Below are 57,671 nucleotides of genomic sequence, written 5' to 3'. Positions count from 1 at the left end.
AAATCCGTTTTTTGCAAAGGCAAAGGAAATGGGACTTTCGGAAATAGGGATAACGGAGCATACCCATGGATTTAAGGAATTTAAGGATTTGTATTATGATGAGCTTATTTTGAATGACAGCGAAACTGGGAATTTCCAGAAAAAATGGCTTGAGCAGAAAACAAAATTTGTGCATACATTGGATGAATACAGAGATTTTATAGATAAATTGAAATCAAAGGGGTATCCAGTAAAATTTGGAATTGAAGTGTGTAATTTTAAGAATCAGGAGAAAGTTAAGGAAATATTGTCTAAATATGATTTTGACTATCTAATTGTTTCGATTCATTTTATTAAGGGCTGGGGATTTGATTTCAGTGCTTTGAAGCATAAATTTACTGATGGAGATTTGGTGCAGATTTGGAAAGATTATGCAAAAGAGATTGAGGATGTTGCAAATACTGGAATGTATGACATTCTGGGGCATCCGTTTAACTTGAGATTATTTAAAAATATTCCAGAAAAAGAAGATGTTGACAGCTTGCTTGAAAGTACGGCTAGATGTTTGAAAAAAAATAACATGGTTGTGGATATAAACACAGGGACGTTTTATCGTTATCCAATCAAAGAAATTACTCCGTACAGAGATTTTATGGAGTATGTGAAAAAATATGATATTCCTGTGATTTTGTCAAGTGACTCACATTATTCTGAACATGTTGGAATGAAGATAAAGGAAGCTGGCGAATATGCAAAGGAATTTGGAATTACTGAAATGGTAACTTTTGATAAGAGAAAGAGAAAAATGGTTGAGATAGGTTAAAAATAAAAAATAGGGATTACCTCAGAATGCGAGATAATCCCTTTAATTTTATTATTGACTAATTTTTTCTTTTTTTAATGTCTTCCCAGTCTAATGTAGTAGAAAATTCTTTCATAAAAGCAATCAAAATTCCTAAAAATAGTCCTAAAAACAGAGAACCAGCTATAACAAGCTTTTTATTCAATGCAGGTTTTGTTATGGAATTTACATATTTAACAACTGGATTTGAGTCATTTCTTAATAGACGGTAATATGCCAATCTTGAAACTAACGTATCTGTTAATGAGTCTTTTGTAGTTCGTATGTCAATATTTTGTGTTAAAAAGCTGTATTGCTGCTCCAATAATTTTATTTGTGTATCCAAAAAGTTATTTTTTCTTTCAAGCAGATAGCCTTGTGCAAGTGCTGGGTACTCTTTTGCAAAATTTTCCCCTTCAGTTTTGTTATTTGTAGTGAATTTTACTTTTACTGTCGGATCATTATTTTCAGACTGTGCTGTCAATCTTGTTGTCATTTCCTTAAAGAACTTATCCTCTGGCAAATTTACATTTCTCAAAGTTTTTGAATTTTTTTTCAAGTAAGAGTAAAAGTCAAAAGAATTTAATGAAGACTGTGAATTTTCTCCAATTTCAGTAAGGACTTTATCATTTCCATAAAGGGTAATGTCTGATTTAAAGGATTTGTTTACAAAGACAAAAACTGTGGAAAGTATCACGACTATTATTGTAGTTAAAGCGATTAACAGTTTATTTTTATAAATAATCTTGATTATCAAGTTGGCGTCAATTATTTGTTGATTTTTATTATCCATTTTATTTCCTTTCAAATTAAAGTTTTATATATCAATTTTATCAAAAAAAGTGTAAAATGACAATGGGGAATTTAAAAAAATTTAATTGAAAATGATTTTTTTTATATATTATAATAAAATAAAAAATCATATTAAGAATTGGGGGACTAAAAATGATTTATACAATAGAAATACCAGCAGAAATGCAAAAAGAGTTTAGCAAGATTGCTTCTGAAAATGGGAAAAGTGAAAATGAATTTATTCTTGAACTGATAAGGGAGTAAATTGAAGACTATGAAGATGCGATTGCATTGGATAAAGTTATTGAGGAAAGTACAGGGGATTTTGTGGATTTTGATGATTTTGTAAAAGAGTTAGGGCTTGAAAATGAAATATAAAGTAAAATTGAGCAAAGTGTACAGATAAAAAATTAAAGGTTATCTTGCAAAATAGGGTAGCCTTTTTTATTGGAAATAGCAGAGTAAAAAATGGAAACATAAATGAAAATATGTTATAATTTAAAAAATCATAAAAATAATTTTTTTATTTGGAAAGGGAATATTGATGAAAAAGGCATTAATAATTTTATCTATAGTTTTAAGTTTTAATTCATTCTCAGATGTTGTAGTAATTACTGAAGATAAAGAAGTGGGAAATTATTTTAAACAGAAGGTTAATGATGTTAAAGTGATAAATATTCAAAGTGAAAAAGATGCAAAAAATGAAATAAATCAAGATGCAATAAAAGAAGTGATTGAGTTATCTAAAAAAGAATTTAATGAAATAAGTAAAATAAAAATAAATGAAAAATCAAAAAATATTTTTTTGGAAAGTATAAAATATTTTTATAGAGATAAAGAAAAAATGAGAGATTTGCTCTTGAAGTCTGTAAAAGAAGATAAAAATAATTATTTGGCATATTTTTATTTAGGTTATTATGAACAGTATTTAAACAATAATCCAAAACAAGCTGTAAAATATTACGAACAAGTAATAAAAATTAATCCTGAATATCCGATGGCATATAATAATTTGTCAGATTCCTATGAAGAAATCGGAAATAGAAATGAAGTTGAGAAAATTAGAAAAAAGCTAACTTCATTATTTCCAGATTTTCCTGAAACATATTATCAGGCAGGAATGAAATATCGAAAAGAAAAAAATTTTTTAAAGTCAACAGAAAGTTTTGAAATTGCTATAGAAAAATATAAAAATTTATCAAATACTAAATTTTATACATATCTAGGTTCAGATTTAAGAGAAGAGTATATAATGGATGCAGAATTATACATTATAACTAATTATTTGAATACTAAAAATTTTTTAAAAGCGTTAGATTATTTTTCAACTGTTTATCCAAGTATGAAACAAAAGAAATATGCAAAACTTTCATATATAATAGAGGCTTTAGAAAGTTATAATGAAAGAGTGATAAAATCTAAAAATATTAATGAGTATAAGCAAAATTTGAAAAAAATACAAAAATTTAATTTACAGTAAATTTATTATATTACAAAGAAAGAAATATTAAAAATTTAATAATAAAAATTAAGAAAAGGAAGGTATTAAAATGTATATAAATCCAATTATTGAAGGAATTGAGATTTCTGATATTAGGAAAATTCATGAAAGACTGGTAAACTATAAAAATGTGATAAATATGACGATTGGGGAGCCTGATATTGATGTTCCGCAGGAAGTGAAGGAAGCTGTGGCTTATCATGCTTTAAATAGCAGAATAAAATATTCTCCTGTGGGAGGGATGCCTGAATTAAGAGAAAAGATTGCCAAATATTATAACGAAAATTTTTTTGGAAACTATAACGCTCAAAATGTTTTGGTGACAGTTGGTTCTACAGAAGGGCTTGCTTCGGTTTTGAAAACTATTTTAGCAAAAGATGACGAAGTGATTATTCCAACACCTGCATATGTGGGATATGAGCCATTAATTACGATTTCTGAGGCGAAAACTAAATTTGTTGACTTGGAAGAAAATGGTTTTGTGTTGACGAAAGAGATTTTGGAAAGGAATATTACTGCTAAGACTAAATTGATAATTTTGACATATCCGAATAATCCATCTGGAATTACGCTTGCAGAAGAAGAAATGGTTAAAATTGTGAAATTTTTGAAAGAAAAAAATATTTATTTGATAAGTGATGAAATTTATGCAGCGATTACTTTTGAAAAATTTACTTCCTTTGCGAAATTTTCTAATGAATTGAAGGAGCAGCTTATTATAATTAATGGATTTTCAAAATCACATTCAATGACAGGCTACAGACTTGGGTATATTATTGCCGATGAAAAATTACAGAATCAAGTGAAGAAAGTTAGCCAGTACAATGTAACAAGTGCATCAACATTGTCACAATATGGAGCGATTGTAGCCCTTGATAAATGTTCTGATACAACAAAAATTTCTGAAATTTATAAAAAAAGAGTGGAATATTTTGTAAATGGATTGGAAAAATTAGGTTTTGAATGTCTGAAACCTAAAGGGGCGTTTTATGTTTTTGCAACTTATAAGAATATTGAGAAGTTTAAAAATGTGAAATCGTTTGATTTTGTTCTTGATTTACTGGAAAAAACGGAACTTGCGATTGTTCCTGGAATTACATTTCAAGTGGAGGGGTATGTAAGATTTTCGATTGTGCATGATATTCAAGTATTGGAAGAAGCGATTGCGAGATTGGGAAAATATATAAAAGAGAAGTAGAAATGATAATTTAGAAAATTGGAGAAATTAATGGAAAAAACAGAAAAGAAAAGTTTGAAAAAAGGGGATTTGATACAGCTAAAAATTGTGAATCTTGATACAAAAGGTAGAGCTTACGGATTTTTTGATGAAAATAAAATTTATGTGAATATTAATGCGGCAGAAAATCAAGTTGTTGAGGGAATTTTTGTAAAAAGACGGAGAAAGTATGAACTGATACATTGCAAAATTATTGACTTTGCTGGGAGACAAAATGCGATTTATGATGACATTGAAAGGCAAAATGGAGGCTGTAACTACCAGTATTACACGTATGATGAGCAACTTGAAATGAAAGCAGGACATATAAAAAAAGAATTAGACAGAATTATTAAGTATGATTATATTTTTGAAGAGCCTGTTAGAAGTGTAAAGCCTGATAAATATAGAAACAAGATGGAATTTAGCTTTGGAAATGCTACAAAAGGAGGGCCTATAATTTTAGGGCTTCATAAGCAGAACAGCTTTCACGACATTGTAGAAGTTGATGGGCTGAAATTAATGGATGATAATTTTAATAAAATTTATGTTTTTTGTAATGAATTTTGTAAAAAGACAGGTTTTGATTTTTATCACAGGCTAGATCGTATAGGTTTTTTTAGAAATCTTGTGATTAGAAAAGCGGAATTTACAAAGCAGATTTTGGTAAATATTGTAACAACGACGCAAATTAGCGAGATAGAAAAGGAAAAATTTCAAAAGAAATTTAAGGAAGGATTGTTAGCCTTAAATTTGGATGATGGTTTTAAAATTACGGGAATTTTACACACATTTAATGATAATTTCTCGGATATGGTTATTTCCGAAAGTGAAACGATTTTGTATGGAGAACGTGATTTGACAGAGGAAATTTTTGGATTAAAATTTAAAATCAGTCCATACAGCTTTTTCCAGACAAATTCCCAGACAGTCGAAAAATTATACGGAAAAGTCTTAACATATCTTGAAGAAATTGAAAATATTAAAATTGATGAAGCAATAGTTTTTGATTTATTTAGTGGTACTGGTACAATTGGGCAAATTGTTTCAAAAAAGGCAAAGCAGGTTTATGGAATCGAGTTAGTGCCAGAGGCGGTAGAAAAAGCCAATGAAAATGCAAAATTAAACAACATTCGGAACGCATATTTTATCGCAGGAGATGTCTTTGCAAAATTAGATGAATTTGACAATGACGGAATCAAGCCAGATATTTTAATTTTGGATCCTCCACGAGCTGGAGTAGGCGAAAAAACTATCACAAAACTGGTAAAATATAATACTAAAAATATAATTTATGTGTCTTGTAATCCAAAAACTTTGATGACAGATTTGATGAAGTTTGGGGAATTTGGGTATAGGCTGGCTAGGTGTTCGGTGGTGGATATGTTCCCGATAACCCAGCATTTGGAGGTTGTTTGTTTGCTCAAGAAATTTGGAATTTAATTTTGATTTAAAAAGGAGATTTTTATTTAGATTTATGGTGGAATGTTTATTAGATTTATGATTCAAAAAAATATCGACTTATTAACAAATATTAACTTAATAAATCGATATTTTTTATTTTATGCTATTTCCCATTTAAATAGCGAATGTTTAATAACAGTTTTTACTATTTTTATTATGTTTTTTTTTTTTTTTTTGCAGGATTGCTCATTGCCGCAAATCCTTATTTTGCAATAAAAGGTTACCCTGATAATTAAAATTACGGCGCAAGATTGTTACGCAATACCTATGGCTAAACTACGACTTTTATTTGCCCAACTCCGAAACTCCTCCTTCCAGTCGTTAGACAGTCGTAGTTGAAAATAAAAGCTCCGTCGACCTATTAAAACTAAAAAATAATATTTTAATTATTTGGAAATACTAGGTTTTTATCCTTTGTTGAAAAAGTTTATAATAAATCCGTTATTTAAACGAGGTTTAGTATTAATTAAGATTTTCAATATAATTTATGATTTTCTCAATGAATTTATCATATTTTGTATCATTATATGTTGTAACATCATGTTCAAATAATTTACCAATTACAAATTTATCATATCCTCTTTCAGAACAACGTTTGGAAAATTCTTCATAAGTTAGAAGTAGCCCATTTTCTTCTGTGCGTTGTTCCTGTTTTTGCCCTTTATGATATGATGTTGTTAAATGTCCCAAATGTCTATTTAATGACATATCACGTTTTCTTTGTCTTTCAAATAAAATATTTATATCTGCTAGCAATCTAACTGTTAAAACATTGTAATTGTATTTTTCTGATAATTTTTTTATTTTAGAATACTGCTTTATACTAAATGGATAATCTGAAATAATATTTTTCTTATTTTTCATATTCATTTCCATTAATTCAAAATATTGTTCCCACATTTGTAAAATTAATTTTTCTTTTTCATCATTATTGTTAAATCCATATTTGTCATATATTTCTTCTTTTAAGTCATCGGGTGAAATATAATTTAAATTTTTTATTTTATTTATTAGAATATTTGATAAATAGGTTTTACCAGTTCCAGGAAATCCTGAAACGAGTATAAGAATTTTTTTACTCATGATAACCACCTATATTCTAATTGGTTGATTCTTATTCATAAATATTTCAATTTTATGTTTGACAATATTTTTTACAGTTTCATTACAGGGCATAATATTATTTCTTAAGGAATTGTCTAAAGCAGTTTCTCCAAATTTTTCTTTTGCAGTTTTTGTCCATCCCACCAGTAATTCTGTTCCAACATTAAATTTTCTGATACCGTTATTGATTAATTCAGGAATATCTTCTTCTTTTACTCCTGTTCCACCATGAATAACTAATGGGACATCAACAACGTTATTTATTTCTTTTAATAAATCTAATCTTACATTTGTTTTAGATTTATATTGTCCATGATTAGTTCCAATGGCAACTGCAAGAGCATCTACGCCTGTTTGTTTTATAAATTCTACTGCATCTTCAGGTTTTGTGTACATATATTTTTCAGAATCTATTGAATGCCCATCTTCAGTACCTCCTATTATTCCAAGTTCTCCTTCGACAGATACTCCTCGTGCATGAGCATATTCAACTACAGTAGCTGTTTTCATAATATTTTCTTTAAAAGGTAAAGATGAACCATCAAACATCACAGAAGAATAACCGTTATCAATAGCTTCTTTTATATCGTCAAAATTTTTAGCATGATCCAAATGAAGTGTTACATCCACCAGTTCTGTTTCTGCCAAAAGTTTACATACTTCAACTAATACTTTATAACCTATGTATTTAGCTGTACTTACACTTGTTTGAATGATAATGGGAGCACCTTTTTCTTTTGCAGCTCTTATCATTTCAGGTAACATTTCTAAATTATGAGTGTTAAAGGCTCCTACTGTGTAATTAAGTTCTTTAGCTTTTTGTGTTACTTCTTTTAAATTTATATACATTTTTTCCTCCATTCATTAATATTTTCCTCTAGTAATATCTTTGGACAGTTGCATCATTTCATCAATTTTTTTAACCAATGTTGAAGCATTTCATCATTACCATTTTTAGCTGCTTCCGCCCTTTTCATATTATAAAGGTTTAATAAAGTTTTATATCCTTCTCCAAGATTTTTATGATAATTTAAACTTTTTTCTAAATTTTCTATAGAATCATCTATTTTATTTATTTTTTTTAATAAAAATGCTTTTTCTTGATATATTTTAGATAAATCCTCATCATCAAGATTACCTTGATTCAATTGAATTTCTAAATTTTCTAACCCTTTTTTTATTGTATTATCATTAATTATAATATTTTCTTTTTCCGTTTTTGTATTCTTAAAATCTTTTTTTAAATTTTTTTTCTTAAAAAAATTGAACATAACAACTCACCTTTTTATTAAAATACTTTCAATATAGGGCCTATTATCCATGCGTATAACAGAGCGGCTGTTACAGTATCGACATCCGTTGCGGTTGCATTTATAAATCCCATTTTATTGAATACTGTTACTAGCAGTGCAGGAAGTAAAGTTATGAAAAATCCATGAGCTATTCCACCTATTATTGCACCCCTTCTTCCACCTGTTGTATTTCCAAAGATTCCTGCTGTTCCTCCTGCAAAGAAATTAGTCAACATTCCTGGTAATATCATTGCTAGTCCAAATGTTGGTAAAACAAACATTGCTATAATTGAACCTATTGTTGTTGTTATAAATCCTAAAATAACTGCATTTGGGCTATATGGGAATAAAACTGGACAATCTAATGCTGGAACTGCATCTGGAACTAATTTCATAGCAATTCCTCTAAATGCTGGAACAATTTCTCCAAGTAATAATCTTACTCCTGATAATAAAACATAAACACCTACAACAAATTGAATCGATTGTAAAAAGGCAAACATAACATAATTTGTCCCGCCAGATAATTCAGAAGCGAATTTTTCTCCTGCAAATAATACTGTTATTATATAAAGAGGAACCATTACAACCATTACTGATAAATAGGTATCTTGTAAAAATTCAAAATGTGTCGGCAGTTTAATATCTTCTATAGATTTTTTATTTTCTCCTTTTTCACCAAATATATAAGCAACACCTGCTTCAAATAAATATCCTATTGTACAGAAATGTCCTAATGCAATATCTTTCATGCCAGTAATTTTAACTACAATTGGTTGTGCTATTGCAGGCATAGCTACGGCAAAAATTCCTCCTACTAATCCGCCTAAAATTATTAAGAATAATCCTTTAAGTCCAGCTGCATAACCGAAAACAGTTGTCATTGTAGCCATCCATAAAATAGCCTGTCCTGTTAGAAATATATATTTCCATTTTGTAAATCGTGCAATCAGTATATTAAAAATAAATATTGCTAAAAATGTTAATGCTATATCTCTACCTAATCCCAGCTCATTCATAGCTTGTCCATTAATTGCTTCAATAGAAGGTATTATTCCTTGCATATGAAAACCTTCTGTAAAAATTTTTCCAAAATAATTTAAACTTCCTACTATTATCCCTGAACCTGCTGCTAACACTTGAAATCCTAATAATGTTTTTAGTGTTCCTGAAATTATTTGTCCTACACTTTTTTTCTGCAATATCAAACCTAACATAGCTATTAGAGAAATTGTTATCGCTGCTTGTGTCAAAATATTACTTATTATAAAATTAATAAATCCCATAAGACTCATCTCCTATTTGTTAAATAATTTGTTTTTCTTTTAATACGGGTGTTAATTTATTTTCAATTTCTTCTTTTGATATTATATTTTTTAAATATATTATTTTTGTTTTTTCAGAATCTATTGAAAATTTTTTGAACTGTGTTTCAAAATTACTAGCAGTAATTATAATATCTGCATTACTTGAACTTGCAGAAGATATATCACTATGATCTAAATTTGCAGTAACCCCTAATTTGTTTAATACATCTTCAGCTGCCATTTGACATGCAAAACTACTACCTAATCCTGCACCACATACGAATAAAATTTTTAATTTAGCCATAATACATTCCTCCTCAATTTTATATATTTTATTTTTAATATTTTTTTATAATTTCTCTTATTTCTTTATAATCTTGTGAAATTATAAGTTTTTCAATACTTTCGTCATCCTGAAACAATTCAACTAACTTCATAAGTATTTCCATATGACTATCAGCATCCTTAGTTGCCAGCACAAATACCAGCTGTACTTTAGAATCGCCATAATATACTGGATTATTGAGTTTTAAAAGGCTCACTCCAGTTCCCAATGTACCATCTTCGGGCCTTGCATGCGGCATTGCCAGGTTTTCCCTTAAAATGACGTAAAAACCTAGTTTTTCAATGCTTTCTATCATAGCTGTTATATAATTTTCCGTTATTATATTTTTTTGTAGCAGAGGTTTTCCTGCGATTTTGATACTTTCTTTCCAGTCAATTACGGAATCTATTATTTGAATGTTGCCATCAAGTATTTTTTCTAACATATGAGTTCCTTTCTGAAGTATTCTTCTAATTCTTCATATTTAGTTATTTTTGAGATTTTTTCAATAAAGTTATATTTTGTAATTAATTCAAATAAGTCGTTTAAAATGCCTAGATGCTTTGTCTTGTTGGCAGTTGCAAAACTTAAAAATATATTTGCGCCTTTTCCATTTGGAAATAGAACTTTTTCTTTTACAACTAATAATGAAATCCCCGTTTTTAATACATTTTCTGAAATTGGTGCGTGCGGAATTGCAATCCCTTCTTCAATAATGATATAAGCGCCGTGCTTTTCAATCATTTTTATCATTTCATTTATATAGTCATGTCGTATAATTTCATTTTCTTCAAGTATATTTCCTGCCTTAGTTATCGCTTCTCTCCAATCTTTAACTTTATTTATAAACTGAAAATTGTTTTTGTTAAGCATTTTTTTTAAAATAATTCCAACTTCTAATAAATCATCATTAATTTTGTTTTCAAATTTGTTTTTTAGTTCATTCACAAGTTTACTTTTATCTATTATAGTTGTATTATTTTTTATTATTTCCATCAGCTGTTTTAGTGAAATTTTTGTTATATTTTTTCGTATTCCGTATTTTGATAAAAGAATAAAATCTTCCTCTTTAAGCAATGGATTTATTTTTACAACAGGAATATCGTAGTTTTCTTCCAAGTCAATAGTAGACAAGATTAAATCAATATTTTTATAATTAGGCATTGAAGTTTTAATCAGATAGTATGGCAAAACATCCACAATATCCAAGTCATAATTTTCCTTGAGGCTCTGCTCAAGCACCTTTGAACTGCCATAACCCAGTCCACAAATTAAAATTACTTTTTTAGTTTTTTCAGAAGTGTTTCTTTCGATAGAAGCCTTTATATGAAAGCCCATAAGAGCAATTTCATCTTCTGGAAACTTTACTTCAAAAAGTCCTTCAATTTCCTTTATAGCTTTATTTACTACATCCAAAATAGGATCTTTTTCTAAAATTAATTCCTGAAAAATCGAATTTTTAATTTGAATATTATTTTTTATTCTATACATAGCAGGCTTTATATGGTATAAAAGTCCGTTATATAGTATTTCATCACGTGTCAAGTCAGTTTTTACAATTTTGCTCACTTTGGAAATCATTTTTTTTATAATCAGTTCCTCGTTTATCCAGTCTTCAAACGAATTATTTTTTAAACTGTTTATATTTATCCCCATTATTAAATCTGTTATTTCAATCAATATCTCAGTCTTTATTTCATTTTTATTCAAAATGTTTTTTAAAATTTTTTCAATTTTTTTGTATTCTTCCGTATTAATTAAAAATTTCTTTGCAGTCAAATCATTGCTGTTTTCATAAATTTTCTCGAAATTTAATAAAATTAACACATAAGAAAATATTTTATTATAGCTTTCCTCATTTATATTTAAAAACATCACTTTTTCAATTTCTACAATAAATTTTTTTGTATTTTCAATATTTTTTTGTTTGATATATTTGAAGAAATAACGATAAACCTGTGCCTTTACTACTTTTGAAGAATTTTTATCATTAAGGGAGTCAAATATTTTCTCCAAAAGTTCAATTTTTTTTATGAGAATGTCCCGAAAGTTACCATTAAGGCGATAACCATTAGCATTTTTATAAACTAGCTCAATTTTCTGCATTTTAAATTTTTTTGACATTAATTTCAAATCTTTTTTTATTGTCGTTCTGGAAATTTCAAGCTCCTCACATATTTTCGTAATATTAAGCCCTTTTTCATCAAAAAATAATATTAGTTTTAAAATACTTATCCTATCTTCCATAGATAATTTATGAATTTTTTCCAAAATCTCAAATAAATTTTTAAAATCCTGATTAGTGTCAAGAGAAATGCTATTTTTAGCCTTTTTAGTAATTTTGTAGTCAAGTAACCGCAAAATGCTGTCGATGTTATTAATATAATATCTGGCCGCCCTGTCTGAAACTCCATATTTCTCAGATATTAATTTAAAATTATATTTTTCCCCTTTAATAAGGTTATTTAATATTTCAGTTTCCCTATAGTTTAACATAATATTCACCTTTCTATAATAAGGATACCTCTATAAATTAAAATAATCAATTTACATTACACTTCAAATATATTTGAAAAAATGTTACCCTCTGTTTTTTTATTTAGAATTTTATTTTTTGTGGTATAATTTAAATATATTTAACAACTAATCTTAATATTTTGAGGAGAGATTGAATGAATAAAATTATTGAGCAGAAACTGAAAGAAATTGAAGAAAAGGAAAATATAAAAATTATTCTTGCTGTGGAATCTGGAAGTCGTGCTTGGGGATTTGCTTCGCCAGATAGCGATTATGATGTGAGATTTATTTATGTAAGGGAAACTAAGGAATATTTGAAACTTAATGAAATTCGGGATGTAATAGAATGGCAGCTTGATGAAACACTGGACATTAGCGGCTGGGATATAAGAAAAACATTAAAATTATTGTATAAAACAAATCCAACTTTATTTGAATGGTGTAATTCTCCAATTGTGTATAAAAAAACAGAAGAATTTGAAGAATTAAAAAATTTATTACCGCAATATTTTTCTCCTAAAAAAAGTTTGTACCATTACTTGAATATGGCAAAAACAACCTATCGTGAACATTTAATAGGAGATAAAGTAAGAACAAAAAAATATTTTTATGCCTTACGTTCTTTATTTGCTGCAAAATGGATAATTGACAAAAATATTTGTCCGCCAATGGAATTTTCAAAACTTTTAGACGAGGAATTAAAAAATGAGGAAAATATAAAAGTAGAAGTAGAAATAGAAAAATTATTAGGAAAGAAGATAAAAATGCCAGAAATGGATTATTCAGAAAAAGTGGAAATTCTTAATGAATATATTGAAAAGAACTTTGAAATAGTAGAAGAAGCGATTAGTAAAATAAATGATAAAAAACATACTTGGGAGGAATTAAATGAGTATTTCTATAAAATTTTGAAATAATAGAAAAATATAGATTAATACTAAACCCTATTTAAATAACGAATTTATTACAAACTTTTCTAATAAAGGATATAAACCTAATGTTTTCAAATAATTTAAGATATAATTCTTATTTTTAAACGGGATTTAGTATAAATTGTAAGAAATATTTATAAAAATAGAAAAATTTTAAGGATAGATGAAAATATCAAGGAAATTCACTTGACAAGTAAAAGGAAATAATATATAATTAACTAATATGAGCCTTTCCCACAAAGGACCGTTATTCTATAAAATAGAGAATAAAAACAGGAGGAAACAAAGTGAGTAAATACACTGTAATGCAAAAAAAAGAAGAAGTTGTAAGAAACTGGTATGAGATAGACGCAGAAGGAAAAGTGCTTGGAAAACTAGCTACTGAAATCGCAGTTAGATTAATGGGTAAACATAAGCCAAGCTACACACCGCACGTTGACGGAGGAGATTTTGTTATCGTATTAAACGCTGATAAAATTGCTGTAACGGGGAATAAATTATTAGACAAGAAATATTACAGACATAGTGGATATCCAGGTGGATTGAAAGTAAGAAATTTAGAAGAAATGTTACAAAAACAACCTACTGAAGTAATCAGAAAAGCTGTAGAAAGAATGTTGCCTAAGAACAAATTAGGAAGCCAAATGATTAACAGATTGAGATTATTCACAGGAACAGAACATACGCATACAGCGCAAAAACCAGAAAGAATAGAGTTATAGGAGGTAAATTTTCGTGGCAGAAAAAATTCAATATTTAGGAACTGGAAGAAGAAAAACTTCAGTAGCAAGAGTAAGATTAGTACCAGGTGAAACTGGAGTAACAATAAATGGAAAAGATATGAGAGAATATTTTGGTGGAAGAGAAATCTTGGCTAAAATAGTAGAACAACCATTAGAATTGACAGATACTTTAAACAAATACGGAGTAAAAGTTAATGTAATCGGTGGAGGAAACACAGGGCAAGCAGGAGCAATCAGACACGGTGTTTCAAGAGCTTTATTAGTAGCTGACGCTGAATTAAGAGGAGCTTTAAAAGAAGCAGGATTCTTAACAAGAGATTCAAGAATGGTTGAAAGAAAAAAATACGGGAAAAAGAAAGCAAGAAGAAGCCCACAATTTTCAAAAAGATAGGAAAAAATATAATAAAAGATATTTTATATGCCCTTGGAAACACTGGTTTTCAGGGGTTTTTATTTTGGAAAAAGTATGGAAAAGTATAGAAATGTATGCCTACAATATACACACAATATACAGGCAATATACAAAATATATAATAAAACTAAATTTAAAAGTTTACTCAAACCCCATTAGTATTTAATTTAACAGTTTAATATTAAAGGAGTTTGAGTTTACTTGACAATAATCATTTTTTCTATTATTTTTATTTTAACAAACTATTGTGGTAATTTCAGTTGACTTTTGTGTATAAAACCGTATCCAACTTTATCTGATCCTCCTTCAAAATATACGATATATTTCCAATCTCCAAAATCCTGTGTTATTGCTGCATAATAATCATTTGGAACTTTTTCTATTACATCATATTGTTTAGAAGGACCTTTTCTTATATTCGTATAACCTTCTTTTGAATATATTATATATGGATTATAATCATCAAAATCTATTCTGCTGCTATTTTCATATTCACTTGTTATTCCTGGTATTTTAACTGTTGTAGATGAAACTTTTTCATGTTTTACTATTTCTGCATAGTAAAAAGATATACCACAGCAGTTTCCATATAATTTTACAGGTTTCAAAGTGAGTTTTACAGGTTGAGCAACATATCCCCAGTCATTCTTTTTCATTTTACTTTCAATATCAGGAGATATTTCCTTTCCTATATTAAGTATTCTGTTATACATTCCTTTTCCATTAACTTCTCCATATATATCTCCAGGCCATACAATAAGAACATGATTCATAAATTTTCCTTTATCTTCAGGAGTAAATTCCAAAAATATATTAAAACCTCCCGTTCCGCTGTCACCTTCTTCAGGAATAGGAAAAACTGTATATTTGTCGAACTTTCCATGTCTATTCCATACAAAACGCAGCATTCCCCTAGCTTCTGTAGTAATATTATCTCCATAATTATTTTTTCCAAATGAAACACATGTAATCATAAGCATTATTATAAGCAATATTTTTTTCATATTAAACTACCTCCTTTCTTCATTTATTTCTATAAATTTTCAACTTTTAATTTAATTTTTATTATAAATTATACCTTATATTTTATAAAAATCTAGATTTTTCTTGACTAAAAAATCAATTTTTAGAAAATAATAATTAAAAATTTTTGATTTTGAAATACAATATTTTTATATTATTTATGCGGGAAATTAAGAAAAAGAAATATGTTTTGAAAAAACAGGTAATTTAATTACCTGTTCTTTGTAAACTAAAAGTATTGATTTGTCGATATCATAATTTTATTCCTTATCTTCCTTTACAAGTTAATCATATCATATAGATATTAAAGAAAAATGAGAACTTTTAAATTTATCTTTCAAATATTAAAATTAATTATTTTTATAAAAATTAAGAAAATAATTATTTACCATTGTTGAAATAAAGTTTTGAAAATTTTAAAAAATAAGGTATAATTGATTAAATAAATCAAATTGGAGGAAATAATGAAAAAGATGAAATTTTTGGTGGTTGTCATGATTTCTGCAGTAATTTTTACAGCATGCGGAAATAAATACAGCGTTGATAATCTTAAAAAAAATGACAAGCTGTTGAAGGAAACAATTTTGAAATGTAAGGAAAAACATGATGAAAAGATTTGTAAAAATGTTGAGCAGGCACAGAATGAGTTGGCATTAGAGGCTTGGAATAAGGTAAAACCTGAAATTAAGGCAAGACTTGATAAGGTTTCAAAAGCGATGGAAGCTGGAGATTTTATGGCAGGAATGAGTGAAGTTCCAGAAAAATATTTGAAGTACCAAGCTGACAAATCTTCAATGACAGTGGAGCAATTAAAGGAAATGACAAAGAAAGTATTTGACAATTTAACAAAAGGAATGAAAGTTACAAAAAATAACTATGATATTGAAAATGCAAAAGCCGGAAGAACTGAAACAGGAAGAAATTATGCTATTATTCCTACAACGATTGTAATGGAAGTTAATGGAAAATCAGTGGAAACAAAAGGTAAATCAATGGCATTTGAAGATGAAAATAAATGGTACATTATTAATTTTGATAAAGATTTTATATTTTTCATCAAAGGTGTGTATCCTGATTTAGCAGAAGTAAAAGCAGATTAGGCAAAATTTTAGACAATTTAATAGAAAAAATACTGGGGAGCGATTTTGCTGAGAATTAAACCCATATAACCTGATACAGGTAATACTGTCGGAGGGAGTATTTTATATAAAATAAAAAATAATTTGAAATAATGGTAAAATAATTTTAAAGTTATTTTTGTTTATTTTTTTAAATTATAAAAAAATTTATAGAAATATAGAATCTCCTTGTGATAAGGGGATTTTTTATTTGAAAAAATTTTTGAAATTTAGAATACTTGAAAATTTATAAAAAAATTTAATTAGAAAATATCCTAAAAGTAAAATTTTTTAAAGTTATGAAATTTAAAATGTTGAAAAAATTTATTATAAAAAAATAAAATTAAAGAAAGGAATGATAAATTATGGGAAAAAAAGAAATTAATGCGAGTATTGCAATTCAGTTATTGCCAAATGTTGTGGGAAATGAGGAAATTGTAAGAGTTGTTGATGAAGTTATTGAATTTATTAAAAGCAAAGGGTTAAAAATGAATGTTGCTCCATTTGAAACGACGATAGAAGGGGATTTTGACGAGCTTATGGAAATTGTTAAGGAATGTCAAGTTGTGGCTGTGAAGGCGGGGGCTGAGGGTGTAATGTCGTATGTAAAAATAAATTATAAACCGAAAGGAGATATTTTAAAGATTGATGAAAAAATTTCAAAATATAACAGATAAAATTGCACCAAGTATTATTATTGCTATATTGCTGATGATTTGGCAAATTTTGTCAATGGTAAATATTATTCCAAAATTTATGCTGCCGTCGCCATTTGAAGTTGTAAAAGCGTTTATTTATGATTTTCCACTGCTTATGGAGCATACAAAAATTACTCTGCTTGAAGCATTTTTGGGGCTTGGGCTGGGAATAATTCTTGGATTTTCCGTGGCAGTTGTTATGGATAGGTTTGAATATGCGTATAAAATGATTTATCCTGTTTTGGTGATTACGCAGACAATTCCGACGGTTGCTATTGCGCCTCTTTTGGTACTTTGGCTGGGATATGGAATATTGCCCAAGATTACGCTTATTGTGATGACTTCGTTTTTTCCGATAACTATTGGGCTTCTGGATGGATTTCGTTCAGCTGATAAGGATATGTTAAATTTGTTAAAAACGATGGGAGCAACGCCATTTCAGAACTTTATTCATGTTAAATTGCCAGGCTCATTAGGATATTTTTTTGCAGGGCTTAGAATTTCAGTTTCATATTCTATTATTGGAGCGGTTGTGGCTGAATGGCTTGGTGGATTTAGCGGACTTGGAGTTTATATGACAAGAGTGAGAAAATCGTATTCATTTGATAAGATGTTTGCGGTAATTTTTCTTATTTCTGCAATAAGCCTGCTGCTTATGTATCTTGTAAAAAAAATACAGAAATGGTGCATGGTTTGGGAAAAGTAAATTTTTAAATAAAAAAATTCAAAATAAAAGTGAAGAGAGGTATAAAAAATGAAAAAAATTTCAAAAATTTTAATTTTATGTTTAATCTTGGTTTTGGCTGTTTCGTGTGGAAAATCTAAAAATAATCAGAAAATAAAAATCGTACTGGACTGGGTACCAAACACTAATCATACAGGACTTTATGTGGCAAAAGACCTAGGGTATTTCAAGGAGGAAGGACTGGATGTGGAAATTGTGCAGCCGCCTGAAGGGAGTACAACGGCACTTATTGGAGCCGGAGGAGCAGAATTTGGAATAAGTTTTCAGGATACATTGGCAAAATCATTTGCAAAGAAGAATCCTGTACCAGTGACGGCTGTTGCAGCAATTCTTCAGCATAACACATCTGGAATTATTTCGTTAAAGGAAAAAGGCATTGATTCGCCAAAAAAACTGGAAGGTAAAAAATATGCCACTTGGGAAGACAATATTGAGCAGGCTATTTTGAAAAAATTAGTAACAGATGATAAAGGTGATTTTTCTAAAGTAAAATTAATTCCTTATACTATAACAGATGTTGTAACTGGCTTAAAGACTGATGTTGATGCTGTCTGGGTTTATTATGCGTGGGATGGAATTGCTACAGAAAGGGCAGGGCTTCAGACAAATTTTCTAAAAATTCGTGACTATGGAGAAGAACTTGACTATTACAGCCCTGTAATTATCGCAAATAATGACTTTCTGAAAAAAAATCCTGAAATTGCAAAAAAAGTTTTGAAGGCAATAAAAAAAGGGTATGAATACGCAATGAAAAATCCAGAGGAATCAGCAAAAATTTTGGTAAAAAATTCTCCAGAACTTGATATAAATCTTGTAACAGCTAGCCAAAATTGGATTTCTAAAGAATATCAGTCTGATGCAAAGGAATGGGGAATAATTGATGCAAGACGTTGGAACAGATTTTATGAATGGCTTTACAAAAATAAAGCTGTAGAGCGTGAAATACCAAAGAATTTTGGATATAGTAACGAGTATCTGAAATAGAAAATTTATTAAAAGGAGAAATATTAAGTGAAGAAAAACAAAAAGCTTGAAATAAAAGATATTTCCATTTCTTTTGAAAATAAAAAAGTTTTGGAAAATGTTTCGATTGATTTGTATGAAAATGAGCTGGTTTGTATTCTAGGAGTGAGTGGTGCTGGGAAAACAACGTTGTTTAACATTATTGCAGGACTTTTAAAACCTGATTGTGGAAATGTGAAAATGAATGGAGAAGATATAACTGGAAAATCTGGAAAAATAAGCTACATGTTGCAAAAGGACTTGCTTTTACCTCATAAAAAAATTATTGACAATGTAGCACTTCCGCTTGTAATAAGAGGTGAAAATAAAAATAAGGCACGGGAAATTGCAAAGCCGTATTTTAAAGATTTTGGATTGGAAGGTACAGAAAATTTGTATCCAAGTAAACTATCAGGTGGAATGAAACAAAGGGCGGCATTGCTTAGAACATATTTATTTTCCAGTGAAGTTGCTCTTCTTGACGAGCCTTTCAGTGCATTGGACGCAATTACAAAGCATAAAATTCATAGCTGGTATCTGAACATAATGAACAAAATTAAGATGTCAACTTTGTTTATCACCCATGATATTGATGAGGCGATACTGCTTTCTGACAGAATTTATATTTTGGCAGGCAGTCCAGGTAAAATTGTCGCTGAAATAAAAATTGACTTGAAAAAGATTGACAATAAAGAATACAATAATGAAGAGATTACGATGTCAGAAGAATTTATTGAATATAAGAGGGAAATCTTGAAATATTTGTAAGTAAGATGGAAAAGAGATTTAAAAAGTTGGAAATAAAAAAGCCTTGAAATAAGATTTTTACAAAATTATGTAGAGTAAAAGTTTATTTAAGGCATTTTTTAGTTATATTTCTTTTGAAAAATCGTGTTTAATAAGTTCAATGAATGTAAATTTACCATCTTCATACTCATATTTGAAAATAGCACAGTTTGGAACGCTTTTAAGTGGCGGATTGTTGCTCCATTTTTCAAAAAATACACGGCATACCATTCCGTGACTTACAGCCAGAACAGAATCACAATTATCTTTTTCCATAATTTGAGTTAAAGTTTCATTCACTCTTTTTGCCACATCTTCCCAGTTTTCTCCTCCAAATTTTCGGAAAAAATTCTTATATTCATTTGGAAACAAATCTTCACTTTCACTTTCAAACAATCCAAAATTCCATTCTTTTAGCCCTTTCAGTTTTTCAGATTTTACTTCGTTTCCAGTTACAATTTCAAGCGTGTCGCTAGCTCTTTCCTGAGTAGAGGAGTAAGCCGCATCAAAAGTAATTCCGTTATCTTTAAAATATTTTCCAGCTACTTTAGCTTGTTTAATTCCCTCATCAGTTAATGGAGAATCACAGCTTCCTTGAATTTTTTTCCGCAAATTAAATAAAGTCTGTCCATGTCGCATTAAATATAAAGTTTTTTTCATAATTAACTCATTCCTTTCTATTTTTTGTAAATATTTTATTTTAGCTACTGTTTATTTTTAGTATTATTATACCACATTTTTTTGTAAGTATTAGAGTTTCTAAAAATTTAATAATGTTGATTTTAGGATATAAGTTTGGTATAATATGCTCAAATCCATTTAAAACTAAGTTAGATATGTCTAAAGTTAAAGTAAAATAGTTGTAACTTTTGAGTTTAATTCTAAAGGGAAATTGGTACTAAAATATGTATAAAAAGGAGGAAATTTAGAAAATGAATAAAAATAAAATCGCAAAAATATTACTATTATTTGTTATCATCCTATTTGGATTAGGAAAACTGTATTTAAGCAGAAATAATAATATAAATGCAAAGGAAAATTCTTCAAAGGAATTTGTTACGCAAAATAAGAGAAATAGCAAAAAGAATGCTATTAAACAGAAAAATATAGAAAATAAAAATGGAAAACGTACTCGAAATACTTCAAATCAAGGAAATAGAAAATATCAAATTGATTATGATCATGTAATTGGTGGAGATGAAAATTCACAAGGGAAAGTTACCGGTGGACATTCACTTTTGCGTGGAGATGTAAGAATTGTGAAAAAAATTGGAAATTCAGCTAAAAATGGAGTGTATAGAGCAAGTATTGAAGTGAAGAAAAAAGATGGAACTTGGCAGGCAAAAACTTCTAATGGTGGAGTAAATACGATGTTTCCAGAAAACTGGGATGAAGCCAGAATTATTGACGAGATAAACTCAGCTTGGGAAAATAGGAAAGACGTGAAAGGCAGAGATAACAATATGTGGCAAGGAATCAGCAAAAGCGGAGTTTTAATCCGTGGTTACAAAAGCCCAAGAATAACAGCCTATCCAGTTTATGAAAATCGTTAGAAACTGAAATTTTTAGAAAGGAGATCAACTATGATTATAAAATTTAGCTATTACGAAGATGAAGATTTTGGATTGACTGCATTTCCAGAAATCAGATTTTCTGAAAAAGAAATAACAAAAAATAAAAAAAGTGAACATTTAGAAAAAAAGAAAGAAGAGTATACAAAATATTTAATAACTGGAATAATGGAAGATTTTCCAGATCTGGAAATAATTAATATTTTTTTACCACAGCTAGAAAAAGTTGAAACTGGGAAAGTGCAGGAAACTGTTTGGGATGGACAGGCTTTTCAGCATAAAATTAATAAGGAAAAAGTGGAATTTGAGCATACAATTTTTGGGATTTGTGAGGAATATCCGTTATGGAGCTGTAAATTTGAGGAATATAAAAAGGTGCTTGAAGGATGGGAAAAGTTTTTGGAAATGGAAGTTGATTTGAGAAGTGAAGTTGTGATGGAGGTTTGAAGAGAAATTTTCCTAGCCTTTTTGTTATAAAAATAAAAAAGACTATCTGAAAGAATACTTTTGATTCTAAATTAAGATAGTCTAATTTTTTATTAATTATTTTTGTAAATTTTTAAAATTAAGGTTTTAATTTAGCCAATTCATCTAAGTCAACGTCAGCATCATAATCCACATTGTCAAAATCAAATCCATTTAATTGCATGAATTCTTCTCTTGCTCCAGCATAATCGCTTATTTCCTTAAAGTTTTCAGGAGTAACTTTGTCCCAAAGAGCTTCTACTTCGGCTTGAACATCTTCACGCATTTCCCAGTTGTCTGGACGTAGTCTTCTTTCCTCGTCAATTACAGGCTCGTTTCCATAAACCATTTTAGTTAATAATCTATGTTTTTGTTGAATTGTACCTTCGTGAATGCCTTTTTCCTTCATTACTTTATAAAGCAATGCTGCGTATAATGGGAAAATAGGGATAACTGCACTTGCTTTTGTCATTAATGCCTTGCTTAGCGAAACATACGCTTCTCCGTTATATCTTTGTTTTAAAAAGTCATTTAGGACATCAGAAGTATGTTCCAAATCTCTTTTTGCAGCTCCAATTGTACCTTCCTTATAAATTCCATAAGTCACTTTTGGTCCTAAATATGAGTAAGCTACTGTTTTAAAGCCTTCAGAAAGAACGCCACCTTTATCAAGCGCTTCAATCCATAATTTCCAGTCTTCGCCTCCCATAACTTTTATAGTGCTTTTAATTTCTTCTGGAGTTGCGACTCCCATTGTAGTTTCTTCCATGATTTCTTTTTCAAAGTTAATAGTAGGACCTGTAATGTCCTTTGTTGTAGATTTTAATGCTGAACGGTAAGTTACGCCGTCAATGGGATCGGTTCTAACTGCACTTGCCAGGCTATAAATTAACAAATCGATTTTTCCGCCAAATTCTTCTTTGATGAATTTTATTACCTCATCTTTCATTTCCATTGAGAAAGCATCCCCAATGAAGTTTTTAGCAAATATTCCTTCCTTTTTAGCGGCTTCTTTAAAGGCAATTGAATTCCACCAACCGGCAGAACCTGTTCTTTTTCCTTCGATGCCTTTTTCAAAGGCAACTCCAATAGTTTCAGCTCCAGCTCCGAATGCTAATGAAATTCTTGTTGCAAGTCCATATCCAGATGAAGAACCGATAATTAACACCTTTTTTGGCCCTTCATATTTGTCTTGCGATTTCACATAGTCAATTTGCCTTTTTACAAATTCTTTTGCTCCGATTGGATGGTTTGTAAGTGCTAAACCACCTTTTAATCTAGGTTTTATAACCATTTTTTCTTTTCCTCCTAAAAAATTATTTATTATAATTATTTTTTCTTTTTTTAAAAAACTGTACATTTAAAATGATAACATATTTTACGGCATATTTTCAAGAAATATTTTAAATTAAATAGAAATAAATAACTTTGATATTCAAAATATTTTTGAAAATATTGATTAAAAAAAATTATGTGGTAAAATAATAGAGAAAGAAAGATTAACATAGAATCTTTGATGAAGTGAAGATTGTTATAAAAATATTGCTTGTGAATTTTTAGATGGAAAAATGGCTGACAAGATTAATGAAGGTGGCGATGAAAAAAGGATAAACAAGTATTGGATAATAATAAAAAAAGATGGAGGTAGATAAAAATGGGAATGACTATTGATTTCACAGGAAAAACAGTTTTGGTAACAGGGGCTGCAAAAGGTTTGGGAAAAGATATGGCGCTACTTTTTGCATCTTGTGGAGCGAATGTGCACATTGGGGATTTTAATTCAGAGGAAGCTGAAAAGACAGTCAGTGAGCTTAAGAATTTTGGAGTAAAGGCAGATTTTACAAAATGTGATGTTTCAAATGAAGAGGAAGTTCAAAAAATGGTAGAAAACGCAAAAACACTGGGAAATGGGAAATTAGATGTGGTAGTAAACGCAGCAGGAGTTATTTCCATTGAAGATTTGTTTTACACAGATGCAAAAGAAATGCAACGAGTGTTGAATATTAATGTCGTGGGTTCAGCGTTAGTTTTAAAACATTCTTTGGAAACTATGATAAAACAGAAATCTGGAAACATAATACTGGTATCGTCGATTGCTGGTAGAGAAGGTATGGATATGCTGCAAATTTACAGCGCTTCAAAAGCAGGAGTCACTTCACTGGTTCAAAGCGGAGCAAAACTGGGAGCACCGTATAATGTTCGTGTAAATGGTATTTTACCAGGAATTATCCGTACATCAATGTGGGAAGAGATATTGGACGGAATGGCACATAACTGGAATCCCAACAATAAAGACGAAGTGTCGCCCAAAGTTCGTGAGGAATTGTGGAAAAAATCTGTAGAAGCGATGATACCTTTGGGGCGGGCTCAAAAAGGGGAAGATATAGCATATGCAACTGCCTTTTTAGCTTCTGATTTTGCAAAGGAAATCACAAATGAATGTTTGTCAATTGATGGCGGAACTACCGTTGGAAGATAGGAAACTTTATAAAATAGCACAAGGAACCTCGTAATTAAAAATCTGGGATGAATTGTGCTATTTTTAAATTGAAAAAATATTATGAAAATTAAAAATATAAAAAGGAAAAGTAAAAATTGGATGATAAAAAATTAATAATATTAGAAGAAAAATTAAAAAATGAGTTGTCAGAAGATAAAATAAATTATATAAACAAATATAAATTAAAAATAAACGATAAAAGACAATGGATGACGACTAAAAATAATGTTCCTGAGAGAGTCTATTTTTCACATAATTTTATTTTGAAAAATACAATATTAGAAGTTATTTTTAGAAAGTATCAATTGTGTTATGCGAAATTAAAATATTTCAGAGAAAACCTTGATAAATTTTCATATTTTAAATATGATTCAAAATTAGGATTTATTAAAACAGAATTTTGGGATATTGAATTTTTTTGTCACAAAAAATCAGGGAAATACATTGATTTGAGATATTTGCAACAAATAACAGAGATAGAGGTATTTTTAGAATTTATTAATTGGCTTGAGAATTTATAGGGGAAGAGAGTTATTTAGAAATTAAGAAAAATATTTTGAAAAATTGAAATAGATCCCATTTTTTGATATAATTTATTCATTAAAGTAAAAATTTTAAGAATGATCAAGGAGGGTTGCTGTGATAAAAAGAATAAACACGAAAAGTGGGAAAACAATTTCGTATGTATATAATTTGAAAGATGAAGATTATAGAATTGTGTCTGAAAGATTGGAGATGGATGAGGAAAAGATAAAAAATGTCATTGATGAGGAAATTTTTACTCCAAGAATTTCAAAATCAGATTGGGAAATTTATAAATTGTATTATCCGACTGTGAAGAAACCCATGAGAGATAAAGAGGTTACATCTTACGAGATTAATCCAATTGTAATTTGTATGAAAGAAGACAAGGTTGTCATTTTGGATGATGATTATTATGAAAATTTTTACGATTTTGTTGAAGAATATGCTGAATTGAGAGATGACATTCTTGAGGAAAATCGTTTTTTTCTGAATATGCTTCATAAAATTTCTCAAAGTTTGTATAAATATGTGCGAATTTTGATTGGGGAACACGACAAGATTGAAACAGTTTTGAGAGAGCAGCAAAGTAATGAAAAATTAATTTCGCTTTCAGAAGTGGAACAAGGTTTTTATGTTTACAATATTGCTATGAGAAACTTGGATTATGTCGTTGAAAATTTGAAGGAAGATGAGCAATTTGAGCAATATGAAGAATATATGACGAGAATTTTACAAGAAATAAACTTTACACTTGATTTATCGTCTTCATACTGTGAAATTTGTAAGACGACACGAGAAACATATTCTTCGTACATTGGCAATAATATGAATATTACAATGAAGCTTTTAGCAGCAGCAACAATATTGATTACAGTTCCGAATATGATTTTTGGATTTTATGGAATGAATGTGAAATTACCCCTTCAAGACACAGGATTTTTTGCTTTGGGAATAATTTTTGTAATAATGGTAGTGCTGATGGTACTTTTATGGAAATATTTGAAAGATAAATTTTTATAGAATTAGGTTTTTTCGTGCTGTTAAAGTTAATAAAACTTGAAATTTACTTTGTTTTACTTAAGATACCAAAAAACTGGACACTGAAAATTGAAAGGTTTGGAGGTATTTTTTTTGTTTAAAATAAAGTTGCTAAAAGGGAAAAAAGTCGGTATACTTATAGTAGAATAAAAATAATAAATTAAGGAAAGGAATGGTAATGATGAAAATAAACAAATTTATTGACCATACAATTTTGAAAGCAATGGCTACGAAGGAAGATGTAAAGAAACTATGCGATGAAGCAAAAGAATACGGTTTTTATTCAGTTTGTGTAAATGGGGCGAATGTTGGATATGCGTTTAGTCAAGTTAAGGACAGCGATGTGAAAGTTGCAGCAGTAGTTGGATTTCCTTTAGGAGCGATGGCGACTGATGTGAAGGTGTTTGAAGCGAAAAAGGCGATTGAAGACGGTGCTTCTGAAATTGATATGGTTATTAATGTTGGGGCATTGAAGGACAAGGATTATGATTTAGTGGAAAACGAAATTAGAAAAATAAAAGAGGCGATTGGAAACAATGTTTTAAAGGTAATAATTGAAACTTGCTATTTGACTGATGAGGAAAAAGTAAAAGCATGTGAACTCTCAGTTAATGCAAATGCTGATTTTGTAAAAACTTCGACAGGTTTTGGAACTGGAGGAGCTACATTCGAAGATGTAGAACTTATGAAAAAAACTGTCGGTGATAAGGCACAAGTAAAAGCAAGTGGTGGAGTAAAGGATCTTGAAACTGCGAAAAAATATATTGAATTAGGAGCAACAAGGCTAGGGACAAGTTCAGGAATCGCTATTGTAAAAGGGTTGGAAAGCGAAAAAACTGGCTATTAAATTTTAGTCAATTAAAGAAGAACATAATAATAGACTTTTTCAAAAACTATATGTTTTTAGAATTTAATAAAAGAAGTATCATGAAGCAAGGGGTTAATACCCCTTGTTAAAGTAAAAAATTGAATAACAAATATTTATGCAACAAAAAATTAAGAATTTTTATCAGAAAGAAAAGAAGTTTAAAATTGAAAATAGTATATTAATGGGTATGTAAACTTTCACAAACAGTTGTCAGTAAAATGTAAAGGAGAAGTGAGTGTATTATGAAACTTAAAAATTTTAAATTTATAAATGTTTTCTTTTGTTGCTTTCTTCTGTTAATCTCTATGTTCTCTTTTGGGCAAAGTAAAAAATCTGATGAGATTATTTTGACTGATGATGGAGTAATTTTGAATTTGAAGGGAACATTTAAAATTAATTGGGATAAAAGTGATCCAGATGTACCATGTTCTGCAATAGAATATGGGGAAATGCTGTTTTATCCTGATAACAAGGACATTATGAATGGGAAAGCGATAGTTTTGAAGCCTAGGGATTTTGATTATCATAACTGGGATGAAAGTAGAAATGCCGAAAAGGAATTTTCTGACATGGAGAAGGCTAAAGTTGAAATATTAAAAAAAACTTTTCTAGAAGAATTTGAAAAAATGAAAAAAATTCAAAAAGGAGAACTGCAATCTCCAGTAAGAGTTAAAATAAAAAAAGTAACACCATACACAGAATGTGATTTTACGACAGCTTATGCTAGACTTATTGAAATAAAAAAAATTGATGGTACAAAATCAAAAATTACAAAACTTAAAGTGAAAAAAAAATTGGATGACTCAGATGATTTTGATGAACCGCATTTAGATGAAGTGGATGACTTGAAAAAATATGAAATAAGTTCAAAGGACGGATACGCAAATATACGTGAAAAGCCGACTACAGATTCAAAAATTGTTTTGAAATTAAACAATGAAGCAGTTATAAAATATATCACAAAATATGGCGATTGGTATTATGTTTACTTTGCTGATTATCCTTCTGATACCGAGAAAGAGTGGAAAGTTAAAGAATATAGGGGATTTATTCATAAGAGCCAGTTGAAAAAATATGTTGATTAAAGTGTTTTTGTAAAAAAATTTTAGAAGGTGCAGATTATAATACATTTGAAGTGTTTCCAAATGGAGATGGAAAAGATAAAAATCGAAGTTATGAATATTTGACTAAAGATGAATTGAAATGGTTTTAATCAACAGGAAACTAGTTGCTTATACAGATAAAATAAAAAGGATAGGAAATAAAAAATGGAATTTAGAATAATGACTTACAATATTTATGGAGCAAGGCTTACTAATGGAAAGGAACTTGCTCGGAGCGTGAAAAAATACAAGCCTGACTTTATTGGACTTCAGGAAGTTGACAGGAATACAAGAAGAAGCAAATTTAGGGATGTAGCTCAAGAAATGGCACAAGAATTAGGATATAATTATTATTATTTTCAAAAGGCGATGGATTTTGATAGTGGAGAATATGGAATTGCTTTTATTTCAAAATATGATGTGAAAAATATTTATATTCATCAATTGCCTGGAAGCAGTAAGGAAAAAAGACAGATTTTGGCAGCAAGATTGAATACCCAAAAATTTAAAAAGAAAATCTTGGTTGTAAATACACATCTTGATAACAGTTTGGACAATAAAACTGAGGAATTGGCTGATTTGTTTGCTGCAATTGAGGAATTTAAGGGCGATGTGAAGTTTTTGTGTGGAGATTTTAATCTTTTGCCAACGACAGAATATTATGCGAAAATTAGGAAAGATTGGAATGACAGCTATTTTGAGGGTAAAGATTTGGAAAATAAGAAAAATTTTGAAAATAGGGAGCTTGAAACAGCTAGAATTGATTATGTAATGGTCAAAAAGGGGACGGATTACAAAGTAAAAAAGAGTTTTTATATTAATGATGATTCGAGGGATTGGACGAAATTGTCGGATCATTTGCCGTATATGGCGGTTGTTGAGGTGGAATAAATTTATTGGAAATGATTTTGAAATTTCTTGAATTAAGACATGTCTTAAAACTCTCAAAATGATGAATTTTTAACAAATTTTTCTAAATTCAAAAATAATAAATATTGATTTTATCGTACTTTGTACAATTTCTAAAATCAAAAAATATTAAAAATAACATAGATTTTGAGTTTTCAGACATAACTTAATCTTAAATTTTAAAAAACTTTTTATTTTAAATCAGGAGTGAGTTTTTGATCAGTGCAGAAAAATTTCGAAGATTAATAGGGGTATGGTGAGAATACCACTGCTAAAAAAGAATAAAAAAATATATTTATTTTAACAAAAAGACAGCAAGAAGTCTCCGATTTCTATAAGTGGGAGATGAATTGCTTTTTTTGTAAAAAAATTGAAAAAAGGATACGTCTATGATACAATTTTTGTATAAAATATTGAAGAGAAATCTTAATGATAAATTTCTAAAGAAATAATTAAAAATAATACTCAAAATCAAAAGGAGGTGTAATTTTATGAAATATAATTTAGCATTCAAATACAGAATTTATCCAAATAAAGATCAAGAATTATTGATAAACAAGACTTTTGGATGTGTTCGTTTTGTTTACAATACAATTTTGTACACTGCGAATAAAATTTATGAAGAAACTGGAAAAAATAAAATAATTACACCTGCCAGTTTGAAAAGTGAAAATCAATTTTTGAAAGAAGTAGATAGTTTGGCACTTTCAAATGCTCAATTAAATGTAAAACGCTCGTTTACGAATTTTTTCCAGAAGAGAGCAAAGTTTCCAAGGTTCAAATCTAAAAAGAATAATGTTAAAAGTTATACGACAAATTGTGTGAACAATTCGATACGAATAGAGGAAAACAAATATTTGGTTTTGCCAAAATTGAAAAGAGTAAAATTGAAATATCATAGAGAAATACCAAAGAATTATAGAATAAAGTCGGTAACACTAACAAACAGTAATGGAAATTACTATGTTTCTATTTTGACGGAATTTGAAAAAGAAATCCAAAAAAATCCAAGTAATGATAAAGTGATTGGACTTGATTTTTCAATGTCTGAATTATTTGTCAGTTCTGAAAACCAAAGAGCTGATTATCCAAAATATTTTAGGATGTTGGAAGAAAAATTAAAGAAATTACAAAAATCATTGTCAAGAAAAGTGAAATTTTCTAAAAATTGGCATAATCAAAAATCGAAAATATCAAAATTGCATGAGTATATCAAAAATTGTCGAAGAGATTTTTTACATAAATTATCAAAAAAATTGTCTGAAGCGTATAATGCTGTGGTTGTTGAGGATTTGAATATGAAGGGGATGAGTCAGGCATTAAATTTTGGGAAAAGTGTAGGAGATAATGGATGGGGAATGTTTTTGAGAATGCTTGAGTATAAACTGATGTTTTTAGGGAAACAATTTTTGAAGATAGATAAGTGGTTTCCATCGTCGAAGACTTGTAGTAAATGCGGAAACGTTAAAGAGAAATTGAAATTATCAGAAAGAAGTTATAAATGTGAGTGCTGTGGAATTGAAATTGATAGAGATTACAATGCGGCATTGAATATAAAAAACATTGGAAAAGCAATGTTGGAATATTAAGAAAATAAAAGAAGACAGGGTAGGAACTACCCGAAGAGCTTGGTAAATATATTTGGCTAGCAAAAGCAGATACTTCCCAAGAAGTTCCCGCTTTTAAAAGCGGGAGTAGTTCACTGAATTGCAAAGGAATCTGGGAAATATTACTACAAAAACTTTGACAGAGCAATTGAGAGAACTTGAAGATAAAAAAATAATAAAAAGAACTATTTATCCTGAAATTCCTCCAAAAGTTGAATATTCTCTAACTGACATAGGTAGTTCTATTGAGCCTGTATTAAAAACTTTATGCGATTGGGGAAATGAATACTTGGAATTGCTCGATAATAATACTATAAATAAGGTTTAAAAATAAGTTATGCGGAAACAAAATTTGCAAGTAAGAAATATTTTCTATCATAATAGAGTCGTTAAAGCTACTATTTAATGAAATAAAGGTATGTGTATGGCTTTTAATAAATTTAAAAATGATAAAGTATCGTTGTAATTTTTGTTGATGGAAGAAAAATATAATCTCGAAATACCAGCAAGAATATCAATGAATGATTATAAAAAAGAAGAATGGTTATTAAATTTACCGTTGTATATAATAGCAGAAATTAGAAATATTGTAAAAAAAGAAAAAAATGATTAAAAAATGACTGATATTTTGACTGATAAAATGACTGATAAAGAGTTACAAAGGCTGAAAATACTGGAAGTGTAATTATATTGACAATAGTGAGGCTCAAAAAATTTTGAATGTTTCGGATTCTACGGCGAGAAGATTTTTGAATAAACTTGTGAAAGGTGAGATTTTGGAGGCGTTTGGAGAGAAGAAAGGGAGAAAGTATAGGAAGAAATAATAAAATATGGAGATAAATTGAATGAAAATAAGATATTCAAAATTTGAAATTAATATGTGGGATATATTTTTTCTAATACTGTTTTTAGGAGATTTATTAGGAGGAATTGATATTTTATTTAATAAAAAAGAAAAAGTTGGAATAATTTTTTTGGTTATTGGAATAAGTTATTTTGTATACAGATTTCTTTTGGTAATGATTGTTAAAAATAAGATGAAATTTGATTTTTCTGATTATGAAGTGAGAATAAAAGGTCTATTTTTTGAGAAAACTATTGCATATGATGATATAAAAACTTTGACAGTGAGAAAAAATATATTAGGTTCGTATGATATTCTTTTAAACTTTGACAGCTCAATAAATATTTATAAGTATTTCTGTAATTTAATAATTGATGTTTCAATAGAAAGTAATCATAAAAAAAGTTATATTTTTTGTGACATAAAAAATAAAGATGAAATTTTGGAATATTTGTTGGAGAAAATAGGTTATCCAAAAAAAGAAATTCGTGAAAAAGTGAATGGAGAAAAATTATATGTGAAATATTCAATTTTTGAAAAGTACTATATGATGTGTTTTGCAGTATTTAGTTTAATGATAATTTTTTCAGTTGGAATTGCATGGGGATATTTAAATTTAATGATTAAATTGTTTACAATAATAATATCATTACTGGTAATAACTGTAATAAGATTTTTTAGAAAAGATTATATTATGAAAAGATATAGTAATTACAGTGTATCGATTTCTGAAAAGAAAAAAGAAATTTATATTATGGATGATTTTTTTGAAACAGATAGAAAAGTAATAATTAATTATGAAAATACAAATTTTAATAGAGTAAAATTTAATTTTTATTATTTTCAAAATAATGTTATGCCTAAAAATTATAAAAAATATGATAATTAAAATTATAAAAATAATGATTTACAGGAATGAACGAAATTATTGGATTATTTATCATTCATGGCGATTTTGGAGATTGGTTAAAAATAAAATGAAGAAAAGAAGGAGAAATTTATGAAATATGTAGCAATTGATGAGCAAGATGAAAAAGGGTTTGAGGAATATATTGAAAGTTTGAAAAAAAGTGGAATGGAGCTTTCAGAAGAAGAAATACAGGAAATAAAGAATGATATTAACGATCAAGTAGCCTTTTGTCTAATGAATAATGATAAAAAATTTGATGAAATTTTTGAAAAAGTATCTGAAATTAATGAAGAAGCCTATTTAAATGGCTATGGATGGGCAGCTTTAATTGAAAGTTATTTGGAGAATAATTATCCAGAACTTTATGAAGATTATGATTCTGATCCTGAAGCTGGCGGATATGTTGGACGCTATTTTGGAAATACTAAGAAAAACTGGGAAAAAATTCGGAAAGTGGCTGAAATAGTTGAGGATTTGATTGAAAATGAAGATAAAATTTATAAGTATATTGAAGAAAATGGAGATGACATTTTCTGGGATTCATTTTAGATGAAAATTGAAGTTAGGAAAACTAAAAATGGTATTTAATATAAATGATAATGGAGAAATTGAGGATTTTGAAGTTGATTGGCTTGGGAAAAAAGTGTATGTATCAATGGAAGAAGCTGAAATTTATGATAAGGAACTGGAAAAACAGATGTCTCTTATTCTTGATAATGTAAAAGAATGGGATGTCAAAATAAAAAATAGCATTGTAAAAAAATATTTAGGTATAGCAAATAACCGTTTAAGAGAAAATAAATTGTCTGTTCCATTGGAGAACGTTATTCAAAAGTTGGAAAATAGTCTAACTAAATACGATGTAGAAAATGCTAGAAATGGAATTATTACAGAAAACTTTTTCTTCCAAAATTTAACAATTGATGAAATAATGCCATATTCTAGTAGTCAATTTAGTGTGTGGGCTTACGATGAAGTACTTTTTGATGGATATGTGTTTATAACTGATGCTGAGATTTATGAGAAAGTTGTTTTTGATGATTTGACAACTATTTATAAAAAATCATAATTTTGAAAAGGAATTATCACAATGAAGAATAGGGATTACATTGAAGGGTTTATTGAAGGTGTTTCAATGTGCTGGAATGATGGGATGAAGGTTTGTCCTGAATATACGGCAATATATATTGATACATTTTTTATTGACAATGATAAAAATAATGATTTGAATGAAATAATAAAGAAAAAATTATTGCAATATTATGAAAGTAGTTCATCTGAGAAAAAAGATGATAATACTAGAAAAAAATTGGAAAAATTGAATATTGTTTTCAAAAAAAATAGAAAATATGAAAAATTGATAAAACAAAATGAAACAAAAGCTGGTTACGATAGAATTTCTGAATTTATTAAATTGCAAACAGAATTTACTGTTGAGAAAATAATTGAAAACTTAGAAAATAAAGCAGATAAAAAGCAACAATACTGGAATGTAAGATGTTTTTTCAATCAAATAACACATTGGTTTGGTAAGCCTGTAAATTTTTATGTAGCGATAAAGAAATATGAAGCTATTTTAAGTGAATTTTATGCATACAATGTTTTTTCAGCAGGAATAATACGGTACAAAGAATATTTATTAATGATTGTTTACGGCTCTGATGAATGAAAGACCAAAAACAGGTAATTTATTTGCTTTTAAAAAATATAAAAGGTATAATATATTAAATAAAAAAGAAAGGGAGAGATAGAAATGAAAAAAATTGAAAGAATTACATTAATTGTACTGGACAGTGTTGGAGCAGGAGAATTGCCTGATGCAAATTTATTCGACGACTGCGGGTCAAATACTTTAGGAAATATGGCGAAAGCTTATGGAGGAATGAGCTTACCTAATATGGGGAAATTGGGGCTTGGAAATATTACTGAAATTGAAGGGACACCAGCTGTGGACAAAGCTGAAGGGGCTTATGGAAGAGCTGTGGAAGTTTCCATCGGGAAAGATTCTACGACTGGACATTGGGAGATTGCTGGCGTACCTCTTGAACGTCCATTTCCAAATTATAAAAATGGATTTTCAGATGAAGTTATAAAGGAATTTGAAGAAAAAACTGGAAGAAAAGCTATGTTAAATAAGCCAATTTCAGGGACTGTGGCAATTGATCAATATGGCGAAGAACAAATAAAGACAGGAAACTGGATAGTTTATGGTTCAGCAGATCCTGTGTTCCAAATTGCTGCAAATGAAGAAACTATACCATTGGAAGAACTTTACAAAGCATGTGAAATTGCACTTGAAATTTGTAATGAAAAATCACCAGTTGCAAGGGTAATTGCAAGACCTTATGTTGGTAAAAAAGTTGGAGAATTTAAAAGAACTGCGAACAGACACGACTTTTCGATTGATCCGCCAAAGGAAAGTATGCTTGAAAGATTGGAAAAAGCTGGACTCGATGTAGTGGGGATTGGTAAGACAAGCGATCTGTTCAATGGAAAAGGAATTACAGATAACAGAAAAGCTAATCAGGATAATTTGGATGGAATTAAGAAAACAATAGCTGCATTGAAGGAAGATACAAAAGGACTGATTTTTACTAACTTAGTTGATTTTGATGCTGTTTACGGACATAGAAGAAATGTTGAAGGGTATGTAAAGGCTCTAATTGAATTTGATAACTGGCTACCTGAAATTGAGAAAAACTTGAAAGATGATGAAATTCTGATTATTACTGCTGATCATGGAAATGATCCTACTTATAAAGGGACAGATCACACAAGAGAATACATACCAATAATGATTTATGGTAAAAATGTTAAGAAGAACGTAAATATTGGAACAAGAAAAACTTTTGCTGATATTGCGGCAACTGTTGAGGAAATTTTATTGGGAACTAAAAAAGAAGGAAGTTTTGCAAAAGAAATTTTGGAAGATTAAAAAAATAGATAAATATGGGTTAATTGAGGTTAAAAATTAGATGAAACGAGAAAATTATGTTGAAAACACCTTTTGGAAATATACGAATGTTTTTGGATAAAAAAGAAGTTGAGTTTAATTTTTCTAAAATTCAAAATTCTAAATCTTTTTTGAAAACTGAAACATATTCATTGAAGTATGAATTTAAAAAGGAAAAAGCTAATAAAATAAGAAAACATTTCTTAAAATGTATTTTAGAAACAAATTGTGAATACGAAAGTTTTGTTGAAACTGGAGAGGGATTGGAAGCGATCTCTTTTGAAATTAATGAAGGAAGATTGACAATAGGAGTAACTTCTGGGTTGTCTATGATGAAATTTGATGGAAATAATAATGATTTTGATGTTGAGTATTTGAAAAATGGGATTGAAATTGCAATTTTTGAAAAAATAAGACATCAAATTTTTAGTTTTGGAGTTTCTTTTCTAGAAAATATAAATGTAGAAAATGAAGTTCAAACATGGCTTGCAGTTGATTATGCGATAAATTTAAAAGAAAGGGTAAATAAATGCCAAAATTAATAATAAACAACCTGAACATAAAAGAAAAAAATGCCGATAAAAACGGAACAACTGGTTACAGAGTAAAAATAGATGGTGGAAATCCGATAGAATTTAGAAAAAAATATTTGGAGATTCAAATTTCAAAAGGGGAGCATGAAGTTACAATATTTAGGACTGGACTTAAAAAGGTTGTGAAGAAAATTAAGGTGGCGGGAAAAGAGGCAAAGGTTTTTGTAAGGATAGATGTCAGTTTACCAATAATGATGGTAATACTGCAATTAATAATAAATAATTTTGTTTTTCCGAAACCTTCACTTTTGAGAACAAGTTCCAGTATTATATTTTTAGTTTTGTTTTTGTATTTGATGTTTATGAGGGAAGTAATAAAAGTGGATGTTGAAGAGTAGGCAGCAAGAAATTTTAGCAGAGGATGATGATTGATGAAAGATGGAGAGAAAAAAGATAGGAAGCAGGAAGAAGAAAAGTGGCTGAACTGGGCGATTGAACTGCAAAGTCTGGCTCAGGCGGGACTGGCTTATGGCAAGGATAAGTTCGATATTGAGCGGTTTGAGAGAATTAGAGAGATTTCAGCCGAGATGGTGTCTCATAAGACTGATATTTCGATAGAAAAAGTAAAAAATCTGTTTTGCAATGAAGTGGGATATCAGACGCCTAAAATTGATACGAGAGCTGCAATCTTTGAGAATAATAAGATTTTACTTATACAGGAGAGTAATGGAAAATGGGCATTGCCAGGTGGCTGGGCAGATGTATTCCTTTCTGTTCGGGCAAATGTATTGAAGGAAGTTAAGGAGGAAGCTGGGATTGAAGCCAGTGCCGAAATGATTATAGCATTGCTGGATGTAACGAAAAATCAGGAAAAGGAAATACCGTATGGTATAACAAAAATTTTTGTATTATGTAAATATATCAGTGGAAAATTTGAGAAAAATATAGAAACGGTTGACAGCAGATACTTTGGAATTGATGAATTGCCGAAACTTGCAACTAATAAAACTACAGTTGAACAGATACAGATGTGTTTTAAGGCGAATGAGAACAGGGATAATTGGAAAGTAATTTTTGATTAAATAAAAAATATAAAAAATAGATACTAGAGCTGTGGACTATATCTTTTAATTTTTATTAAGAGTAGTCCATTTTTAAAAATTTTTAATTTTCTTTAATTTTTAGATTTGTAAAAATCACGAAAAAATGGTATAATTATAAAAATTTTAAGAAGGTTTTTTGAGTAAGTAATTGTAAAGTTTTTTATCAAAAATGGATGAAAGATTTTACTATTATTTGCTCCCTTCTTAAAAAATAAAGAAATTTTAGGAGGAAAAATGTTTGAAGAGAAAATTTATGGTTTTAATTTAGGAAACCAGAAAATTAAAATAAGTACAGGAAAAATTGCACGTCAGGCTGGAGGTTCAGTTGTTGTTCAATGTGGGGGGACAATGCTGCTTGTTACGGCGACTAGAAGTAAGGAGGTCAAGGAAGGGCAGGATTTTTTCCCGTTGACTGTTGATTATATTGAAAAATTTTATGCATCAGGAAAATTTCCAGGCGGATTTATAAAAAGGGAAACCAAACCGGGAACTGATGAAGTCCTGATTTCAAGATTGATTGACAGGCCAATCAGGCCATTATTTCCAGAAGGGTTTTTAAATTCTGTTCATATTGTAATTACAGTGCTTTCCTATGATGAAGTGAATTTTCCTGAAAATCTTGCTACAATTGGTGTTTCCGCCGCTTTGGGATTATCGGATATTCCGTTTGCGGGAACTGTGGCTGGAGTTACAGTTGGATACATTAACGGGGAATACATCTTGAATCCTACAGGGGAGCAGCTGTTAGAAAGTGAAATTCAATTATCAGTTGCAGGTACAAAAGATGCCGTAACAATGGTAGAGGCTGGAGCTAAGGAAGTTTCTGAGGAAGTAATGCTGGAAGCGATTATGTTTGGGCATGAGAGAATTAAGGAAATTTGTGCAGAACAGGATAAGTTTCTGGCACAGTTTGATGTACAGAAATATGAATTTGAGAAAAAGGAAGTAGAGCCTGAAATCAAGGAATTTATTGATGGCTTTGAAAGTGAAGTTGAAAATGCGATTATGACGCCAGGCAAACTGGAAAAATATGAGGCAATTGACAATTTGGAAATAGAACTTTTTGAAAGATACATTGAAAAACTTGAAAATGAAGAAAGGGAAATTGACGAAAACGCTGAAAAAGACTTTAAGAAATATTATAGGGATGTGGAAAAAAGACTTGTCAGAAATGCCATTTTGTACAAGCAATACCGTGCTGATGGACGTCAAACTACTGAAATCCGTCCAATTGATGTGGAAATAGACATACTTCCAGTGCCACACGGTTCTGCATTATTCACACGTGGGGAAACTCAGGCATTGGTTGTTGCAACACTTGGAAGTAAGGAAGATGAGCAAATTATTGATGGAATGGAAGATGAAACACGTAAAAAATTCTTCCTGCATTATAATTTCCCGCCATATTCAGTTGGAGAAGCTGGATTTATGCGTGCACCAGGACGTCGTGAACTGGGACACGGAAACTTGGCTGAAAGAGCGTTAAAATATGTTATGCCGGAGCAGGACAAATTCCCGTATACAGTAAGACTTGTTTCTGAAATCACAGAATCAAACGGATCTTCATCCCAAGCTACAATTTGTGGAGGATCACTTGCATTAATGGCGGCTGGAGTGCCTATAAAGTCAACAGTTGCAGGAATTGCAATGGGACTTATAAAAGAAGGGGATACATTTACTGTTCTTACTGATATTCAGGGACTTGAAGATCATTTAGGAGATATGGACTTTAAAGTTGCAGGGACAAAGGATGGAATTACTGCGATTCAGATGGATATAAAAATTGAGGGAATTACAAGGGAAATAATGGAAATTGCTTTAAGACAGGCATTGGAAGGAAGATTGTTCATTATTGATAAAATGGAAGCTGTAATTAGTGAGCCAAGAGCGGAAGTTTCTGAAAATGCACCAAAAATTGAGATTCTTAAAATCAACCCTGATAAAATTGCTGGACTTATTGGGCCAGGTGGAAAAGTTATCAGAGCGATTATTGATGAAACTGGAGTTTCAATAGATATCGAAGATGACGGAACTGTTTCGATTTTTGGAAAAGATTTGGAAAATATGAAAAAAGCATTGGAACTTGTAAAAAGACAGACGCAATCTGTTGAATTGAACGAGGTTTATGAAGGAAAAGTTACAAAATTGATGAAATTTGGTGCATTTGTAGAAGTGCTGCCAGGGAAAGAAGGGCTTTTACATATTTCTGAAATAAGCAACAAGAGAGTGGAAAAAACAGAAGATGCCTTAAAAGAAGGGCAAAATGTAAGAGTTAAAGTAATCTCGATGGAAAGTGAAGATAAATTTAACTTAAGCATGAAGACATTGTTATAATTAAATTCAGGATTTTACTATATATTCAAGGAGTGTGGGAAGAATGAAAATGAATTTACCTAATAAATTGGCAACATTAAGAATAATTCTAGTTGTTCCGTTTGTAATTTTTTTAAGTTTGGCTCTGGAATTTTCTGAAAATACAGCGATTGCTGTAATAATGAGAATATTTGCGACTATTATTTTTGTGGGAGCTGCCATTACAGACTATTATGATGGAAAAATTGCAAGAAAATACAATTTAATTACGAATTTAGGAAAACTGCTGGATCCATTAGCCGATAAAATTCTTGTTATTTCGGCTCTGGTAACACTTGCAAAATTTAATCAGATAAGCCTTTGGTTCGTAATAATAATAATTTTTAGGGAACTGCTTATAACTGGACTTCGTTCAATTGTAGCTGCTGAAGGTGTAATAATAGCTGCTGAAAGTCTTGGAAAATGGAAAACTGCAACTCAAATGGTTGCACTTACTTTAATAATTCTAATACCTTTCAGCTTTACAATAAACAACATACTACTGCTAATTCCGCTAATACTGACTATAGTTTCAGGAATTGAATATGTTTTAAAATGTAAAAATATTTTAAACAAATAATAAAAATCAAACCTTGGAATTGCTTTTCAAGGTTAAATTTTTTGGAGGTACAATTTTGGATATTATTGAAGTAATATTAAAAATGTTTAATTTATACACTATTCTTATTTTATTAAATATTTTAGGAACATGGATTGATCCGTATAATCAAATGGCACTTTTCCAATGGGTAAGAAAATTTACAGAACCTTACCTGAAACTGTTTAAAATCGTAATTCCGATAGGAAATATGAATTTAGATATGTCTGGAATTATAGGATTAATTGTATTGGATGTTATAAAGGAAATATTTTTAAGAGCTTTTTCATTAGGAACATTTTAATACGGTTATTTAAAGTTGTCAAAGTTTATTAGTACAGCTTTTTAGATTAGCCAAAACGAATATTAAGCGCAATTTCGTTAAAGGAATAAAAAATATAAATAAAGAAACTTTTATTAATAAAACTTGCAGGAACTAAGATTAAAAACAATAAGAATATCACCTTTTCTAAGATAAGAGGAGTAAAATAATTAACATTAAATTACTTAAATTAGACAATAGGAAATTTTATGAAAGAGGAGAATTTAAAATTATGAAATTAAAAAGAGTTTTAACTACATCATTTATGGCGGCTGCCCTTACAGCAACAGCGGCAGTTTCCAAAGATACAGATATTTTGCATAACAAGCAAATTGTTCAAAATACGAATATAACAGGGGATATGTACAGTGCACAAAATGCATTTTCGGCAGTTTACGAGAAGGCGAAGGATTCAGTTGTAAACATAAGAACTAAAAAAACAATTGTGGTGGAAACATATAATCCGCTTGAAGCGTTTTTATTTGGAACATCTGGAAGAAGACAGCAAAGACGTGAATCTGGAAGTTTGGGTTCTGGATTCATAATTTCAAGTGACGGATATATGATGACAAATAATCACGTTATTGACGGGGCTGATGAAATTTATGTAAAATTATCCGACGGACATGAATATTTGGCAAAATTAGTCGGGACATCACCAGAAGTGGATATTGCCATTTTAAAAGTAAATGCAAACAGAACCTTTAAACCGTTGAAATTTGCTGATTCAGACAATATAAAAATTGGACACTGGGCAATTGCATTTGGAAATCCGTTAGGGCTAAACAGTTCGATGACAGTGGGAGTAATCGGGGCTTCTGGAAGAAGTTCGCTAGGAATTGAACAAGTTGAAAACTTTATTCAGACAGATGCTTCTATTAACCAAGGAAATAGTGGCGGACCGCTTCTTAATATTAACGGGGACGTTATCGGTGTAAATACGGCGATTTACTCCACAAACGGAGGAAGTGTCGGATTAAGTTTTGCAATTCCGTCAAACTTGGCTGAAAATGTAAGAGATTCTATAATAAAAAATGGTAAGTATGAACGTCCATATATTGGAATTTCTGTACTTGATTTGACACAGGAAATTAAAAGAGAAAGAAGAATTTCGTATTCAACAGGTATTCTAGTACAGCAAGTTTATCCAAATTCACCAGCAGCGAAATATGGGCTAAAAGCAAATGACATAATTCTTGAAATTAATGGAAAACCTGTAACATCGGCTGGATCATTTATTGGAGAACTTGCAGCTAAGAAAATTGGAGAAACAGTTAATTTGAAAGTTGCATCAAACGGAAAGGAAAAGAATATTTCCATGAAATTGGAATCATTTAATTATCAGCAGCAAAGAAGTCAACAAAGAAGATATAATTATTAGAAGTTATAAAAAAATAGGCTTTCTCGAAATATTTTTTGAGATAGCCTTTTTTATTTATAAGGAAATTAAATTCATATTTTTTAGGCATTTACTGATATATTTGATAATTTTAAAAGAGGCGTCAGCCTCTTTTTCTCTTCTTTTGTTAAATAAATATATAAATGTCTACGACAAAATATCCAACCTAGTTGGATTAATAAAATATTAATAGTATTTTTTGAGAGGCGGATATCTGTAATGATAAAATTCCCATACAATCATTTTAACCTTGCATACTGGACAGTAAAAAGGATTCATCCCGAAAGTCTTGTACATCTGCCTTTGATAAAATGAATATCTTGACACGACAATGTTTTTCCTGAAAGCATCAATTGTCTTTTTAAGCCTTTCAGAAATATGCCTTGAATAAAATCCGTAGCGGTTTACCATCTTAAAGTTCTTAGGGGGCAGATGAATTAAAATATGGGAAATAAATTTCTCAGAAGACATAGTAATGTAAGTTTTCTTTTTATCATTAGCCAGGTCATTAAAAAAGAAAGTAACCTCCTTGTCAGTAATGTCAGTAATCTTGTATTCAGCAATGGGAGAACGTGCAAGGTATCGTCCAAGATATTTGATAATACCTTTTGTGCTGTTAATATCACCATTGCCAACGTTAAAGAAAAACCTTTTGTTTTCCTTGTAAAGCTTCGTAGCAGTATTTTTAGCGGCTTTCTCAATCTTCCTGTTGGGATAGCTGCCGTTTTCAATAATTTTAAGGACGTGGTATTTCCATTGCCCGGCAATAGTGTCAACGTTGAAGTATCTCATTTTCTTGAACTTAAGATTTTTATTGAATCCTCCTAATGAAACAATGGCATGAATATGAGGGTTCCATTTCAGGTCTCTGCCAAAAGTATGAATGACAGAAATGAGACCGTAATGTACAATATCGGAATCAGTAAAGTAATATTTGGAATGTTCAGAAATTTTGTTTTTTCTTTTTCTTTTCCTGCTGATATTGTGAAAGATGAACTTGAATACCTGGTTAACAGCGGCAGAAAGTTTTGACAGAAGGGATCTGTCATAAAAGAAGAACTTTCTACATTCTTGAGGGATAGTAAAAAGGACATGGCGGTGTTCAATATTGAGAATATGTTTTTGAATCTTTTCAGTCCATGTCATAGAATACCTGTAACCGCAAGAAGGACAGAGCTTAGACTTGCAAGTAATAGGGAACAGGTGTGTAACAGGACAGTGAGGACATTTGAACTTGACAAAACCTTTTGAAATATCCCTGCAGGCAAGGAATTTATCAATAGAAAGCTTAATATATTCAAGGTAACTATTGCCGATATTATTTTTCTTGCAAAATTTTAAGGAATTTAGTAAAATATTGTTGTTACTGAAAATATATTTCAGTTTATCTTGTATAATGTATGTCATGAATATATTATACAAAAAAATCAGCCGAATTTCTATTCGGCTTTTTTGAGTTTTTTCCTTATTTATTCATTTTCATAATCCATTTTTTTAAACAACATTCTTACATCAACTCCATCTTTTCTATTTTCCAGATAAATTTCCCCATCATTTAACAAAATTATGTCTTTTATAATTGAAAGTCCAAGTCCTACTCCTTTTTTAGCATTTTTGCCTTGAAAATTACGGTTAAACAGTTTTTTCTTCTCTTCCTCAGGAATCCCTTCTCCATAATTTCTTACGATAATTTCAACCATTTCATCTTCTTTGGCAATTAATTCAATATTTCCAATAGAATATTTTATACTATTGTCTATTAATCCACGTAAAACTTCTGAAATTAGGTTTTTATCAGCAAAAATATTTATTTTCTCGTCCACTTTTACTATAATTTTTCTTTCAATATTTAAAAGCTCGTAATCTTTTTTTATTTTTTCAAAAAGAGAATTTACATTGATAATTTCTTTTTTTATTGTTATCTTTTCAAGATTCGAACTTAAAAATAATGTATTTATTATTCTTTCAATATTTTTTACCTCAAGATTCAAATTTTCAATGGCTTCATTTAATAAATCTTTGTCATTTTTCCCCCATTCTAATATATCTAAATAACCTTTCATTATAGCAAGAGGCGTCTTTAATTCATGTGACACATCGGAAGAAAATGTTTTTTGACTTTCTATAATCTCCTCTTTTTTCTTAAAAGTTTCATTTAAAACATCAATTAATTCTCCAATTTCATCATCCCTTGTTTTGGTCAATTGTGCGTCAATATTATGATTATTTATTTCCTTACTTTGAAAAATTATATTTGACAACGGATTTAATACATACTCTGCTACAATTTTTGAAATTATAATAATCGAAATTGTGATTAAAACAAACATTACAAGCATAACATACAAGATTTCATGTGCTTCCATAAATTTAAAATTTCTTATTGCATAATATTTTGTATTATTCACAGTGTAAATTCTTTTGTAGACAAATCTGTCCCATTTTGTTTCAAGTTTATTCACTTCAATTTTCTTAAAATCCGAACGATTTTCGTCATCTGTCAAATAAATGAAATCCCCATTTTTTTCAACCGCAAGAGAAATGTATTGTTTATCGGCATAATCGTAGTTTTTGTAAGTCTGTTTCAATTTATCAATCGGAACATTATTTAATTTTTCAATGGCAGATAAGACAAGTTTATCCATTTCTTTAGTTTCAGCTTCAACAGCTTTATGAATTAAAAATATGGTCATTCCCAAGATAATTATAAACGAGATAAAAACTAGACTTACCGTATTTGCAAAAATTATTTTGTCTTTTATCTTTTTTAATCTTATTTTTTTCATATTTTTAAAATATACCCAATTCCTCTCACAGTCTTAATTTTTTCTTTTCCCAATTTTTGCCTAATTTTTTTTATTGTGCTGTCAAGAAGATTGTCGCTTGCATCCCAACCCCATATTTTTTCAACGATTTTATCCCGTGAAACAATTTCCTCTTTATGTTCAATCAGTAGCTTAACTAATTCAAATTCCGTCTTTGTCAATAAGATAGGTCTATCCTCCAAATAGACAGAATAATTTTCTGTATTTAATTTTAAAGTTTTGTAGATAATCTGAGACACTTTCTCCTTTCTAATATTTATATCAATTCTTGCATCAAGCTCCAAAAAATCAAAAGGTTTTGTAACATAATCGCTCGCTCCTGATTTTAATAATTCAACTTTTTCTTCCGTATTATTTTTCGCAGAAACAACAATTATAGGGACTTTCGATATTTTTCTAACATTTTTGCAGACATCATTCCCTTCCATCGAAGGAAGTCCCAAATCCAAAAGCATCAAATCATAAAAGTCCCTTTTTCTGTCAATTTCATTTAATGCGTCAATTCCATTTTCGATTATCGTTATTTCATGATTTTTGTGTTCAAGCTGTAATTTTAAAATACGTGATATTTTTTTATCATCTTCAACAATCAGTATTTTTCCCATTTTTATTTTCTCTTTTTCCTTCCTAAAAATTTATTCAGATTAAATTCATTTTTAAATTTATTTTTTGTGGTATTATTAATTATCAAAAATATTATATCTCAATTTTGTAAAAATAAAAAGATATAAATTTAAATAACCTAAAAATTTTTTTATTAACAATTCCAACTATTAAAATAGGAGCTTTTTAGAAGTTCCTTTTTTTTGTTTAATAAAAAATTTATTCAGATTAAATTCATTTTTAAATTTATTTTTTATGATATTATTAATTATCAAAAATATTATACCTTAATTTTAAGTAAATAGAAAGATATAATTTTATATTTAATTTTTGATAATTCAATAATTTTTTAAACTAAAATAAAAAAATGAGGTGATACCATTGCAACTAAAAAATAGTATTTTTTTTATTGACAGGTTCTTTTTTAAACATTTATCGTTTCTTTCAAGTTCTAGTATTTTTTATCATTCAGAAAATATTAAAAAATTTTTCCATTTTATTACTAAATTTGGAGAAGGGTATTTTGAATTATTATTGATAATTGTACTGTTCTCGTTTTTTTTATTCAATAAAAAGAAATATCAGCACTTGAAAAAATATATTTTAGCAATAATTTTTACTTTACTTTCCACTCAAATTACGGTGAATGTAATGAAAGTATTATTCGCAAGAGCAAGGCCATCGATAACTATAAATCCTGATAAATTTTATGGAATTATGACTTTGATTAAAAATAGTTCATTTTGGAAAGGAAATTATGTGTCTTTTCCATCAGGACATACAATTACTATTTGGGGAACAATTTGGATTTTATCTTTTGTTATAAAAAACAAAACTATCAAAATACCATTATTCATCTTAGGAATTTTAGTAGGAATGAGCCGTGTCTATTTAGTGCGACATTGGACTACTGATGTTGTTGCAAGTGTTATTTTTTCATATTTTCTCGCAAAATTTGTACATAAAAAGATATTTGGAAATAAAAAAAGGATTGCAAAACCAAGTTTTGTTCCATATTATAGAAAACTCAATATTGGAATTTTTAAAAGGAGTGTTTCCTAATTAAAATACTTTTTGCTAACTTTTCAAAAAAAAAGAATTGTTTAGAAAATAAATTTTTTGAACAGTTCTTTTTTATTTATTTTTTAAATTTATCCCCAATATTTATTCAGTTTAAATTCATTTTTTAAATATATTTTCGTGCTATATTTATTTTATAGTAGAAATAAAAATGTAAACTTTTTTAGGAAATAAAATTAAAAATTAAATTATAGGAGGATCTTTTATGAACGTAACGATAATCGGAACAGGATACATCGGTTTAGTTCAAGGTGTTGTAATGTCGAATTTAGGATTTGATGTTGGCTGTATTGATAATGATGAAGTAAAAATTGAAACGTTAAAACAGGGAAAATCGCCTATTTATGAGCCAGGATTGGAAGAAACTTTAAAAAAGTCATTGAAAAACGGAAAAATTAAATTTACTTTGGATTATAATTCTGGGATAAAAAATGCTGATGTGATATTTCTTGCAGTAGGAACGCCACCTTTGGCTGATGGAAGTTCAAATTTGAATTATATTACGGCTGCAAGTAAAAATTTAGCTCAATTTCTTTCAAAAGATAGCCTTATTATTACAAAATCAACTGTTCCTATGGGAACAAACAAAAAAATCAAAAAAATTATTTTAGATGAATTGAAAAAAAGAAATATGGATAATCTTAATATATCAGTTATTTCAAATCCAGAATTTTTGCGGGAAGGAAAAGCTGTTTATGACTTTTTAAATCCTGATAGGATTGTTGTGGGAATTGATGAAAATGATAATAAAGAAAAAATAAAAAAAGAAATTTATAAAATTTATGAATACTTTTTAAAAAAACAAATTCCAATAATTTTTACAAATCTTGAAACGGCAGAATTGTCGAAATATTCTTCAAATGCGTTTTTGTCTGTAAAAATATCGTTTATTAATGAAATGGCGATGCTTTCTGAAAAGACAGGAGCGAATATTGAAGATGTTTCAAAAATTATGGGATTTGACCACAGAATTGGAAATGAATTTTTGAATGCAGGACTTGGTTTTGGAGGTTCCTGTTTTCCAAAAGACACTCTTGCAATACTAAATATTGGGAAAAATAATGACTGTGAGATGAGTATTGTAAATTCTGCTGTGAAATTTAATGATGATTTGAAAGATATTTTGATAAAAAAGATAAAAAATAAACTTGGAAACACAAAAGATAAGACAATTTCAATCTTGGGACTGTCATTTAAGCCAGAAACTGACGATATAAGGGAATCCCCTGCAATAAAAATAATAAAAAAAGTGAGTTTATTATTATTTTTAAAAGCTGGAGTGCGACCATCTTTTGAAAAACCGTTGGATTACGAAGAAACAAATATAAAAGGAACTTTAAATTTATTGGAATTATGTAAAAAATTTAAAATTAACAATTTTGTCTGTGCTTCTTCATCTTCAGTTTACGGAGATACACCAAAACTTCCTTTTTCAGAAAGCGATGACATAAAAAAACCTTTATCGCCTTATGCTCTAACTAAAAAAACTTGCGAAGAAATGGCGTATCTATATTACAAAAATTACGGTATAAAAGTCATAATGCTCAGATTTTTTACAGTTTATGGAGCAGGACAGCGGCCAGATTTAGCCATTCATAAATTTGCAAAAAAATTGAAATACAATGAAAAAATATCAATTTATGGAGATGGCAAGACAGGACGGGACTATACTTATATTGATGATATAATCGCAGGAATCATAGCTTCAATAAAATTTATAAACAAAAAAAATGAATGTTACGAAATCTTCAATCTCGGAAACAACAGAGTGATAACTCTTATGGAAATGGTAAAAATAATGGAAAAAATTTCAGGCTACAAAGCCGATTTAGAATTTTGCGACTTTCAAAAAGGAGATATGCCGATGACATACGCTGATATTTCCAAAGCCAAAAAACTTCTTGGCTACAGTCCAAAAACAGATTTTGAAGATGGAATAGAAAAATTTTTTGAATGGTTTGAAAAAAAAGAAAGTGGTGAAATTTAATGAATATATTGCAAAATTTTGATTTATCAGTAATTGAAGCACTGTACCACATCCATGAACCGATTTTGGACAAAATTATGATTTTTTTTACAGATTTAGGAAATACAATCTGGGTAGTAATAACCATATGGCTTTTAATAAATAAAAAAACAAGAAAAACAGGTTTAAAAGCGGCGGCAGCACTTATTATATTTCTTCTGATAGTTAATGTTAGTTTAAAACCTTTCTTTCATAAAACAAGACCTTTTAAATATTTAAAAGACATAGTTTTATTAATCCCGGAACCAAGTAGTTTTTCGTTTCCATCGGCACATACAGCATCAGCTTTTACAATGGTTTATATTTTTTATAAAGATATTAAAAAATATTTTCCTGGCGTATTAATTCTAGCTATTTTAATATCACTTTCAAGATTGTATCTAAGCGTACATTTTCCCACTGATGTAATGGCAGGAATTGGGATAGGATTATTTTCAGGATTTTTAGGAAATAGTTTAATTAATAATTTTGAATTTAAAGGAGAAAAGCAATGAAAAAAATAATAATTTTATTAATATCTGTTTTACTTTTGATTTCTCAATGTACAAGTTATCAAAATAATGATGATTTTTGTTCGATAGTGATTCCGACTTGTGAGATTAATAAATAAAATATTCAGTTTAAAAAATATTTTTATTTTTGCAAAATATATTTTGTTCAAGTTAATGATAATATGATTGGTAACAGTAAAAAATACAACAAAAAAAATGATTAATTAAGTTTTACATGGAAGGGCTATTTAATATATAGTCTTTTTTTGTTTATCTTTTTCTTGAAATTTTATTAAATAATATTTTTTAACAGAAGATAGCAATAAGTCTCCGGCTTCTACAAGCAGGAGATGAATTGTCTTTTTTTATAAAAAAATTGAAAAAAGGATACACTTATGATATAATTCATTCAGTGAAATAATACAAAAGTAGGTAATAATAATGTCATATAATAGTAATTATCATTCAGTATTTGATATAAATTATCATATAATTTTTTGTATAAAATATCGAAGAGAAGTCATTAATGATGAAATTTCTAATAGATTGAAAGAGATTTTTGAAAAAATATGTCCAAAGTATAACATTGTTCTTAAAGAATGGGAACATGATGTTGATCATATTCATATGTTGATTAATGCTATGCCTAATACTGAACTTTCTAAGTTCGTAAATACTTACAAAAGTGCTTCTAGCAGACTGATAAAAAAAGAATTTCCTGAAATAAGGAGAAGATTGTGGAAAAAATATTTTTGGAGTAGAAGTTATTTAGTTGTAAGTGTCGGAGGTGCACCATTAGAGATAATTAAAAAATATATTCAAAATCAAAAGGAGGTGTAATTTATGAAATATAATTTAGCATTCAAATACAGGATTTATCCAAATAAAGAGCAGGAATTATTGATAAACAAGACTTTTGGATGTGTTCGTTTTGTTTATAATACGATTTTGTATACTGCTAATAAAATTTATGAAGAAATTGGAAAAAATAAAATAATTACATCTGCTAATTTGAAAAGTGAAAATCAATTTTTAAAAGAAGTAGACAGCTTGGCACTTGCAAATGCTCAATTAAATGTAAAACGATCGTTTATGAATTTTTTTCAGAAGAGAGCGAAGTTTCCAAAGTTCAAATCTAAAAAGAATAGTGTTAAAAGTTACACAACAAATTGTGTGAATAATTCGATACGAATTGAAGAAAACAAATATTTGGTTTTGCCGAAATTGAAAAAAGTCAAATTGAAATATCATAGAGAATGTTTTCAGGGAAACAATTTTTGAAGATAGATAAGTGGTTTCCGTCATCGAAAACTTGTAGTAAATGTGGAAACGTTAAAGAGGAGCTGAAATTATCAGAAAGAAGTTATAAATGTGAGTGCTGTGGAATTGAAATTGACAGAGATTACAATGCGGCATTGAATATAAGAGACGTTGGAAAAGCGATGTTGAAATATTAGGGAAATAAAAGGAAGCAGGGTAGGAACTGCCCGAAGAGCTTGGTAAATATATTTGGCTAGTCTACGCAGATACTTCCCAAGAAGCTCCCGCTTCTAAAAGCGGAAGTAGTTCTGGTATTCAAATGAAAAAAATTTGGATAAAAAAATGATTTTAAATGTATAATAAAATTGTATTTATTGAGTTATTTATAATTATTTACAATATATATGCAATTATATAAAAAATATATGTTATATATCGTTGACACATTTAATGATTTAGTATTATAATAATAGTATGATTGAAATAGTTATGTTAGGAGGACAACAATATGTCTATGAGTAAAAATTTGAACTCTAATAATATGAGTTTAACGTATAAGATTTTGGCTAAAAATCTTTTGAAGGGTGAATTGAAGGCAGGAAATGAAATTGCTGTCAGGGTTCATCAGACACTTACACAGGATTCTACGGGAACGATGGCTTATTTACAATTAAATGCGATGAATGTTGATAAAGTTGCAACTGAGATTTCGGTAGCCTATGTTGATCACAATATGCTGCAGTCCAGCTTTGAGAATGCAGATGATCATGAATTTATTAAAACTTCAGCTAAAAAGCACAACATTGTTTTTTCAAAACCGGGAAATGGAATTTGCCACAGATTGCATTTGGAAAGATTTGGAAAGCCGGGAAAAATACTGATTGGATCGGATAGTCACACTCCAACTGGAGGAGGGCTTGGAATGCTTGCAATTGGAGCTGGAGGGCTTGACGTTGCGATTGGAATGGCACGGGGGCTATATTATTTGAAAGTGCCGAAAGTTTATAATATTGAGCTAAAAGGGAAATTACAGCCTTGGGTGTCGGCTAAAGACATTATTTTGTACATTTTGAAACAGCTTACAGTAAAAGGCGGAGTCGGATACGTAATGGAATATACTGGAGATGGAATTAAATCGCTATCAGTTGAAGACAGGGCGACAATTACCAATATGGGAGCTGAATTAGGGGCTACAACGTCAATTTTTCCAAGTGATGAGAAAACAAGGATTTTTTTGGAAAAACAGTCACGTGGAGAAGATTTTACAGAATTACTGCCTGATGAGAATGCGTTTTATGATGATAAGCTAGTTGTTAATTTGGATGAATTGGTGCCACTTGCGGCTTTTCCTCATAGTCCTGACAATGTGCATGAAATTTCAAAGGATAAAAAACTAAAAGTCGATCAGATTGCGATTGGTTCATGTACAAATTCATCGTATTCAGATTTTATGAAACTTGCAGCAATTTTAGACGGGAAAAAAGTTCATCCAGATGTGAGCCTTGTATTATCGCCAGGTTCAAGCAATATTATGAAAATGATTTCAGAAAATGGTGCATTGGCAAAATTTATAGCAGCTGGAGCAAGATTGTTAGAAGCCGCTTGCGGACCTTGTATTGGAATGGGACAGGCACCAAAAACGGATGGAATTTCACTTAGAACATTTAACAGAAACTTTAAGGGAAGATGTGGGACAATGAGTGCCGGAGTTTATCTAGTGAGTACAGAAACAGCGGCTGCGTCAGCAATTACAGGATATTTGACAGATCCTAGGGAATTGGGGGCAGAAATCATTGTAGAAGAGCCTGAAAAATTTGAAATATCAGATAACTATTTTATTTTCCCAAATCCAAATGAAGAGGAAGCAAAAAAGGAAAGAGAAGCAGTAAAAATCGTAATGGGGCCTAACATTAAGCCATTTCCGATTGGGGAAGAGCTGCAGGATAGCATTACACGAAAAGTTATCTTAAAGACAGGAGATAATATTACAACAGACGATATTTGCCCATCAAATGCTGCATTATTGCCATTCCGTTCAAATATTCCAAAATTGTCTGAACATTGTTTTGAAACAATAATTCCAGATTTTAAGGAAAGAGCTGAAAAAAATAATGGCGGAATAATTGTCGGAGGAGAAAATTATGGGCAAGGTTCAAGCCGTGAACATGCTGCATTGTTACCGCTTTATCTTGGTATAAAGGCAGTTATCGCAAAATCATTTGCAAGAATCCACAAGGCAAATTTGATAAACAGCGGAATTATACCATTGGAATTTGAGAACGTGGAAGATTACGATAAAATTGACGAATACGACGAATTACAGTTGTCAGACATCCCAAATTCATTGATAAATGGAAGATTTATTGTAAAAAATATTACTAAAAATACTGAATTTCCTGCAAAATTCAATGGTTCAGAAAGAGAGCTTAAAATATTAAAATTTGGCGGATACTTAAAATTTGCGACAAGTGATGAGTTTTTAAGTTAATATTTCAAAATAATTAAAATATAATTTTTTTTTAAATAAACAAAAAACATAATAAAAATAGTTATTGAACAAAATAATCTAATACTAAATTCTATTGGAAAATAGAACATTCATTGTTTAAATGAGGTTTAATATTGTATAAAATTTGGAAAAAGAAAGAGTGGTTTATTATGAAGAAAGTGACATTAATTCCAGGGGATGGAATTGGATATGAAATATCGGAAAGTTTAGTGGAAATTTTTAAGGCTGCGAAAGTTCCAGTGGAATTTGAAACTGAAAATGCAGGGACAGATGTTTATGAGAAAACTGGAGAATTGATTCCTGATAGCCTTTACGAAAGTGTTGAAAAAAATAAAATCGCTATAAAAGGACCAATTACGACACCAATTGGGAAAGGGTTTAGAAGCATAAATGTGTATCTTAGAAAAAAATATGATTTATATACGAATTTTCGGCCATCAAGAAATTTGCCAGGAATTAAGACTCGGTATGAAAATATTGATTTGGCAATTTTTAGGGAAAATACGGAAGGGATTTATATTGGTGAGGAAAAGTATGAAAATGATGACAAGACAAGTGCGGTTGCTATAAAAAGAATTACGAAGAAAGGCAGCGAACGGATTGTCAGAAGTGCTTTTGAATATGCAAAAAATAATAAAATTTCCAAAGTTACAGTCGTGCATAAGGCAAATATACTGAAATTTACAGATGGAATGTTTTTGGAAACTGCAAGGGAAGTTGCAAGGGATTATGAAGGAATTGAGCTGGAAGAGCTTATTGTTGACAATATGTGTATGCAGCTTGTTACAAATCCGGAAAGATTTAAAGTAATTGTTACGATGAATTTATATGGAGATATTTTATCGGATTTGGTTGCTGGACTTGTAGGAGGGCTTGGGGTTGCTCCAGGGGCAAATATTGGAGATGATATTGCCATTTTTGAAGCTGTACATGGCTCTGCGCCTGATATTGCAGGGCAAAATAAGGCAAACCCGCTTGCGCTGCTACTCTCATCACTAGAAATGCTAAAATATTTAAAGCTGAATGATTTTGCAGAAAATATAGAAAATGCTATTTTAAAGACACTGGAAGAAGGATGTAAAACAAAAGATTTGGGTGGAAATGCTACAACGACTGAATTTACAAAAAAAATTATTGAAAATTTAGGATAGGAGGCATTATGAAAAGTGATTTTATAAATGAACTCGGTGTTTTATTTAATCAGAATAATTCAATTTCAGACGATATTTATAATAAGCTTGATGTGAAAAGAGGGCTTAGGAATAAAAATGGGACAGGAGTCCTGGTTGGATTGACTAAAATTGGTGCAGTTTTAGGGTATTCAGTAAATAAAAGAGGGAAAAAGATTCCAGAGGAAGGAAAACTTTATTATCGGGGAATTCCGATTGATAGGCTTGTTGAGCAGTTTGAGGAGGAAAAGACATTTTGCTTTGAAAAAACGATGTTTTTGCTGCTTTTTGGAAAAGTTCCGTCTAATTTTGAATTAAAGATGTTTGTAAGTACATTGAAGGAATATAGGCACTTGCCAGATGAGTTTATAGAGGATTTTATTTTGCGAAAGCCGAGTACGGATATAATGAATCAGCTTCAAAGAGCAGTTTTGTGCCTTTATACATTGGATGAAAATCCAGATGACGTGAGTCTGTCAAATTTGATTGACCAGTCCTTAAATTTAATTGCAAAATTTCCAAGTTTACTGGTGTACTGTTATCAGGCTTGCAATTACAAGCATTTTAACAAAAGTTTGATAATTCATAATCCAGTGGAGGAATACAGTATTGCTGAAAATATTCTTCATATGCTTAGAAGCGACAGCCAATTCACAAAACTGGAATCTGAGATACTAGATTTAATTTTAGTTATACACGCAGAACACGGTGGAGGAAATAACTCAACATTCACTTCTCACGTAATTTCTTCCACAAGGACAGACACATATTCCTCAATTTCCGCTTCAATCGGTTCGTTAAAGGGGCCTATGCATGGCGGAGCAAATTCAATGGTTGCGAAAATGATGGAAAATCTGAAAAAAAATACAAATCCCTATGATGAAGTCAAACTAAAGGAATATTTGAAGCTGATGTTTGAGAAAAAAGTATTTGACAAGACAGGACGGATTTACGGGATGGGCCACGCAGTTTATACAATTTCGGATCCGCGTGCTGAAATTTTGAAAAAAAAGGCTTATGAGTTGGCAAAAGAAAAAAATGCGCTTGAAGAATTTGAACTTTTTTCAAATGTTGAAAAATTTACGAAGGAAATCGGGAAAGAGCTGAAGGGTGAAAATTTTGAAATTTGTGCAAATGTTGACTTGTATTCGGGATTTGTGTATAGACTTTTGAATATTCCGCAAAATATATTTACGCCGTTATTTGCATTGTCGAGAATAGCGAGCTGGAATGCGCACAGGATGGAGCAGATTCTCGTTGACAAGAAATTAATCCGTCCAGCATACAAGGCGATTGATGAAGATGGAAATATATTTTTATAATTTTTTTAGGACAGGGAGAAAATTTTATTCTCCTTGTTTTTATATGCTTTTTGCCATTGTCATTTTGCAATTTATGGGCTATAATAAAACTGATGTTTCTTGAAAGGAGATGTGCCTGTGAGCAAATACAAAGAAGTTTATAATGATATAAAGGAAAAAATAACAAATGGAACATTTAAGGCTAGGGAATTTTTAAAAAGTGAATCGGAACTGGCACGTAAATATTCGTATTCTAAAGATACTATAAGAAAAGCGCTTTCCATGCTTGAACTGGATGGATATATTCAAAAGATAAAAGGGAAAAATTCAATGGTTCTTGAAAATGGGCGGTTTAAAAACAGCTTATCAAACTTAAGAACTTCAAAGGAGCTTAATAAAATTGAAAATATCGACATTAATACTAATCTGGTTGAATTGAATGTTGTTAATGGAATTAGCGAGATTATGGATATTTTTGAAGTGTCTGAGGATGTTTCATTTTATAGGGTTTCACGTACACGTGTGCTGGATGGGGAAGCACTTGAATACGAAATTACCTATTTTGACAAAAGAGTTGTACCATTTTTGGATAAAAATATTGTCGAAAGCTCAATTTATGATTATCTGGAAAAAAAACTGCATTTGAAAATATCACATTCACGGCGGGAAATAAAATTTAGATATGCCACTGAAAATGAAAAAAAATACATGGACTTAAAAAATTTTGATTCTGTCGTCGTAATAGAAAGCCATACATACTTGTCTAATGGAACATTGTTTCAATATGGCGTAAATTCATACAGGCCTGACAAATTTGTATTTTCAACAGTAGCAAAAAGGTAAAGCTAGGGCTGTTAGAAAAAGTTGTAAGGAGGTTCTTTTGAAAAATGAGAATTTTAGTAATTGAAGATGAGGAAAATTTAAATGATATAATTACGAAAAAATTAAAGATGGAAAAATATGGGGTTGACAGCTGCTTTAATGGTACAGACGCCCTTGACTATATTTTTTCGACTGAATATGATGTTGTTGTTTCTGATATTATGCTGCCAGGAATAGACGGATTTGAGATTTTGAGAACAATACGTGAAAGAGGGATAAAAACACCTGTTTTACTGCTTACTGCGAGAGATGGGATAGAAGACAGGGTAAAAGGGCTTGACTATGGAGCGGATGACTATCTTGTAAAACCGTTTGCCTTTGATGAGCTTATGGCAAGAATAAGGGTGCTTTTACGTAGAAATCCAGCAATTAGCAATTCAAATGCAAGCAATGTCTTTAAAATCGCAAATTTAACCGTCAATTGTAACTCACATGATGTTTTCCGTGATAAAATTCCTATAAAACTGTCAACAAGGGAATTTACAATTTTGGAATATATGATTAGGAATAAAGAACGTGTCTTGTCGAGGGAACAAATTGAGCAGCATATCTGGAATTATGATTATGAGGGCGGTACAAATGTGATTGATGTCTATATCAGGTATTTACGTCGAAAAATTGACAAGGATTTTGAACCAAAGCTGATTCATACAATTCGTGGAGTTGGGTATGTGTTAAAAGCTGAATAGGTTTTGAATTTAAATAAAATAAGGAATAAAAAATAATGAAAAGATTCTTTAATAACAGTTCGATAAAGTTGAAAATTGGCTTATGGTATATGGGAATTATGATTTTGCTTGTATTTTCATCGCTGGCTATAGTTTTTTATATAAGTGAAAATATTATTCATTCAAGTGTACGAACTTATCTAAAAGATGTTGTAATTCACAGGCTTGATTATTTAACTATAAAAAATGGAGAAATTATAATTGACAGCAATTTTGATACAATGATCCAGAATGTGGAAATTGCCATTTATGACAAGGATTTTAAATTTCTCTATGGAAATTCGCCAAATGGCTTTGAGATGGATAACAGCAAATCTAAAGACGATAAAATTATGATAATTAGAAGCAGCAATCAGAAATGGTATGTTTATAACAAAACGATTAAACTGGATAATTATGGAAAAGTGTGGATTAGAGGGGTAATGCCTAATATTGGACAGTCAAGTGCGATTGAGACAGTCATTCAGATTTCCATTATAATTTTACCATTTTTCCTTATACTTTCAGCAATTGGTGGTTATGTCATTACAAGAAATGCATTTAGGCCAATTGAGCAAATTAGGAAAATAGCGGAAAAAATTAACGAAGGAAACGACTTGTCACAACGGATTAATCTAAAAAAAGGTGATGACGAGCTTCATACACTTGCAAACACCTTTGACGTGATGTTTGATAGGCTTCAGGCGTCCTTTGAAAACGAAGTGCAGTTTACTTCTGATGTTTCGCACGAGCTTAGAACTCCAATTACAGTTATCTTGACACAGGCAGAATATGGAAAAGGCTATATAAATTCAGTTGAAGAAGCTAAGAAGTCCTTTGGGATTATAGAAAAGGAAGGGCAGAAAATGTCAAAACTGGTGTCGCAGCTACTAACTTTGGCAAGGATGGAGCGTGGAAAGCAGAAGTTAAATTTGGAACATATTGATTTAAGCGAACTGATTGAAATGACAGTGGAAACACAAATTTCAAGTGCGAAAGCGAAAAATATAAAATTTATTACAAAAATCACTCCTGCAATTTATGCAAATATTGATGAAATGATGATGATGCGTGTCTTTACAAATTTAATTTCAAATGCAATCTGTTATGGAAAGCAGAACGGGACAGTAACGATAGAACTGTTTTCTGAAAATGATAAAATTATCAGCAAAATTTCTGATGATGGAATAGGAATTGAAAAAGACAAGCTGGATAAAATCTGGTTACGATTTTACCAGGTAGATTCTTCCAAAAATGGCGATAATTCTGGACTTGGGCTTTCGATGGTAAAAAAAATTATAGAATTACATAATGGACAGATCTCTGTAGAAAGTGAATTTGGAAAAGGTACAGCTTTTACAATAATTTTAGAAAAAATTTGATAAAAAAAATAATTAATAAAAACAGAACTATAATTAATT

57 protein-coding genes, 2 pseudogenes and 1 riboswitch (1 of these 60 only partly in view) are annotated in these 57,671 nt (G+C 29.7%); of the genes and pseudogenes, 45 read left to right on the top strand and 14 right to left on the bottom strand.

Annotated elements, in window-relative coordinates:
• Positions 1-802, top strand: partial view of a histidinol-phosphatase HisJ family protein gene (locus tag HW275_RS12210; RefSeq protein ID WP_178936813.1) — the 3' portion only. 56 nt of this gene lie to the left of the window's left edge; 802 of the gene's 858 nt are visible here — the last part of the coding sequence; its start codon lies beyond the left edge, outside the window; its stop codon occupies positions 800-802.
• A 58-nt stretch (positions 803-860) separates the two neighbouring features.
• On the opposite strand, the gene HW275_RS12205 is transcribed toward HW275_RS12210, so the two are convergent.
• The gene (locus HW275_RS12205; protein ID WP_178936812.1) at positions 861-1,613 is read right to left on the bottom strand and encodes a lipopolysaccharide biosynthesis protein; all 753 of its coding nucleotides are present in this window, start codon (positions 1,611-1,613) and stop codon (positions 861-863) included.
• Positions 1,614-2,156: 543 nt separating this feature from the next.
• On the opposite strand from HW275_RS12205, the gene HW275_RS12200 reads away from it, so the two are divergent.
• From HW275_RS12200 to rlmD, 3 genes are all read left to right on the top strand, one after another.
• Positions 2,157-3,092, top strand: a complete 936-nt coding sequence (locus HW275_RS12200; protein WP_178936811.1) for a M48 family metallopeptidase — start codon at positions 2,157-2,159, stop codon at positions 3,090-3,092.
• Positions 3,093-3,162: 70 nt separating this feature from the next.
• Positions 3,163-4,311, top strand: a complete 1,149-nt coding sequence (locus HW275_RS12195) for a pyridoxal phosphate-dependent aminotransferase (protein WP_178936810.1) — start codon at positions 3,163-3,165, stop codon at positions 4,309-4,311.
• 30 nt (positions 4,312-4,341) lie between these two features.
• On the top strand, positions 4,342-5,772 hold the full coding sequence (rlmD, locus tag HW275_RS12190) for a 23S rRNA (uracil(1939)-C(5))-methyltransferase RlmD (protein WP_178936809.1): 1,431 nt from the start codon (positions 4,342-4,344) through the stop codon (positions 5,770-5,772).
• 483 nt (positions 5,773-6,255) lie between these two features.
• On the opposite strand, the gene HW275_RS12185 is transcribed toward rlmD, so the two are convergent.
• The 7 genes from HW275_RS12185 to HW275_RS12155 are packed head-to-tail and all read right to left on the bottom strand — an operon-like array spanning position 6,256 to position 12,317.
• The gene (locus tag HW275_RS12185) at positions 6,256-6,876 is read right to left on the bottom strand and encodes an AAA family ATPase (RefSeq protein ID WP_178936808.1); all 621 of its coding nucleotides are present in this window, start codon (positions 6,874-6,876) and stop codon (positions 6,256-6,258) included.
• Positions 6,877-6,885: 9 nt separating this feature from the next.
• Positions 6,886-7,746, bottom strand: coding sequence for a class II fructose-bisphosphate aldolase (locus HW275_RS12180; RefSeq protein ID WP_178936837.1), 861 nt, complete (start codon positions 7,744-7,746; stop codon positions 6,886-6,888).
• 53 nt (positions 7,747-7,799) lie between these two features.
• Complete coding sequence (locus HW275_RS12175; protein ID WP_178936807.1) at positions 7,800-8,168, bottom strand: hypothetical protein; 369 nt, start codon at positions 8,166-8,168, stop codon at positions 7,800-7,802.
• A gap of 17 nt (positions 8,169-8,185) precedes the next feature.
• Positions 8,186-9,475 (bottom strand): PTS sugar transporter subunit IIC, encoded by a 1,290-nt coding sequence (locus HW275_RS12170; protein WP_178936806.1) that lies wholly within the window; start codon positions 9,473-9,475, stop codon positions 8,186-8,188.
• A gap of 19 nt (positions 9,476-9,494) precedes the next feature.
• The gene (locus HW275_RS12165) at positions 9,495-9,800 is read right to left on the bottom strand and encodes a PTS sugar transporter subunit IIB (protein ID WP_178936805.1); all 306 of its coding nucleotides are present in this window, start codon (positions 9,798-9,800) and stop codon (positions 9,495-9,497) included.
• Between the two features lie 34 nt (positions 9,801-9,834).
• Positions 9,835-10,266, bottom strand: a complete 432-nt coding sequence (locus tag HW275_RS12160) for a PTS sugar transporter subunit IIA (RefSeq protein ID WP_178936804.1) — start codon at positions 10,264-10,266, stop codon at positions 9,835-9,837.
• A complete protein-coding gene (locus tag HW275_RS12155) occupies positions 10,260-12,317 on the bottom strand; it encodes a PTS sugar transporter subunit IIA (RefSeq protein ID WP_178936803.1) in 2,058 nt (685 codons plus the stop codon). The genes HW275_RS12160 and HW275_RS12155 overlap by 7 nt, the downstream gene beginning before the upstream one ends.
• Positions 12,318-12,493: 176 nt before the next feature.
• Between HW275_RS12155 and HW275_RS12150 the strand changes: the two genes are divergently transcribed.
• From HW275_RS12150 to rpsI, 3 genes are all read left to right on the top strand, one after another.
• Positions 12,494-13,255: a nucleotidyltransferase domain-containing protein gene (locus HW275_RS12150; protein ID WP_178936802.1), complete on the top strand. Its 762-nt coding sequence runs from the start codon at positions 12,494-12,496 to the stop codon at positions 13,253-13,255.
• A 302-nt stretch (positions 13,256-13,557) separates the two neighbouring features.
• Positions 13,558-13,992: a 50S ribosomal protein L13 gene (rplM, locus tag HW275_RS12145; protein WP_015769248.1), complete on the top strand. Its 435-nt coding sequence runs from the start codon at positions 13,558-13,560 to the stop codon at positions 13,990-13,992.
• A 13-nt stretch (positions 13,993-14,005) separates the two neighbouring features.
• On the top strand, positions 14,006-14,404 hold the full coding sequence (gene rpsI, locus HW275_RS12140; protein WP_146998829.1) for a 30S ribosomal protein S9: 399 nt from the start codon (positions 14,006-14,008) through the stop codon (positions 14,402-14,404).
• Positions 14,405-14,667: 263 nt separating this feature from the next.
• On the opposite strand, the gene HW275_RS12135 is transcribed toward rpsI, so the two are convergent.
• Positions 14,668-15,429, bottom strand: coding sequence for a hypothetical protein (locus HW275_RS12135; protein WP_178936801.1), 762 nt, complete (start codon positions 15,427-15,429; stop codon positions 14,668-14,670).
• A 483-nt stretch (positions 15,430-15,912) separates the two neighbouring features.
• On the opposite strand from HW275_RS12135, the gene HW275_RS12130 reads away from it, so the two are divergent.
• The 5 genes from HW275_RS12130 (at position 15,913) to HW275_RS12110 (ending at position 19,779) form a co-directional block, all read left to right on the top strand.
• Positions 15,913-16,548 carry an EexN family lipoprotein gene (locus tag HW275_RS12130; protein ID WP_178936800.1) on the top strand — a complete coding sequence of 212 codons (636 nt, stop codon included), beginning with the start codon at positions 15,913-15,915 and terminating at the stop codon, positions 16,546-16,548.
• A gap of 23 nt (positions 16,549-16,571) precedes the next feature.
• Positions 16,572-16,662, top strand: a riboswitch (TPP riboswitch).
• A 269-nt stretch (positions 16,663-16,931) separates the two neighbouring features.
• Positions 16,932-17,243 carry a thiamine-binding protein gene (locus tag HW275_RS12125; RefSeq protein ID WP_178936799.1) on the top strand — a complete coding sequence of 104 codons (312 nt, stop codon included), beginning with the start codon at positions 16,932-16,934 and terminating at the stop codon, positions 17,241-17,243.
• Positions 17,215-17,970 carry an ABC transporter permease gene (locus tag HW275_RS12120; RefSeq protein ID WP_178936798.1) on the top strand — a complete coding sequence of 252 codons (756 nt, stop codon included), beginning with the start codon at positions 17,215-17,217 and terminating at the stop codon, positions 17,968-17,970. Before HW275_RS12125 ends, HW275_RS12120 begins: the two co-directional genes overlap by 29 nt.
• 48 nt (positions 17,971-18,018) lie before the next feature.
• Complete coding sequence (locus HW275_RS12115; protein ID WP_178936797.1) at positions 18,019-18,993, top strand: ABC transporter substrate-binding protein; 975 nt, start codon at positions 18,019-18,021, stop codon at positions 18,991-18,993.
• Positions 18,994-19,020: 27 nt separating this feature from the next.
• Positions 19,021-19,779 carry an ABC transporter ATP-binding protein gene (locus HW275_RS12110; protein WP_178936796.1) on the top strand — a complete coding sequence of 253 codons (759 nt, stop codon included), beginning with the start codon at positions 19,021-19,023 and terminating at the stop codon, positions 19,777-19,779.
• A gap of 102 nt (positions 19,780-19,881) precedes the next feature.
• Here the strand turns inward: HW275_RS12110 and HW275_RS12105 are convergent, their stop codons facing one another.
• A complete protein-coding gene (locus tag HW275_RS12105) occupies positions 19,882-20,457 on the bottom strand; it encodes a histidine phosphatase family protein (protein WP_178936795.1) in 576 nt (191 codons plus the stop codon).
• Between the two features lie 272 nt (positions 20,458-20,729).
• Between HW275_RS12105 and HW275_RS12100 the strand changes: the two genes are divergently transcribed.
• Complete coding sequence (locus HW275_RS12100; RefSeq protein ID WP_178936794.1) at positions 20,730-21,350, top strand: EndoU domain-containing protein; 621 nt, start codon at positions 20,730-20,732, stop codon at positions 21,348-21,350.
• A 30-nt stretch (positions 21,351-21,380) separates the two neighbouring features.
• Positions 21,381-21,815, top strand: a complete 435-nt coding sequence (locus HW275_RS12095; RefSeq protein WP_178936793.1) for a hypothetical protein — start codon at positions 21,381-21,383, stop codon at positions 21,813-21,815.
• A gap of 118 nt (positions 21,816-21,933) precedes the next feature.
• Here HW275_RS12095 and fabV read toward each other — a convergent pair whose 3' ends face one another.
• The gene (gene fabV / locus HW275_RS12090) at positions 21,934-23,127 is read right to left on the bottom strand and encodes an enoyl-ACP reductase FabV (RefSeq protein ID WP_178936792.1); all 1,194 of its coding nucleotides are present in this window, start codon (positions 23,125-23,127) and stop codon (positions 21,934-21,936) included.
• A 360-nt stretch (positions 23,128-23,487) separates the two neighbouring features.
• On the opposite strand from fabV, the gene HW275_RS12085 reads away from it, so the two are divergent.
• From HW275_RS12085 to HW275_RS11990, 20 genes and pseudogenes are all read left to right on the top strand, one after another.
• Positions 23,488-24,312: an SDR family NAD(P)-dependent oxidoreductase gene (locus HW275_RS12085; protein WP_178936791.1), complete on the top strand. Its 825-nt coding sequence runs from the start codon at positions 23,488-23,490 to the stop codon at positions 24,310-24,312.
• A gap of 116 nt (positions 24,313-24,428) precedes the next feature.
• Positions 24,429-24,854, top strand: coding sequence for a hypothetical protein (locus HW275_RS12080; protein WP_178936790.1), 426 nt, complete (start codon positions 24,429-24,431; stop codon positions 24,852-24,854).
• A gap of 118 nt (positions 24,855-24,972) precedes the next feature.
• Complete coding sequence (locus HW275_RS12075; RefSeq protein WP_178936789.1) at positions 24,973-25,878, top strand: CorA family divalent cation transporter; 906 nt, start codon at positions 24,973-24,975, stop codon at positions 25,876-25,878.
• Between the two features lie 199 nt (positions 25,879-26,077).
• Positions 26,078-26,743, top strand: a complete 666-nt coding sequence (gene deoC / locus HW275_RS12070) for a deoxyribose-phosphate aldolase (RefSeq protein WP_178936788.1) — start codon at positions 26,078-26,080, stop codon at positions 26,741-26,743.
• 263 nt (positions 26,744-27,006) lie between these two features.
• On the top strand, positions 27,007-27,849 hold the full coding sequence (locus tag HW275_RS12065; RefSeq protein WP_178936787.1) for an SH3 domain-containing protein: 843 nt from the start codon (positions 27,007-27,009) through the stop codon (positions 27,847-27,849).
• 183 nt (positions 27,850-28,032) lie between these two features.
• Positions 28,033-28,758 carry an endonuclease/exonuclease/phosphatase family protein gene (locus tag HW275_RS12060; protein ID WP_178936786.1) on the top strand — a complete coding sequence of 242 codons (726 nt, stop codon included), beginning with the start codon at positions 28,033-28,035 and terminating at the stop codon, positions 28,756-28,758.
• Positions 28,759-29,267: 509 nt separating this feature from the next.
• Positions 29,268-30,365: an RNA-guided endonuclease TnpB family protein gene (locus tag HW275_RS12055; RefSeq protein ID WP_178936785.1), complete on the top strand. Its 1,098-nt coding sequence runs from the start codon at positions 29,268-29,270 to the stop codon at positions 30,363-30,365.
• A 109-nt stretch (positions 30,366-30,474) separates the two neighbouring features.
• Positions 30,475-30,711 (top strand): annotated as a pseudogene (locus tag HW275_RS12050) (winged helix-turn-helix transcriptional regulator); the annotation flags it as partial.
• Positions 30,712-31,228: 517 nt separating this feature from the next.
• Positions 31,229-32,116: a hypothetical protein gene (locus HW275_RS12045; protein WP_178936784.1), complete on the top strand. Its 888-nt coding sequence runs from the start codon at positions 31,229-31,231 to the stop codon at positions 32,114-32,116.
• Positions 32,117-32,227: 111 nt separating this feature from the next.
• On the top strand, positions 32,228-32,686 hold the full coding sequence (locus HW275_RS12040; protein ID WP_178936783.1) for an immunity 51 family protein: 459 nt from the start codon (positions 32,228-32,230) through the stop codon (positions 32,684-32,686).
• A gap of 28 nt (positions 32,687-32,714) precedes the next feature.
• On the top strand, positions 32,715-33,206 hold the full coding sequence (locus HW275_RS12035; protein ID WP_178936782.1) for a DUF2262 domain-containing protein: 492 nt from the start codon (positions 32,715-32,717) through the stop codon (positions 33,204-33,206).
• Positions 33,207-33,227: 21 nt separating this feature from the next.
• Positions 33,228-33,806 carry a hypothetical protein gene (locus HW275_RS12030; RefSeq protein ID WP_178936781.1) on the top strand — a complete coding sequence of 193 codons (579 nt, stop codon included), beginning with the start codon at positions 33,228-33,230 and terminating at the stop codon, positions 33,804-33,806.
• 84 nt (positions 33,807-33,890) lie between these two features.
• Complete coding sequence (locus HW275_RS12025; RefSeq protein ID WP_178936780.1) at positions 33,891-35,072, top strand: phosphopentomutase; 1,182 nt, start codon at positions 33,891-33,893, stop codon at positions 35,070-35,072.
• A gap of 86 nt (positions 35,073-35,158) precedes the next feature.
• Positions 35,159-35,632, top strand: coding sequence for a hypothetical protein (locus HW275_RS12020; protein WP_255460113.1), 474 nt, complete (start codon positions 35,159-35,161; stop codon positions 35,630-35,632).
• Complete coding sequence (locus HW275_RS12015) at positions 35,620-36,021, top strand: hypothetical protein (RefSeq protein WP_178936778.1); 402 nt, start codon at positions 35,620-35,622, stop codon at positions 36,019-36,021. The genes HW275_RS12020 and HW275_RS12015 overlap by 13 nt, the downstream gene beginning before the upstream one ends.
• 33 nt (positions 36,022-36,054) lie before the next feature.
• A complete protein-coding gene (locus HW275_RS12010) occupies positions 36,055-36,705 on the top strand; it encodes an NUDIX hydrolase N-terminal domain-containing protein (protein ID WP_178936777.1) in 651 nt (216 codons plus the stop codon).
• A 255-nt stretch (positions 36,706-36,960) separates the two neighbouring features.
• On the top strand, positions 36,961-39,060 hold the full coding sequence (pnp, locus tag HW275_RS12005; protein ID WP_178936776.1) for a polyribonucleotide nucleotidyltransferase: 2,100 nt from the start codon (positions 36,961-36,963) through the stop codon (positions 39,058-39,060).
• A 49-nt stretch (positions 39,061-39,109) separates the two neighbouring features.
• Positions 39,110-39,658, top strand: a complete 549-nt coding sequence (gene pgsA, locus HW275_RS12000) for a CDP-diacylglycerol--glycerol-3-phosphate 3-phosphatidyltransferase (protein WP_178936836.1) — start codon at positions 39,110-39,112, stop codon at positions 39,656-39,658.
• Between the two features lie 55 nt (positions 39,659-39,713).
• Positions 39,714-39,980, top strand: coding sequence for a YggT family protein (locus HW275_RS11995; protein WP_026747874.1), 267 nt, complete (start codon positions 39,714-39,716; stop codon positions 39,978-39,980).
• 250 nt (positions 39,981-40,230) lie between these two features.
• On the top strand, positions 40,231-41,379 hold the full coding sequence (locus HW275_RS11990; protein ID WP_178936775.1) for a S1C family serine protease: 1,149 nt from the start codon (positions 40,231-40,233) through the stop codon (positions 41,377-41,379).
• 204 nt (positions 41,380-41,583) lie between these two features.
• On the opposite strand, the gene HW275_RS11985 is transcribed toward HW275_RS11990, so the two are convergent.
• From HW275_RS11985 to HW275_RS11975, 3 genes are all read right to left on the bottom strand, one after another.
• On the bottom strand, positions 41,584-42,804 hold the full coding sequence (locus tag HW275_RS11985; RefSeq protein ID WP_178936835.1) for a transposase: 1,221 nt from the start codon (positions 42,802-42,804) through the stop codon (positions 41,584-41,586).
• A 62-nt stretch (positions 42,805-42,866) separates the two neighbouring features.
• The gene (locus HW275_RS11980) at positions 42,867-44,183 is read right to left on the bottom strand and encodes a sensor histidine kinase KdpD (protein WP_178936774.1); all 1,317 of its coding nucleotides are present in this window, start codon (positions 44,181-44,183) and stop codon (positions 42,867-42,869) included.
• Positions 44,180-44,827 carry a response regulator transcription factor gene (locus HW275_RS11975; RefSeq protein WP_178936773.1) on the bottom strand — a complete coding sequence of 216 codons (648 nt, stop codon included), beginning with the start codon at positions 44,825-44,827 and terminating at the stop codon, positions 44,180-44,182. Before HW275_RS11975 ends, HW275_RS11980 begins: the two co-directional genes overlap by 4 nt.
• A gap of 370 nt (positions 44,828-45,197) precedes the next feature.
• On the opposite strand from HW275_RS11975, the gene HW275_RS11970 reads away from it, so the two are divergent.
• The 11 genes and pseudogenes from HW275_RS11970 (at position 45,198) to HW275_RS11920 (ending at position 57,632) form a co-directional block, all read left to right on the top strand.
• Entirely contained in the window at positions 45,198-45,887 is a 690-nt protein-coding gene (locus HW275_RS11970) for a phosphatase PAP2 family protein (RefSeq protein WP_370464357.1), read from the top strand.
• A gap of 223 nt (positions 45,888-46,110) precedes the next feature.
• On the top strand, positions 46,111-47,892 hold the full coding sequence (locus HW275_RS11965; protein WP_178936772.1) for a nucleotide sugar dehydrogenase: 1,782 nt from the start codon (positions 46,111-46,113) through the stop codon (positions 47,890-47,892).
• Positions 47,892-48,425 (top strand): phosphatase PAP2 family protein, encoded by a 534-nt coding sequence (locus HW275_RS11960; protein ID WP_178936771.1) that lies wholly within the window; start codon positions 47,892-47,894, stop codon positions 48,423-48,425. Before HW275_RS11965 ends, HW275_RS11960 begins: the two co-directional genes overlap by 1 nt.
• A 438-nt stretch (positions 48,426-48,863) precedes the next feature.
• Entirely contained in the window at positions 48,864-49,262 is a 399-nt protein-coding gene (gene tnpA, locus HW275_RS11955) for an IS200/IS605 family transposase (protein ID WP_178936770.1), read from the top strand.
• Between the two features lie 3 nt (positions 49,263-49,265).
• Positions 49,266-49,879 (top strand): annotated as a pseudogene (locus HW275_RS11950) (helix-turn-helix domain-containing protein).
• Positions 49,880-50,190: 311 nt separating this feature from the next.
• Positions 50,191-52,170 carry an aconitate hydratase gene (locus HW275_RS11945; RefSeq protein ID WP_178936769.1) on the top strand — a complete coding sequence of 660 codons (1,980 nt, stop codon included), beginning with the start codon at positions 50,191-50,193 and terminating at the stop codon, positions 52,168-52,170.
• 170 nt (positions 52,171-52,340) lie between these two features.
• Positions 52,341-53,342: an isocitrate/isopropylmalate dehydrogenase family protein gene (locus HW275_RS11940; protein ID WP_178936768.1), complete on the top strand. Its 1,002-nt coding sequence runs from the start codon at positions 52,341-52,343 to the stop codon at positions 53,340-53,342.
• An 8-nt stretch (positions 53,343-53,350) separates the two neighbouring features.
• Positions 53,351-54,682: a citrate/2-methylcitrate synthase gene (locus tag HW275_RS11935; RefSeq protein WP_178936767.1), complete on the top strand. Its 1,332-nt coding sequence runs from the start codon at positions 53,351-53,353 to the stop codon at positions 54,680-54,682.
• A gap of 117 nt (positions 54,683-54,799) precedes the next feature.
• Complete coding sequence (locus HW275_RS11930; RefSeq protein WP_178936766.1) at positions 54,800-55,504, top strand: UTRA domain-containing protein; 705 nt, start codon at positions 54,800-54,802, stop codon at positions 55,502-55,504.
• A 44-nt stretch (positions 55,505-55,548) separates the two neighbouring features.
• On the top strand, positions 55,549-56,232 hold the full coding sequence (locus HW275_RS11925; RefSeq protein WP_178936765.1) for a response regulator transcription factor: 684 nt from the start codon (positions 55,549-55,551) through the stop codon (positions 56,230-56,232).
• A 35-nt stretch (positions 56,233-56,267) separates the two neighbouring features.
• Positions 56,268-57,632 (top strand): cell wall metabolism sensor histidine kinase WalK, encoded by a 1,365-nt coding sequence (locus tag HW275_RS11920; RefSeq protein WP_178936764.1) that lies wholly within the window; start codon positions 56,268-56,270, stop codon positions 57,630-57,632.
• Positions 57,633-57,671 lie beyond the last annotated feature (39 nt).

Origin of the sequence: Leptotrichia sp. oral taxon 223, from assembly GCF_013394795.1 — a bacterium.
GTDB lineage: Bacteria > Fusobacteriota > Fusobacteriia > Fusobacteriales > Leptotrichiaceae > Leptotrichia.
Note: the sequence above shows the minus strand (reverse complement) of the source record. Positions and strands in the feature narration are given on the sequence as shown.

Coding starts and splice junctions, on each gene's coding strand:
- pgsA (WP_178936836.1), top strand. CDS start 39,110: ATGAATTTACCTAATAAATTGGCAACATTAAGAATAATTCTAGTTGTT.
- HW275_RS12165 (WP_178936805.1), bottom strand. CDS start 9,800: ATGGCTAAATTAAAAATTTTATTCGTATGTGGTGCAGGATTAGGTAGT.
- fabV (WP_178936792.1), bottom strand. CDS start 23,127: ATGGTTATAAAACCTAGATTAAAAGGTGGTTTAGCACTTACAAACCAT.
- HW275_RS12040 (WP_178936783.1), top strand. CDS start 32,228: ATGAAATATGTAGCAATTGATGAGCAAGATGAAAAAGGGTTTGAGGAA.
- HW275_RS12115 (WP_178936797.1), top strand. CDS start 18,019: ATGAAAAAAATTTCAAAAATTTTAATTTTATGTTTAATCTTGGTTTTG.
- HW275_RS12195 (WP_178936810.1), top strand. CDS start 3,163: ATGTATATAAATCCAATTATTGAAGGAATTGAGATTTCTGATATTAGG.
- HW275_RS12060 (WP_178936786.1), top strand. CDS start 28,033: ATGGAATTTAGAATAATGACTTACAATATTTATGGAGCAAGGCTTACT.
- HW275_RS12180 (WP_178936837.1), bottom strand. CDS start 7,746: ATGTATATAAATTTAAAAGAAGTAACACAAAAAGCTAAAGAACTTAAT.
- HW275_RS12125 (WP_178936799.1), top strand. CDS start 16,932: ATGGGAAAAAAAGAAATTAATGCGAGTATTGCAATTCAGTTATTGCCA.
- HW275_RS12175 (WP_178936807.1), bottom strand. CDS start 8,168: ATGTTCAATTTTTTTAAGAAAAAAAATTTAAAAAAAGATTTTAAGAAT.
- HW275_RS12065 (WP_178936787.1), top strand. CDS start 27,007: ATGAAACTTAAAAATTTTAAATTTATAAATGTTTTCTTTTGTTGCTTT.
- HW275_RS12185 (WP_178936808.1), bottom strand. CDS start 6,876: ATGAGTAAAAAAATTCTTATACTCGTTTCAGGATTTCCTGGAACTGGT.
- HW275_RS12205 (WP_178936812.1), bottom strand. CDS start 1,613: ATGGATAATAAAAATCAACAAATAATTGACGCCAACTTGATAATCAAG.
- HW275_RS11985 (WP_178936835.1), bottom strand. CDS start 42,804: ATGACATACATTATACAAGATAAACTGAAATATATTTTCAGTAACAAC.
- HW275_RS12120 (WP_178936798.1), top strand. CDS start 17,215: ATGAAAAAATTTCAAAATATAACAGATAAAATTGCACCAAGTATTATT.
- HW275_RS11940 (WP_178936768.1), top strand. CDS start 52,341: ATGAAGAAAGTGACATTAATTCCAGGGGATGGAATTGGATATGAAATA.
- tnpA (WP_178936770.1), top strand. CDS start 48,864: ATGTCATATAATAGTAATTATCATTCAGTATTTGATATAAATTATCAT.
- HW275_RS12130 (WP_178936800.1), top strand. CDS start 15,913: ATGAAAAAGATGAAATTTTTGGTGGTTGTCATGATTTCTGCAGTAATT.
- HW275_RS12095 (WP_178936793.1), top strand. CDS start 21,381: ATGATTATAAAATTTAGCTATTACGAAGATGAAGATTTTGGATTGACT.
- HW275_RS12160 (WP_178936804.1), bottom strand. CDS start 10,266: ATGTTAGAAAAAATACTTGATGGCAACATTCAAATAATAGATTCCGTA.
- HW275_RS12170 (WP_178936806.1), bottom strand. CDS start 9,475: ATGGGATTTATTAATTTTATAATAAGTAATATTTTGACACAAGCAGCG.
- HW275_RS12015 (WP_178936778.1), top strand. CDS start 35,620: ATGCCAAAATTAATAATAAACAACCTGAACATAAAAGAAAAAAATGCC.
- HW275_RS12200 (WP_178936811.1), top strand. CDS start 2,157: ATGAAAAAGGCATTAATAATTTTATCTATAGTTTTAAGTTTTAATTCA.
- HW275_RS11965 (WP_178936772.1), top strand. CDS start 46,111: ATGAACGTAACGATAATCGGAACAGGATACATCGGTTTAGTTCAAGGT.
- HW275_RS12035 (WP_178936782.1), top strand. CDS start 32,715: ATGGTATTTAATATAAATGATAATGGAGAAATTGAGGATTTTGAAGTT.
- HW275_RS11980 (WP_178936774.1), bottom strand. CDS start 44,183: ATGAAAAAAATAAGATTAAAAAAGATAAAAGACAAAATAATTTTTGCA.
- HW275_RS11920 (WP_178936764.1), top strand. CDS start 56,268: ATGAAAAGATTCTTTAATAACAGTTCGATAAAGTTGAAAATTGGCTTA.
- HW275_RS12155 (WP_178936803.1), bottom strand. CDS start 12,317: ATGTTAAACTATAGGGAAACTGAAATATTAAATAACCTTATTAAAGGG.
- HW275_RS12055 (WP_178936785.1), top strand. CDS start 29,268: ATGAAATATAATTTAGCATTCAAATACAGAATTTATCCAAATAAAGAT.
- HW275_RS12025 (WP_178936780.1), top strand. CDS start 33,891: ATGAAAAAAATTGAAAGAATTACATTAATTGTACTGGACAGTGTTGGA.
- HW275_RS12045 (WP_178936784.1), top strand. CDS start 31,229: ATGAAAATAAGATATTCAAAATTTGAAATTAATATGTGGGATATATTT.
- HW275_RS11925 (WP_178936765.1), top strand. CDS start 55,549: ATGAGAATTTTAGTAATTGAAGATGAGGAAAATTTAAATGATATAATT.
- HW275_RS12020 (WP_255460113.1), top strand. CDS start 35,159: ATGTTTTTGGATAAAAAAGAAGTTGAGTTTAATTTTTCTAAAATTCAA.
- HW275_RS11945 (WP_178936769.1), top strand. CDS start 50,191: ATGTCTATGAGTAAAAATTTGAACTCTAATAATATGAGTTTAACGTAT.
- deoC (WP_178936788.1), top strand. CDS start 26,078: ATGAAAATAAACAAATTTATTGACCATACAATTTTGAAAGCAATGGCT.
- HW275_RS12100 (WP_178936794.1), top strand. CDS start 20,730: ATGAATAAAAATAAAATCGCAAAAATATTACTATTATTTGTTATCATC.
- HW275_RS12135 (WP_178936801.1), bottom strand. CDS start 15,429: ATGAAAAAAATATTGCTTATAATAATGCTTATGATTACATGTGTTTCA.
- HW275_RS12030 (WP_178936781.1), top strand. CDS start 33,228: ATGAAGAATAGGGATTACATTGAAGGGTTTATTGAAGGTGTTTCAATG.
- HW275_RS12010 (WP_178936777.1), top strand. CDS start 36,055: ATGAAAGATGGAGAGAAAAAAGATAGGAAGCAGGAAGAAGAAAAGTGG.
- HW275_RS12105 (WP_178936795.1), bottom strand. CDS start 20,457: ATGAAAAAAACTTTATATTTAATGCGACATGGACAGACTTTATTTAAT.
- pnp (WP_178936776.1), top strand. CDS start 36,961: ATGTTTGAAGAGAAAATTTATGGTTTTAATTTAGGAAACCAGAAAATT.
- HW275_RS11990 (WP_178936775.1), top strand. CDS start 40,231: ATGAAATTAAAAAGAGTTTTAACTACATCATTTATGGCGGCTGCCCTT.
- HW275_RS12150 (WP_178936802.1), top strand. CDS start 12,494: ATGAATAAAATTATTGAGCAGAAACTGAAAGAAATTGAAGAAAAGGAA.
- HW275_RS11960 (WP_178936771.1), top strand. CDS start 47,892: ATGAATATATTGCAAAATTTTGATTTATCAGTAATTGAAGCACTGTAC.
- HW275_RS12085 (WP_178936791.1), top strand. CDS start 23,488: ATGGGAATGACTATTGATTTCACAGGAAAAACAGTTTTGGTAACAGGG.
- HW275_RS11975 (WP_178936773.1), bottom strand. CDS start 44,827: ATGGGAAAAATACTGATTGTTGAAGATGATAAAAAAATATCACGTATT.
- rlmD (WP_178936809.1), top strand. CDS start 4,342: ATGGAAAAAACAGAAAAGAAAAGTTTGAAAAAAGGGGATTTGATACAG.
- HW275_RS11935 (WP_178936767.1), top strand. CDS start 53,351: ATGAAAAGTGATTTTATAAATGAACTCGGTGTTTTATTTAATCAGAAT.